A 47,896-nucleotide genomic window follows, 5' to 3' on the forward strand; every position below is an offset into this window, starting at 1 on the left:
TGAGCGTGTGCGCAAGCCTGGTCGCATTGGCGCGTCCTTCTGGGGGCAGCAAATCGCCCACTTTGGCATGGCCGTGTTGGTGGTCGGCGTGACGGGCGTGAAGTCTTATGAAGTTGAGCGCGATGTGCGCATGCATGTGAACGATGTGGTGACCATCGCGCCCTACACCTTCCGCTTGAAGTCGCTCGATGAGGTGATGGGGCCCAATTACAAAGCCACCCGCGCCGATGTGGAAGTGTTGCGAGATGGCCAGTTGCTGGAAGTGTTGCAGCCTGAGAAGCGCCGCTATTTTTCGTCGGCCATGCCGATGACCGAGGCCGCCATTGATTCGGGCTTCATGCGTGATTTGTATGTCTCGCTCGGCGAACCGCTGAACGACACGCGCACCGAGTGGAGTGTGCGTGTGTATTTCAAACCCTTTGTGCCTTGGTTGTGGGCCGGGGTGTTGCTGATGGTGTTGGGCGGCGTGTTGGCGGCGGTGGACCGTCGCTATCGCAAATAAACCGCAGGTCCGATCGTTATGAAAAAATTTCTGATTCCTTTGGTCTTGTTCTTTGGTTTGGTGGTGTTTTTGGCGGTCGGCTTGAAGCTGGACCCTCGCGAAATTCCATCGCCGTTGGTGAACAAGTCTGCGCCTGAGTTCAGCCTGCCGACGCTGGCGGGAGACGCCAAGTTTTCCCCCAAGGACATGCTGGGGCAGGTGTGGATGTTCAATGTGTGGGCCACGTGGTGTGTCGCGTGTCGTGAAGAGCATCCGGTGCTGGTCGCTTTTGCGCAAAAAAACAGCGTGCCCATCGTGGGCTTGAGCTACAAAGAAATTCAGCCCCAAGATGCCGCCGCCAAAGCATCGGACGAGGTGAAGCTGCAAGTGGCGCGTGAGCGCAGCGTGGTGTGGCTCAAGCGCCATGGCAACCCTTACGTCACCTCGGTGATGGATTTGGACGGGCGCGTGGGCATCAACTACGGCGTTTACGGCGTGCCTGAGACCTACATCATCGACAAGCAGGGCGTCATCCGCTACAAGCGCGTGGGCGTGGTCACGCCCCAGTTGCTGGCCGACAAAATCTTGCCCCTGATTGAGGCGCTGAACAAATCATGACCTACGTTTTTTCTGTGAAGCTTTGGCTGGTTTCGGCTGCCGTTGCCATGTGTGCGACGACGGCTTCGGCGCAGATTGTGTCGCCTCAAGCGCCCAAGCCCATCCTCGCGCCAGCCCCAGTTCGTGAGGCTGCGCCTTTGGCCGATGACCCCAAGTTGGAAGCCCGCTTGGTCGATATTTCGCAAGAGTTGCGTTGTTTGGTGTGCCAAAACGAGTCCTTGGCGTCATCGCACGCCGAGTTGGCGGACGACTTACGACGCGAAGTGCGCGACTTGATTCGTCAAGGTAAAACCGACCAAGAAGTGAAAGACTTTTTGGTGGCCCGCTACGGTGACTTTGTGCTGTATCGCCCCGAAGTCAAACCCTTGACTTGGGTGCTGTGGTTTGGCCCCTTTTTGTTGCTGTTGGTCGCTGCGGTGTTGATGGGCGTTTATTTGCGCCAACGTCGCCAGCAGGTGCAGCCCGCGCCTTTGAGCGATGCAGATCGTGCACGTGCGCAGAAAATTTTGAAGGCTTGATGTGAACCCTGCTTTGACCTTTATCGTCTTGGCCGTCGGCCTGATTGCCGTCGTGTTGGTGGTGCTGTGCGTGGCCCTGTGGCGTGGTGCGCAAGCCGGTGCGTTGGCCTTGCAGGCGCGTGACGCAGCCCGCGATAACCCCGCGTTGGCCAACGCTGCCGTCTACCGCGATCAGCTGCTGGAGTTGGAGCGTGAGCACGCCTTGGGCAATTTGAATGACTCAGAGTTGCAGATCGCCCGCGATGAGTTGAGCCAGCGTTTGCTCGACGATGTGGGGCCTGCAGAGGCTGACGCTGATGCCTCAGATCGTGGGACGTCAGGTGGTGCGACGGCTGTATTTGCCCCGCGCCAACCTTGGGTTGGGTTGACGGCCTTGATCGTGTTGGTGCCGGTGTTGTCATTGGTGATGTACGGCCTGTTGGGGCAACCCGAAGCGTTGGACCCCTTGGCTTTGAAGCAGGGCGTGAGCAAAGAAGCCGAGGTCACGCCTGAAAAACTCGCCACCATGGCCGCCGCTTTGAGCCGCCGTTTGGAAGACGAGCCCAACAACGTGGAAGGTTGGGTCATGCTGGCGCGCGTGCAACGTGCCTTGGGTCAATTCGAGCCTTCGGGTCAATCCCTGCGCAAGGCCTTGGCTTTGAGCCAAGACGACAACTTGGCGATAGATTTGGCCGAGGTGCTCGCGCAGCAAAACGCGGGCAATTTTGCGGGCGAGCCTTGGGCCATCATTCAGCGCGTGCTGAAGGCTGATCCGCGCCACCTCAGCGGCTTGTTTTTGGCAGGCAGTGCCTCGTACACCGAATCGAACTACAGCGCTGCTTTGCGCTTTTGGGAGCGGGCCCGTGAGGTGGTTGCTGCCGATTCGCCCGATGCTCCCGAGCTCGACCGTGCCATTGCTGAGGCTCGCGACAAGTTGGGCATGGCGCCTGCTGCACCGAACGCCGCTTTGAAAACCTCGCCCAGCGTTGGTGGGCCTCAGGCGCAAATTCGCGGCCGTGTGAGTTTGGCGCCTGAGTTGGCCGGCAAAGCGGGCCCTCAAGACACCGTGTTTGTGTATGCCACCGCCGTCAATGGCTCACGCATGCCCGTCGCGATTGTGCGCACCACGGTCGCTGCCTTGCCCTTTGATTTTGTGCTAGACGACAGCACCGCCATGAACCCGAGCGCCAAGCTTTCCGGTCTGCCCGAAGTGACGGTGCGGGTGCGGGTGTCCATGAGTGGTCAAGCTGTGCCACAAGCGGGTGACATCATGGGCAGCGTGAGTCCCGTCAAGCTGGGCAGTCACGACCTGAAGTTGATCGCCAAAGACATCCAGCCTTGAACTGAACAAGCGAACCCCCTCAAGGGGGTGAGCCCATAAAAAATCCCCGCTGCGGCTTTTTGGCCGGAGCGGGGATTTTTTTGACCTGAGGTGAATGCGTCACCTCATGGACAACCTAGCGCAACTTACAGCAAGCCGTGCTGGCGTGCAAAGTGCAGGGTTTGTGTGCGGCTCTTCACGTCCAAACGACGGAACAGGCGCCACAAGTGAACCTTCACGGTGTGTTCGCTGATTTCGAGTTCGGCGGCAATGTCGCGGTTGCTCAAGCCACGGTCCAGCATGACGATGAGTTGCTTTTGACGCTTGGACAACTTGGTCTCACCCACCACCACGGTTTCTTCATCGCCGCCTTCGGCAGCAAACAAACCTTGAATAGCCGACGAAATTTCGGGAGCTGGGGTAGATTTTTCGAGGTACAAATCGGCGCCGGCCTCAATGCAGGTCTCTTCTGCTTCGCCAGCGGGCATGGAGGAAATCACCACCAATGGAATATCGCCGTACATCGTTTTGACTTCGCGCACAGCGCTCGTGCCTTTGACGCCTGGCAACAACAGATCGAGCACAAACAACTCGGGCTCACCGTTTTTGATGATGGCAGCTTGCAGTTCGCTGAACTTTTCCAATTCAACAACCTTGGAGGCGGGGCGCATGCGACGCAATAGCATGGCGATCGCTTGGCGAACCAAAGGATGGTCGTCGATGATGTACAAACTCATTTTTTATTACTCCAACAAATATCTTAGTAGTTTAGCCCCATGGCGTCACGGACATCGCGCATGGTCTCGCGCGCCGTGATGCGGGCTTTTTCTGTGCCTGCATCAACGATATCACGGACGATTTTAGGGTTTGCAATGTACGGTTCGGCACGTTCCAGCATGGGCTGCTGCTCGCGCAGGATGGCATCAATGATGGGTTGCTTACATTCTAAGCAACCAATACCTGCTGTTTTACAGCCTTGCGTCACCCATTGGCGTTGGTTTTCGTCTGAATAGACGATGTGGAATTGCCACACGGGGCATTTGTCGGGGTTGCCCACGTCGGTGCGTTTGACGCGAGCGGGATCGGTGGGCATGCGCTTGACTTTGTGTTCCAGCGTGGCACGGTCTTCTCGGATGGCAATCGAGTTGTTGTAGCTTTTGCTCATCTTGGCGCCATCTAGGCCGGGCAACTTGCTGGCTTCGGTCAACAGGGCTTGTGGTTCGGGCAAGATGACTTTGCCTGTGCCTTTGAAATAGCCTTCCAAGCGCTCACGGTCTTGGCTGTCGAGTTCTGGCGCAGAGGCCAAATAGCCTAGTGCACCTTCTGCGGCTTTGGCATCGCCTGTTTCTTGGTAGGTTTTGCGTGCTTTTTCGAAACGTTTGACGCTGTCTTTGGGTAATTTGGCCAAACTGACTTGCACTTTGGCTTCAGCATTGGTTTCGCGGCCGTAGAGGTGGTTGAAGCGGCGAGCGGCTTCGCGGGTCAGTTCGACGTGGCTCGATTGGTCTTCGCCGACAGGCACGTATTTGGCCTTGTACATCAAGATATCGGCGGCTTGCAGCAGCGGATAGCCCAAGAAGCCGTAGGTGGCGAGGTCTTTGTCTTTGAGTTTTTCTTGCTGGTCTTTGTAAGTGGGCACGCGCTCCAGCCAGCCGAGTGGTGTGCCCATGGCCAAGAGTGTGAACAATTCGGCGTGTTCAGGCAGGCGACTTTGCAAAAAGATGGTGCATTGGTTGGGGTCTAGGCCGACCGCCAGCCAGTCGATGACCATTTCGTACACATTCTTCTCGATCACCTCGCGACTTTCGTAATGCGTGGTGAGGGCGTGCCAATCGGCCACGAAATAGAAGCAATCCATCTCGGATTGCAAACGCACCCAGTTTTTCAAAGCGCCGTGGTAATGGCCCAAGTGCAAGGCGCCGGTGGGGCGCATGCCGGAGAGAACGCGTTCTTTCATGGATTAGGACTTCAGTAAAAATTCGAGGGGACTGAGCAACACGCTCAAGAGTTCAAATGTCAGCGTCATCAAGGGCGCCATCCAAAAGGTGTTGATGAAGCCCATCACCACCAAGGCCATGACGATGTAAAAGCCCCAAGGTTCGATCTTGGACAGCCACAGGGCTTGTTTCCAAGGCAGCAGGCCGACCAAGATGCGCCCGCCATCCAGCGGGGGCAAAGGAAATAGGTTGAAGGCAAACATCACCGCATTGACTTTGATGCCTGCTTTGGCGACTTCTAAAAAGAAACGTTCTTGCACGCCTGCACCTGCCAAGGCGTACAACACCACGCCCCAAAGCAGCGCTTGGACCAAGTTGGAGGCTGGGCCTGCCAACGCCACCCAAATCATGTCGCGTTTGGGGTGATTGAGGTTGCTAAAGCGCACGGGCACAGGGCGGGCATAGCCAAACAAAAAGTGACCGCCTGTGGCTAAAAACAAGATCACAGGCATCACCAAGGTGCCCATGGGGTCGATGTGCGGAAACGGGTTGAGGGTCACGCGGCCCATCATCCACGCCGTGTTGTCACCCAATCGATGTGCCACGTAACCATGCGCTGCCTCATGCAACGTGATGGCAAAGACCACGGGCAAGGCGTAAATCAAAATGGTTTGAATCAGATCAGGAAAATTCACGGAACTATTGTCGCATTGAAAGCCTAAAGGCCCTGTTTATGCGGCCTCACAGGCCTAAAACGTCTAAAGTTCCGCGTCCTTGGCGAATGACCTCAGGGTCACCGCCGCCGTCCATGGCTGTCAAGTCGACCACGGTGGTGGGTTCTAGTGCGCAGGCGCCTGCGTCGATGACGGCGGCCAGCTCGTGTTCAAAGCGGTCACGAATGTCTTCGGCGTCGTTCAAGGGCTCGGTGTCGCCGGGTGGGATCAAGGTGGTGGCCAGCAGTGGTGCGCCGTGCAATGCCAACAAGTCGAGCAAGGTGCGGTTCAGTGGCACGCGCAGACCAATGGTTTTGCGCTGTGGGTGGCTGACACGCCGTGGCACTTCTTTGGTGGCTTCCAAAATGAAGGTGTAGGCGCCAGGCGTGGCGGCTTTGAGCAAGCGGTATTGCCGGTTGTCGACTTTGGCGTAGTTGGCCAGTTCGGACAAGTCGCGACACATCAAGGTCAGGTGGTGTTTGTCATCGACTTGGCGAATGCGACGTAGGTGTTCTACGGCCGCTTTGTCGTCCAAGTGGCACACCAAGGCATAGCTAGAGTCGGTGGGAACGGCCAGCACACCGCCGCGCTCCAGCAAAGTCACGGCTTGTTTGAGCAAGCGTGGCTGCGGGTTGTCAGGATGAACTTGAAGAAACTGAGCCATGCCAACTCAAATTCGGTGGGCGCGGGCATGTTCGCGCTGGCTGAGCCAGCCTGCGCCTAAGCCGCACAAGGCAATCAGCAGCATGCCCAACATGGCAATGCGGTCGGGCACGTAGGCAAACACCAACCAGCCACCCAGCGTGGCAAACCCAATGCTGCTGTACAGAAAAGGCGTCACGCTGGCCGCTGGCGCTTTGGAGAAAGCGATGATCAACAAGTAGTGGCCCAAGGTGCCCGCAAAGCCAATCAGGCACATCAGCAGCCATTGGGTCTGCGTGAGATCGGTGGTCCAAGCGCTCAACACCAAAACTGACGCGATGGCAAAGCCTACCCAGCCCGTGTAGATGTGCATGGTGACGGGGCTTTCGGTCTTGGCCATGTGGCTGGTCAAGGTTTGAAAGCTGGCGTAGGCCACCACCATGGTCAACGGTAACCAAGCGGCGCTGGTGTCCATGCTGCCGCCTGGGCGCACGATCAACAGCGCGCCGGCTAAGCCGCCCATCACAAACAGCCAGCGCAAGCGCGAGACATGTTCTTTCATCACAAAACGCGCCAAAAATGTGACGGCAAGCGGGGTCAGCATGGCAATGGCGCTGAATTCAGCCACAGGCATGCGCTGCAAGCTGGCAAAGCCCAGCACGCTGCAAATGAGCAGCAGCAACCCACGCAGCATTTGCAGCTTGAAGCTGCCGGTTTGAAACATGCCCATGCCACGACGTGGCCACATCACCGCGGTGGTCGCCACCGCTTGGAAGGTGTAGCGAAACCACAGCACCATCAGCAAAGGCACGCTGGCTATCAAAAATTTGTTGGTGGTGTCGAGCACCGCAAAACAGGCCATGGCGATCACGGCGTAAGTCATGCCTGCAAAGGCGCCGTGTGCGGGACGTTTCATCACTGAATCCGGTGCGCCAGCGCGTCCCAGACGGGGCTGAGTTGGCCCGGCAACCAAGGCAAGGTGCCCAAGTCGATGCGGCTTTCGTCGGGGCTGTGAAAATCGCTGCCGCGTGAGGCGAACAGGTCGAATTCACGGGCCATGTCGGCGTATTCCACATATTCAGGCACGGTGTGACTGCCCGTCACCACTTCAACCCCTTGGCCGCCATAGGCTTTGAATTCGGTGAACAAGGCGTACTCTTCGTTGGCCGTGAAGTCGTACCGACCCGGGTGTGCGATCACCGCCATGCCTTGGGCTTGGGTGATCCACTGCACCGCGTTTTTGAGCGTGGCCCAGCGGTGAGGCACAAAACCGGGTTTGCCTTCGGTCAGGTAATTGCGAAACACCTCGTGGGTGTCTTGGCAGGCGCCGCTTTCGACCAAAAAGCGTGCAAAGTGGGTGCGTGAAATCAGCTCGGGGTTGCCCACAAACTTGAGCGCCCCTTCATAAGCACCGTGGATGCCCACTTTGGCCAAACCTTCGGCCATTTCTTGGGCGCGTTCGCTGCGGCCACCGCGTGTTTTGTAAAGACCGTCGATCAAGTCCGAGTTGGTGTGATCAAAGCCTAAACCCACGATGTGCACGGTTTTGTTGGCAAAGGTGACCGAGATTTCGGTACCTGTGAGGTATTTCATGTCTTGCGCTTGGGCGGCGGCGATGGCACGCGCTTGACCACTGATTTCGTCGTGGTCGGTCAAGGACCACAACTCGACGCCGTTGGCCTTGGCGCGCGCGGCGAGTTGTTCGGGGGTCAGGGTGCCGTCGGACATCACAGAGTGACAGTGCAGATCGGCGTTCAAGATAGAAGTACTCACGTTTTCCATTGTAGGCGCGGCAAGGCGACACGTGCATTCGCGGTGGTGACAGCCGCCAGTTCGCTCAACGACATGCCGCGTAACGCAGCCAAAACTTGGGCAATGCGTGGCAACTCGGCGGGCTCGTTGCGGCCTTGGGCAGTGCCCCCCGCACGTTGTTCAGCCGTGGCATAGAGCCAGTGTGGGGGAATGTCAGGCGCATCTGTTTCGAGCACCAGCGCCGACAGGGGCAGTTCCGTCGCTAGGCGGCGCAATTGCAAGGCCCGTTCGTAAGTCAAGGCCCCGCCAAACCCCAGCTTGAAACCCATGGTGATGAACGTTTGGGCTTGTTGCAGGCTGCCGTTGAAAGCGTGGGCAATGCCGCCCGTCACGCGTGTTTTGCGCAAACCCTGCAGCAGCCAATCTGCCGAGCGACGCACATGCAAGATCACGGGCAGCTGGTGGCGTTGGGCGAGTTCGAGTTGTGCTTGGTAAAACCACCGTTGCTGCGCCCAAGCTTCTGGCGTGTTGAGGCTGGGCACAAACCCATCCAAGCCAATTTCACCCACCGCGACCAAATGGGGGTCATCTCGGTTGGCGTGCAAGGCGGCGTCGAGTTGGTCCAAGTGCTCTGGCGTGGCTTGCGGTGTGTAGAGCGGGTGAATGCCCAAGGCGTAATGGTCCCCTTGGGCATGGGCTAAGTCGCGCACAGTTTCAAAATTGGCCGCGGCCACGGCAGGTATCACGCAGTGCGCCACCCCTGCTTGGTGCGCACGTTCGCGGACCGCGCTGCGGTCGGCATCAAATTCGGCGGCGTCGAGGTGGCAGTGCGTGTCGATCCATGAAGGCATGTGGCACAGCGTACCAAACTCGCTGAAACGGGCGGATCTGCGCGAAGGCGTGGTGTGTCACGCCTCGCGTCTGTGCGCGATGCTCAGCGTGATGTGGCCAGGGCCGCGCCCAACGCGAACACCGAGTTGGGGGCCTTCACTTTGAAAGCACCATCGTTGCGTTGCGCAAAAATACCGCGCTTGCTGGCTGGGCGTGCTTCGACATTCGCGCCTTTGGCCAACGATTCGGTCATCAATTGACGCAAGGTGATAGAGGACAAGTGGTCCACCATTTTCTGGTTCAGGTTGTTCCACAGGTCGTGGGTGAGCAGGCTGCTGCCATCGGCGTCCTTTTGTTGGTCTGGGGCGTTGTTGGCGTCAGCATCGACCGCGCTGATGATGTCTGCCACGCTGATGCTTTGGGCGGCACGCGCCAAGGTGTAGCCGCCGCCGGGGCCGCGTGTGCTTTCCACCAATTCATATTTGCGCAACTTGCTGAACAACTGTTCCAGATAGGACAGTGAAATGTGCTGACGCGCGCTGATGGCGGCCAAGGCGACGGGCCCTTGGGCCTCGCGCAAAGCCACATCGATCATGGCGGTGACGGCAAATCTGCTTTTGGTACTTAAACGCATCTCAAACTCCTTTGTTCGATCGCGGGCAAGAAATACCCGATGGCTGAACTCTAGGCCTGAAAACACTTCGTGTAAATTCGTTTTTTTGGTTTAATTACTTCGTTAAAAACGAATAATCAAAACACTCGGTATGAATTTCAAGCACCTTTACTATTTTTGGGTCACGGCCCGTGCAGGGGGGGTGATGCGTGCGGGTGAGCAGCTGCACACCACGCCTCAAACCTTGTCCGGTCAGATCAAGCTGCTCGAAGACAGCTTGGGGCGGCAGTTGTTTCGCAAGAGCGGTCGCCAGCTGGAGTTGACCGACGATGGTCGCACCGCGTTGGGCTACGCCGATGGCATTTTTAACCTCGGCGCCGAGCTTCAAAATGCCATGCGTCAAGCGGGCAACGACATGCGAACCTTGGATTTTCGGGTGGGCGTGGCCGATTCGGTGGCCAAGTCTGTGGCGTACCGCTTGTTGGAGCCTGCGATGTCGATCGCACAACCCGTGCGGCTGATCGGCAGCGAAGGCAAGTTTCCCGATTTGTTGGCGCAATTGGCCCTGCACCGTCTCGACTTGGTGATTGCCGATGAACCGCTGTCAAGGCGCATCAGCGTCAAAGCGTTCAACCATGCCTTGGGCACCACCCCAATGAGCTTTTTTTGCACGCCTACGCTCAGAGCCACGCTGCAAGGGGAGTTTCCGCAATGCCTGCACAACGCGCCCATGTTGATTCAGGGGGCCGCATCGTCGGTGCGTCAGCAGTTAGAAGGCTGGCTCGCCAAACACCATCTGCAGCCGCGTGTGGTGGGGGAGTTTGACGATGGCGCTTTGATGACTGCCTTTGGACGAGAGGGGCGGGGCGTGTTCATGTCGCCCAGTGTGCTGGAGGATGAAACCGTGGCGCACTATGGCGTTGAGGTGTTGGGTCGCACCGAGGAGCTGGTGGAGGAGTTTTTTGCGGTGTCGGTGGAGCGACGCATCAGCCATCCGTGTGTGGCCGCTATCACGCAAAACGCGCGTGGGCGTTTGTTCAATGGCTGATGCTGTGCGCCAACCGGCTTAAGCGTAGGCGTGCAAACGACCCCGTCGGTCGTAAGTGGTCAGCACCATCGGCGTCGTGGGATCCCTGTTGAGTGCTTGGTTGAGGTACGCATGGCCGCGCTCTGAGGCTGAGGCCAACTGCGCACGTTGGTGGCCTTGGTCGTAAACACGTCGACTTTCGGGGCACGACAAGACGTCGTACGCTTTGTTCAGCTCAGCCATCACCGAGCCGTCTATCGCGCTGTGTGCATGGCGGTCGGGGTGGTGACGCAGTGCCAATGCACGGTAAGCCGCCCGAATGACCTCGGGGGCTGCCGTCGGGGCCACGCCCAGCACTGCATACAAGTCTTTGAATCCGTCCATGAGACGAATTAGACACTAAAAATATCTTTAAGTAGTACTAAATATTAAATAAATTCAAATGAATCTATTTGAAAGCTTTATCCAGACAGCTGACCAAGGCTGAGTTGCAGCTGTCGGTCGCAGCGAGCGGCCAAGCTCGCATCGTGGGTGACCAGCACAAAGGCGGTGCCTTGGTCGCGGGCCAATTGCAGCATCAGTTCGAACACTTGGTCGGCGGTGTGGCGGTCGAGGTTGCCTGTGGGCTCGTCGGCCAGTACGCAGGCAGGGCGGGTGACCAAGGCGCGTGCGATGGCGACGCGCTGGCGTTCGCCGCCCGACAACTCGGAGGGGCGGTGGTGTAAACGTGCGCCCAAGCCCACGGCCTCCAACATGGCTTGCGCTTGAGCGCTGGCAGCTGCACGGTCCATGCGGCGAATCCACAGTGGCATGGCCACGTTGTCGAGCGCGGTGAACTCGGGCAACAGGTGGTGAAACTGGTAGACAAAGCCCAAATGCTGGTTGCGCAAATCACCCAGTTCGGCGGCACTCAGGCCCTGTAAATCGTGGCCCATCAGCGAGACACGCCCCGTGCTTGGCGTGTCCAGACCGCCCAACACATGCAGCAAGGTGCTTTTGCCCGAGCCCGAGGTGCCGACGATGGCCACGGTTTCGCCCGCATGGATGTCGAGGTGAATGTTTTGCAGCACCGTCACATCCAAGGGGCCTTCCGTGAAACGGCGGCTCAGGTTGCGGGCCGTCAACACGGCTGGGGTGGTCGAAGCGTTCATGGTGCGCGGGGTGTCATTCATAGCGCAGCGCTTGTGCGGGGTTGATGCGGCTGGCACGCCAGCTCGGGTAAATCGTGGCCACAAAAGCCATGGCCAACGAAATCAAGGCGATGGGCCAAATGTCGGCAGCTTGTGGGTCGCTGGGCATGCGGCTGATGAGGTAAATGTCACGCGGCAAAAAGCTGGCGCCTAGCGCGTTTTCAATGGCCGGCACGATCACGTCGATGTTGCAGGCCACGCCCAGCCCCAGCAGCAATCCGCCCAAAGTGCCCATCACGCCCACCGTCGCGCCTTGCACCACAAAAATACCCATGATGCTGCGCGGGCTGGCGCCTAAGGTGCGCAAGATGGCGATGTCGGCGCGTTTGTCGGTCACGGTCATCACCAGCGTGGTGACGAGGTTGAACGCTGCCACGGCCACGATCAGGGTGAGGATGATGAACATCATGCGTTTTTCCACCTGCACCGCTGCAAACCAGGTGCGGTTTTGGCGGGTCCAATCGCGCACGATCACTTCAGGGCCGAAGCTGACGGCCAATTCGCTGGCCACGCCCCGAGCCTGTTGGCCGTCTTGGAGTTTCAGTCGCACGCCGCTGGGCGACTCGAGGCGGAAGATGCGTTGCGCATCCTCGATGTGCATCAGCACCAAGGTGGCGTCGTATTCGTAATGGCCGGAGTCGAACAGGCCGGCCACGTTGAGTTGCTTTAAGCGTGGCATGACGCCCGCAGGTGTCACTTGGCCACCGGGGGCCACCAGCGTCACGCGGTCGCCCACGCGCACGCCCAAGGCATGGGCCAATTCCCCGCCCAGCACCACGTTGAAGCTGCCCTCTGTCAAAGCACCGCGTACGTCGGGGGGCAATTGCAGGGTGAAGTCGGTCACTTGGGTTTCGAGTTCGGGCTCAATGCCGCGCACCAAGGCGCCGCGCATGTCGTCGCCACGCGCCATCAGGGCTTGTTGCGCCACAAACGGCGCTGCGGCCACGACAGAGGCGTTGCGCTTGGCTTGGGCCATGACCGCATTCACATCGGCAAAGCCTTCGCCACTTGTGGAGAGCAATTCAATGTGGGCGACGACGGCCAGCATGCGGTCGCGCACTTCTTTTTGAAAGCCGTTCATCACGCTCAACACGATGATGAGGGCCGCCACGCCCAGCGCGATGCCCAGCATCGACACGCCCGAGATGAAGGAAATAAAGCCGTTGCGCCCCGCCACTCGACCCGCACGCGTGTAGCGCCAGCCAATGAGAAGCTCGTAAGGGAGTTTGGAGGAAGTGCTGTTCATGACGAGCGTGATTGTGTCACTGGCTGGGCTGCCCATCACGGACAATCAGCCCCATGCCCTTTGAGATGTTTGATTCCCCGCGCCCCACCACGCTGCTGCCGTTTTCGCTTTGGTCGGCCCAAGGCCCAGAAGCCGGCGTCTTGGCCCAGCAAGCGTTGCCTCACCTGCGTCAATGGTTGATGCAGTCGCAACGCGTGGGGGTCGCGGTTGACGCGCCCGTTGACCCTTTGCTGGCCACCTTGACGCCCCCGCACGAGCGAGCTTGGGCCCACGCCGTGGGTTGGCCGCTGGTGGATGGAGGTTTGCCGTGGGCGGCGCAAGCGGCGCCGGAGCGCGGCGATTGGGCGTTCATCAGTTTGTGCAATTGGCACGTCAGTAACGGCCAAGTGACCTTGGGCGATCCCGTGCATTTGGCGCTGGACGCCGACACCGATGCTGTCTTGTTCAACGCGATGCAGCCGTTTTTTGCGGAAGACGGCATCGACTTATTGCCCTACAAACCCGGCCAATGGCTGGCGCGTTCGCCCTTGTTTGCTGACCTGCGCACGGCGAGTTTGGACCGCGTGATTGGCCGCAACATCGATCCGTGGCTGGTGGGCTGCGAAACCGGGGCGGAGCGTTTGAGCCCCGCGGCACAGCTGGTGCGTCGTTTGCAAAACGAAATGCAAATGTTGCTCTACACCCACCCCGTCAACGACCACCGCCGTTTGACCATCAACTCATTTTGGGTGCATGGCACGGGCACCTTGCCCATTGACGCCAAGGCGGCCAGCGTTGACGCGTCATCTGCCGCAAAGCCGCTGGCGTACCCCGCACCCACCGTGGTGCAGACCCTGCGCAGCAGCGCCTTGCAGCAAGACTTCATCGGTTGGTTGGAGGCGTGGCACAGCGTGGATGCCGAGGTCATCGCCCCCTTGCTGGCGCGCGTGGCAGCGGGTGAGCCTCAGCGCTTGGTGCTGTGCGGTGAGCATGAATTTCAGGTCTACGACAGCGCTGCGCCCAGCCTTTGGCAACGCCTGCGTCAGCGCTTCGCCCCCATTTCTTTAGACACCGTGTTGGCCGTTGCGCCCTTGAAAGATTGAGCCTCATGCAATTCATTCCCCGTGACATGCCGCCCCGCAGCATTTGGGCGCTTGAGCAAGCGGGTGTTCACCCCTTGCTGGCGCGTTTGTATGCCGCGCGTGGCATCAGCCAAGCCACCACCCTTGACGTGGCGCTGGCGCACTTGCTGCCACCCACCAGTTTGAAGGGCATCGAAGCTGCCGCCGTGTTGCTGGCCGATGCGATGGCCGCCAACAAAAAGCTCTGCATCGTGGCCGACTATGACTGCGATGGCGCCACCGCCTGTGCCGTCGCGGTGCGCGGCCTGCGCTTGCTGGGCGCGCGTCAGGTGAGCTACATCGTGCCCGACCGCGTGGTCGACGGCTACGGCCTCACGCCGCCGATTGCCGAGCGCGTCAAAGCCAGCGGCGCCGATGTGTTGATCACGGTGGACAACGGCATTGCCAGCGTCGACGGCGTCGCTACTGCGCGTGCCTTGGGCTTGCAAGTGCTGGTGACCGACCACCATTTGCCAGCCGCTGTGCTGCCCGAGGCCGATGCCATCGTCAACCCCAACCAACCGGGTTGCACGTTCGAGAGCAAGTCGCTCGCCGGTGTGGGGGTGATGTTTTATGTGCTGTTGGTGCTGCGCGCGGAACTGCGCAAGCGCGGCGTGTTCACTGCCGAGCAGCAGCCCAAGCTCGACACCTTGCTGCCCTTGGTGGCTTTGGGGACGGTGGCCGACGTGGTCAAACTCGATGCCAACAACCGCCGTTTGGTGGCGCAAGGTTTGGCGCGTGTACGCAAAGGGCAAATGCCCGCTGGCATGAGTGCTTTGTTTGTCGCCTCAGGCCGTCAAAGCGCCACCTGCACGTCGCAAGATTTTGGCTTTGCGCTGGGGCCGCGCATCAATGCGGCAGGCCGCTTGTCCGACATGACGCTGGGCATTGAGTGCCTCACCACCGACGATGTAGGCCGTGCCACCGACTTGGCCACCCAGCTCGACCGCATCAACCGCGAACGCCGCGAGATTGAAGGCGACATGCGCGAACAAGCGCTTGAACTCGCACAAGAAATGTTCGACCCCGAAGAGGAACCGCCCTCCGCCTTGTGCGTGTTTGACCCCGACTTCCACGAAGGCGTGGTGGGCATCGTCGCCTCCAAGCTCAAAGATTTGCACCACCGTCCCACGTTTGTGTTCGCGCCCAGCCAAGCGGCAGGCAAGGGGCATGAGCTCAAAGGTTCGGGCCGCTCCATTCCCGGCTTTCATTTGCGCGATGCGCTGGACTTGGTGGCCAAGCGTCACCCCGGCGTGTTGCTGCGCTTTGGCGGGCACGCCATGGCGGCAGGCTGCACCTTGGAAGAGGACAACCTCGCCACCTTTGAAGAAGCCCTGCAGCAAGTCGCCGCCGAGTGGCTGGACGCGGCCACCTTGCAACGCTGCTTAGAAACCGACGGCCCTTTGCTGCCCGAGTACCGCCGCCCCGAGCTGGCCGACACGCTGGCCCGCGAGGTGTGGGGCCAAGGTTTTGCACCGCCCACTTTCAGCGAAAACATCGAGGTGTTGGGGCAACGTTTGGTGGGTGAAAAACATTTGGCCCTGAAGCTGCGCCACCAAGGTCAGCCTGTCGATGGCATTTGGTTTGGTCGCGTTGATCCGCTGCCCTCTGTAGCGCATCTGGCCTTTCGCCTCGAAGCCGATGAATGGCAAGGCAACAAGCGCGTGCGCTTTGTGATTGAAGGCATGGCCGAGTAACGAAAGAACAGCATGGCGACCAAGAAAAAACTCCAACTCCCCGAAGTCAATTTCTCTGATTACGGCGACACCCGTTATCTGCATTTGGGCACCCCGTGGGTGCAAGGCTCGATGAACATTGAAAAGCCTTTTGACATTGACCTTGAATACGTGCAACGCATGATGGCGTGGCTGTTGTTCGTGGACATCGACCAAGTGGGCAGGCGCCACGCCATGCAATTGGGCTTGGGCTCGGCGGCGTTGACCAAGTTCTCGTTCAAGCAATTGCGCATGAAAACCACCGCGATTGAGATCAACCCGCAAGTCGTGGCCGCCTGCCGCCTGTGGTTCAAGCTGCCCGCCGACAGCGCCAAGCTGCAAGTGGTGTTGGGCGACGCCGCCGAGGTGGCCAAGCACGACCACTGGCGCGGTCAGATTGACGCCTTGCAGGTCGATCTGTACGACCACGAAGCGGCGTCGCCTGTGCTCGACAGTGCCGAGTTTTACGCCGATTGCCGCCAACTGTTGACCGACGAGGGTTGCATGACCGTCAACTTGTTTGGACGCAGCTCCAGTTTTGCGCAAAGCGTGGAAAAGATGGCGGCGGCTTTTGGTGCCGACGCGCTCTGGGCGTTCAAACCCACGCGCGAGGGCAACACCATTGTGTTGGCCCAACGCACGCCCACATCGGTCAAACGTCCCGAGCTGATGGCCCGTGCCGAAGCCATTCAAGCCCGCTGGCCATCGCTGCCCGCGACCAAGTGGTTGCGGGTCTTCAAACCCTTGAAACCCGCATGAATATAGGGTTTACCCCTTGTCTCTCAGGTTTCTAACGTAGGTGGAACCCACATCATTCGTCAGGCTTTAGCCCTTCACAATTTGCGCACTTTCGCAGTTTTGTTTGAGGAGACGAAATGATCAAAAGTCAAAAAGACTTTTTCTCCGGCCTGATGTTCGCACTGGTCGGTGGTGGTTTTGCCTGGGGCGCCACTAACTACACGGTCGGTACTGGCGCTCGCATGGGCCCTGGCTACTTCCCGCTGTTGCTGGGCATCGCTTTGGCTGTGCTGGGCGCTTTCATCATGTTTTACTCGTTGGTCGAGCACACAGAAGATGGCGACAAAGTGGGCAAATTTGCTTGGAAACCCATCGGCTACGTGCTGGGTGCCAACGTGGCCTTCGGTATTTTGTTGGGTGGCTTGCCCAGCATTGGCCTGCCTGCGATGGGCTTGATCATGGCGATTTTTGCCTTGGTCATCATCGCCAGCAAAGCCGGTGAGACCTTCGTGCTCAAAGAAGTGCTGATTCTGGCCACGATCTTGTCGGTGGGCAGCTACTTGGCTTTCATCGTGCTGCTGAAATTGCAGATGCCTGTGTGGCCCACCTTCATCACTGGTTGAGCCGGGAGAAATAAAAAATGGATTTGATTGCAAACCTCTCACTAGGTTTTGGTGTGGCGTTCACGCCCATCAACCTCATGTACGCCTTGGTCGGTTGTATCTTGGGCACGCTGATTGGCGTGCTGCCAGGCATTGGCCCTGTGGCGACCATCGCCATGTTGTTGCCCGCCACTTACGCGCTGCCCCCTGTGTCCGCGCTGATTATGTTGGCTGGTATTTATTACGGCGCCCAATACGGTGGTTCAACCACTGCGATTTTGGTGAACTTGCCTGGTGAATCGTCGTCGGTGGTGACCACCATTGACGGTTACCAAATGGCTCGCAAAGGCCGCGCAGGTCCCGCGTTGGCGGCTGCTGGCTTGGGTTCGTTCTTCGCTGGTTCTGTGGGTACCTTGATCTTGGCTGCCTTCGCGCCTCCTTTGACAGAACTCGCGTTCAAGTTTGGCCCTGCTGAATATTTCTCGCTCATGATTTTGGGCTTGGTCGGCGCGGTGGTGTTGGCTTCGGGCTCTTTGCTCAAAGCGATTGCCATGATCGTGTTGGGCCTCTTGATGGGCTTGATCGGTACCGACGTGAACTCGGGTGTGGCACGTTTCAGCTTTGACATCCCCGAACTCACCGACGGTGTGGGCTTTGTGGTGGTGGCGATGGGCGTGTTCGGTTACGGCGAGATCATTTCGAACTTGTCGCAACCCGAAGACGAGCGCGAAGTGTTCACGGCCAAGGTGGAAGGTTTGTTCCCCACCAAGGAAGACTTCAAGAACATGCTGCCTGCGGTCATTCGCGGTACAGCGTTGGGCTCTATCCTCGGCGTGTTGCCGGGTGGGGGTGCCTTGTTGGCTGCGTTTGCGGCTTACACCATCGAGAAGAAAACCAAGCTGCGTCCAGGCGAAGTGCCATTCGGTCAAGGCAACATCCGCGGTGTGGCGGCGCCTGAGTCGGCCAACAACGCCGGTGCCCAAACCTCCTTCATCCCATTGCTCACCTTGGGTATTCCACCCAACGCCGTGATGGCTTTGATGGTGGGTGCGATGACCATTCACAACATCCAACCCGGTCCACAGGTGATGACCAGCAACCCCGAGTTGTTCTGGGGTCTGATTGCCTCGATGTGGATCGGTAACTTGATGCTCGTGATCTTGAACTTGCCTTTGATCGGCATGTGGATCAAGTTGTTGTCTGTGCCTTACCGCTTCTTGTTCCCCGCCATCGTGCTGTTCTGTGCGATTGGTGTGTACTCGACCAACAACAACACCTTTGACATCTGGATGGTCGCGGCCTTTGGCTTCGTGGGTTATACCTTCGTCAAGTTGGGTGTAGAACCAGCGCCTTTGTTGCTCGGCTTCATCTTGGGCCCCATGATGGAAGAGAACCTGCGTCGCGCCCTGTTGCTGTCGCGTGGTGACTGGACCGTGTTTGGTACCCGTCCCTTGTCAGCAGGTTTACTGGCGGCTGCCGCCTTGCTCTTGGTGATCGTGCTCTTGCCGTCGATCAAGTCCAAGCGAGAAGAAGCCTTCGTGGAAGATTAATTCTGTTCATTCAGTTTTGACTTTGAAAACGGCACCTTCGGGTGCCGTTTTGCATGGCGAGCCAGCTTGTATGCGCCACAATCTCTTAACACTGAAAGATCGTTGACGATGGAGCACCTTCAAAGACAGGCCTTGCACAACGAAGTGCATGCCAGACCACCCGAACCCATGCAAGCGCCTTTGGCCATCTCGCATGTGGTGATGTGGGTCGACCGCGCCAGTGCGCAAGCCAGTCGCGCGCATTTGTCGCGTCTGTTGTTGGACCACCATCTGCCAGCCCCCGACGATCACACCAACCACATGCGTGTGGACTTGGGCGCGTTTCGCTTGCGTTGGGAGTTACACACCGAGTTCGTGTCGTGGACCTTCATGCGGCCCGTGAGCGATGCGGCGTTGAACCCTACCCAACCCATGACCGCTGTTCAAGCCGTGCCGCAGGCTTGGCTGGCGGATTTGCCGGGTGCCTGCTTGGCACGCTTGCATGTGTGGTTGCTGGCACCGAGCCAGCTGGATGTGCATGCTGTGCTGCCTCAGCTTTTGCATGAAGACACCTTGGTGGCCTCCACGGTGGCCGAGGGGCATGGCGAGGTGTACACCGATTTTCAGTTGCACCCCGATGGTTACTCGCGTGTGTTGTTGATGACGGGCTCGCTCACACCACGCCGCCAAGGTCGTTTGGTGCAGCAGTTGCTCGAAATCGAGACCTACCGCATGGCTGCCTCGTTGGGCTTGCCAGCCGCGCGCGAAGCGTCGCAGGTGTTGGCCGACGCGGAGCGTGAGTTGGCAGCCTTGGCGCAAGCCATACGCAGCGCAGCGCGTGCCGACGAAGCGGGCCTGTTGGACCGCTTGACCCGTTTGGCGGGTGAGGTGGAGGGGCAATACGCCGCCACCCATTCGCGCTTTTCGGCCACACGGGCTTATTTTGAATTGGTCGATCGCCGTATCCGCGACATCGCCGAGTCGCGCATGCCGGGCATGCAGACCATTGGTGAGTTCATGGAACGTCGTTTGTCACCAGCGCGCAGCACGTGTGACTGGGCAGCGCGACGTCAAAACGCGCTGTCTGAACGCGTCTCGCGCATGAGCAATTTGTTGCGCACACGCGTGGACTTTGAGCAGCAACTCAGCAGCCAACAACTGCTCGCCACGATGAACCAACGCCAAGACGTGCAGCTGAAGTTGCAGTCCACGGTGGAAGGCTTGTCGGTGGCCGCCATCACCTATTACTTCACCGGCTTGGTGAGTTACTTGGCCAAAGGTGCGGAAAAGTTCGGTTGGCCTTTCGCGGCTGACATCACGGCGGCATGTGCCTTGCCCTTTGTCGGCCTTCTTGTTTGGTGGTCCATGCGACGTTTACACAACAAGGTATTTAAGACATGAATTTCAATTTCACCAACCCGTACACCTCCACCCGATTGCCCGTGTTTGCGCGCAACGTGGTGTCCACCTCGCACCCTTTGGCTGCGCAAGCGGGTTTGCGCATGTTGTGGCAGGGCGGCAATGCGGTCGATGCCGCCATCGCCGCTGCGGCAGCGTTGACGCTGACGGAGCCCGTGAGCAACGGCTTGGGGTCCGACGCGTTTTGTATTTTGTGGGACGGCAAAGAACTGCATGGCCTCAATGCCTCGGGCCAAGCCCCACAAACGTGGACGCCCGATTACTTCCACCGCAAATACGGTGACGGTGCCAAGACGCCGCCCAAGCGCGGCATGGATTCGGTCACGGTGCCCGGCGCCGTGGGCAGCTGGGTGGCCTTGAGCGAGCGCTTTGGCAAGTTGCCCTTTGAAGACCTGATGCAACCCGCCATCGAGATCGCCGAGCGCGGTTATTTGCTGCCCGTGGTGGTGCAACAAAAATGGGCCGCTGCCACGCCTGAATTGCAAAGCCAACCGGGTTTTGCAGACAGCTTTTTACCTTGGGGACGTGCGCCTGCCGTGGGCGAGTTGTTCAAGTTCCCGGGGGCAGCGCGGGGTTTGCGAGCGATCGCCAAAACCAAGGGGCAAGCTTTTTACGGCGGCGAGATCGCGCAGGCGATCGAGAAGTTTTCTGCGCAGCACGGTGGCAGCATCACCGCGCGTGACTTTGCCAACTACAAAGCGGAGTGGGTCACGCCCATTGCACAAAACTACCGCGGCTACACCTTGCACGAAATTCCACCCAATGGCCAAGGCATTGCGGCGCTGATCGCGTTGGGGATTTTGGAGAACTTCGACCTTGCCAGCTTGGCGGTAGACGGCGTGGATTCGCAGCATTTGCAAATCGAAGCCATGAAGCTCGCCTTTGCCGATGTGTACCGCTACGTGGCCGAACCCAGTGCCATGGAAGTCACGCCCGCGCAAATGCTGGACCCCGCTTATTTGAAAGGCCGCGCGCAATTGATTGACCTGCGCAAAGCACAAGACTTTGGCGCGGGCAACCCCGTCAAAGGCGGCACCATTTACCTCACCACCGCCGACGAAAATGGCATGATGGTGAGCTTCATCCAGAGCAATTACATGGGCTTTGGCTCGGGCTGTGTCGAGCCCACGTTTGGCGTGAGTTTGCAAAACCGTGGCCACGGTTTCAGCTTGGATGCCAAGGGACTCAATCCCGCCAACTTGGTGGCACCGAGCAAGCGCCCGTTCCACACCATCATTCCCGCCTTCCTCAGCAAAGACGGTCAGCCTGTCATGAGCTATGGCGTAATGGGGGCCAACATGCAACCGCAAGGTCACATGCAGACCTTGGTACGCATGCTCGACTACGGGCAAAACCCGCAAGCCGCTTGCGATGCGCCGCGCTGGCGCTACAACGCGGGCATAGAGATCAACGTCGAAGCCTCGTTGAATGCCGAGACGGCGTCTGGCCTGCAGGCACGTGGTCACCAAGTGGGCGTCATCAACGACAGCTACCAAGACTTCGGCGCGGGTCAATTCATTTGGCGTGCGGGTGATCCGAAGGTCGAAGGCTATGTGGCTGCGAGCGATGCACGTCGCGATGGGTTGGTGGCTGGGTTCTGATGCACGGGCAGCGCATAGCCTCTGCGTTGGCGCTGCTGGTTTTGGTGGGGTGTCAGGCGTGGTCGCCGCCGTCTGATCGAAGGTCGGTTTCTGCCGCTTCGGTGACTTTGTCCAAGGCCTCATCGAGCCTTTCATCTGGCGCTGCATCGGCACCGTTACAGCCTGAAATCGCCACCGGCTTCACACCAAAAACTGAGGTGCTCACGCAGCGTTTTGCCGTGGCTGCTGCGCACCCCTTGGCCAGCCAAGCGGGCGTTGAGATGTTGCAAGCCGGGGGCTCTGCCGTTGATGCGGCTGTGGCGGTGCAGATGGTGCTGGGCTTGGTAGAGCCGCAGTCCAGTGGCTTGGGCGGTGGCGCTTTTTTGGTCCACGCCTCGGGGACCAACGTGCAAGTGTTCGATGGTCGCGAAACGGCCCCAGCGGCGGTGACCGAAGCGGCCTTGCTCGATGACACCGGTCAGCCCTTGGCCTTTCACAAGGCGGTGGTGGGCGGTCGTTCTGTGGGCACGCCAGGCGTGTTGCACATGCTGGCGCAGGCGCATCAGCAGCATGGTGTGCTGCCGTGGTCGCGTTTGTTTGAGCCCGCTATTCGCTTGGCACGCCAAGGCTTCCCCATCAGCCCACGCCTGCATGCACAACTCAAGGCCGATGCCTATTTGCGCTTGGACCCTGTGGCCCGCGCTTATTTCTACCAAGACCTCGGCCGAGCCCAGTTGGAGCCCCACCCCGTGGGTTATGTGCTGCGTAACCCTGAATTGGCGGATGTGCTGCAGCGCATCGCCACCGAAGGCGTGTCTGCTTTTTACAGCGGCGAGGTGGCGCAGGCCATGGTGAGCAAGGTGCAACAGCACCCTAGCAACCCTGGGCGTTTGCAGCTGAGTGATTTGGCTCATTACCAAAGCAAGGTGCGCCCGCCCTTGTGTTTTGATTACCCCGTTACCGAGGCTGCATCTGCTTCACGCCTCTACCGCATTTGTGGCGCACCACCTCCGAGTTCGGGAACGCTCGCCATGGCGCAAATCTTGGGCATGCTGCCTCATACCTCAGCTGCTGGGCGGTCTTGGTCAGTCGAAGGGCCAGACGCATCATGGCTCTATGCCTACAACGAAGCCTCGCGCTTGGCCTTTGCCGATCGCGCGCAGTATGTGGCCGACCCCGATTTCGTCACCGCACCGGGGGGCGACTGGTCGAGCTTGTTGCAGGCTGATTATTTGAAGTCGCGTGCTCAGCAGATCAAGCCCGTGGCTGCCGTGCAAGTGGCCCCTGGCGAGCCTGTTCCCCGCGCCGCGCAACACTTCTCCGCGATGGCCGAGCAACCTGAAATGGGCACCTCACACCTCAGCATCGTCGATGCGCAGGGCCGAGCCGTGGCGATGACCACCACCTTGGAAGACGCCTTTGGTGCGCGGCAAATGGTGAAGGGCTTTTTACTCAACAACGAGTTGACCGACTTCAGCTTTGTGCCCCGCGACGCCCAAGGCCGCGCGGTGGCCAACCGTGTGCAGCCGGGTAAGCGGCCACGCTCTTCGATGTCGCCGACCTTGGTGTTCGACAAAGCCACAGGACAGTTGCTCATGAGTGTGGGCAGCCCCGGCGGCGCGATGATCATTCACTTCACCACCAAGACCTTGTTGGGCGTGTTGCAGCAGGGGTTGTCGCCCCAAGCGGCGGTAGACAGCCCCAATTTTGGATCGATAGGCGGGCCCTTGGTGCTCGAGCAAGGGCGCTTCTCGGGGGGCACTGCAGACGCTTTGCGTGCCCGAGGCGCGGTGGTGCGCACACAAGCCCTGACCAGCGGCGTGCATTTGTTGATGCGTCAACAGCGCGATGGCCGCTCGGTGTGGATCGGTGTGGCCGACCCGCGCCGTGAAGGCGTGGCTTTGGGCGAGTGACTGAGCTGCACGGCGAGGCTGCCTGCGCTGCGTCGCCTAAACTCATGCCTCCATACAGAACACAAAAAAAGGTAAGTGATGAGATTGCGGCATCAATGGCTTCGTACGTTGGCGCTTTGCGCCGTGTTGGGCGTCATGGGCTTGGGGGGCAGTTTCAACCTTGCGCTGGCATTCAGCCCCAGCAGCCCGATTGACATGGCACACATCATTGGCGCGGACTTCAACCGTCGCACCGGCGAACCCACAGGTGGGCACAGTTTGCTCAAAGGCGATGTGCGCGTCGTGCCCGGCAGTGAGTCAGCCCCAGACGCCACCGGCGTGTACCGTGCCCATGTGCAAATGGCCGATCCCCAGCGCCCCGGGCAATGGTTGACCAAAACCGACCGCAACGGCCAGCCCATGTTCAACACCATGTTCCCCAAAGACTGGACCGCCGAGCGCATCACCACCGAGTTAGATGCCGCTTGGAACAGCCCAACCAAAACCAAAAAAGGGGAAAAGTGGAGCGCTTTGACCCCCAGCGGCGTGCGCGTGGAGGGCTACTTGGCCCCGCGCGTCACGGCCTATCCCGTTTACAGCAAACGCCATTGAGGCCCCAGGACGCACCATGCCTTTCCACTTTTTTGACGCCGAACAATTGCCCATACCTGGCAGCTCAGCCGCCAGCGTGTTTTATCCCTTTTGTGAGTGGACGCCCGACGACGCTCCCGATGCCACCGTGGATGAAGCACACCCGATGAACCGATTCGTGTGCAGCTGGCTCACCAGCGATGTGGATGACCCCGAGCGTTGCCAAGAAATCGTGGAAGCGGTGGCGGACCTCGAAGCGGGCACCTGCCCGCAGTGGTTTGCCGATGGTGATGCGTGGTGTGTGAACCTGACGCCAGAGGGTGTTCAGTTCAACGCCAGCAACATTGGTCCCGAAGACACCGCGTGGTGGGACCAACCGGAGGGCCGTTTCAGTTTGGCTGTGGTGAAAGACGCGCTGCTCAAGTGGCGGGCGTTTTTGGGCTCAGAGGCTTGATGGGGCGGCGACCTTCGCGTCGCGCAATCCAAACGGTCGACATCAAAATCACCCATGCGCCCAGCCATGTGGATTGACTGGGCACATCGGCGAACACCAACCAGCCCATGGCCGAGGCCCACACCAAGTCGAGAAAGCGCAGCGACTGGGTGGCCGAAATATCAGACAACTCAAACGCCCGCGTGAGGCAGTAATGCCCCGTGGTGCCCAAGATGCCCGCGGCAAAAAAGCCCACCCATTGCCAAGCGCTGGGGTCTTGCCAATGCGTCAGCGCCAGTGGAAAGCTCAGCACGGTCACGGTCAAGGCTTGCCACAGCACGATCACGCCCGCGTTCTCATACCGCGTGAGGGCCTTGGTGATCAAGAACGAGGCGGCAAACACCGGCGCTGATGCCAGCATGACCAAGTGAAACCAACCGCCGCCCCCCGAGAGCTTGGGCAGCACCACCACCAACACGCCAGCAAAGCCAATGAGCGAGGCGATCCAACGGTCGCGGTGCATGGGCTCGCCCAAAAACAAACCCGCCCCGATCATGATGAAGATGGGCCCAGTGAAGCTGATGGCGGTCATGTCGGCCAACGGAATGCGTGGCAGGGCGATGAACCACAACATCAGGCCCACGGTGTGTACGCCGCCGCGCCAGAACTGGCCTTTGATGTCTTTGGGCCAATACGCGGCAAAGCCTGAGCGCCAGACCAAGGGCAGCATGACCACCAAGCCGCAGAGGTAGCGCAAAAACTGGGTTTGGAAGGCGTCCATCTCTAAGGCGATGGCGCGGGCGATGGTGTTGAGCAGCGAGAACATCAGGCCGCCCATGGCCATCCACAACATGCCTTGCCAAGCCACGGGCAGACGTTGGGCTTTTCGGTGGGTGCGATGTTTGGCCAACGAGAGGCGGCGCACGAGAGATGTCTTCATTGCGACCCACTTTAAGTCAGCCTTCATGCGAGCGCAGTCGCTTGTGTTACGCGTGCATGCTCAGCCTTGCTACGTTGACCGAGCGGTCGCAAGCGTTCAAGCGGCGGGCGTGTCGTCTTTGGGGGGAATGGCGTCGCGCATCATGGCGTAGCGCGTCATACGCTGGCCTTGCACCAAACGAATCACGCGTTTGAGCGGAATGCCAATGTGAGCCAAGGTTTGGCTGGCCAGCATCAGACTGCCTTCCAGCACTTCGGGCACCACTTCGGCAGCCCCTGCGGCGCGCAAGCGTTCTAAATCGTGGTCGTCGTGGGTGCGCACAATCACGGGCACTTGGGGGGCATGCTCGGTGGCCCACGCCAGCACCTTCAAGGCTGAGGGTGTGTCGGGGTAAGTCACCACCACCGCCGAGGCGCGCACCAAACCCGCAGACATGAGGCTGGCCAAGCGCGTGGCGTCGCCAAACTCCACATGGTTGCCCGCGCTGCGGCCACTTTGTACCTTGTCGGGGTCGGAGTCGAGGGCCACGTACGCAATGCCTTCGGACTTGAACAAGTCCACCAAGCTGTGGCCGCAGCGCCCATAGCCGCAGACGATGACATGGTTTTCTGTTTTCAAGGTGCGCTGCGCCATGCCCGTGAGCGCTAGCGATTGCATGAGCCAGTCGTTGCTGATGAGGCGGTTGACGATGCGGTCGGCGTTCATCACCAAGAAAGGGGTGGCGATCATGGACAACACCATCGAGGCCAAGATGGGGCTCATCCACGACACAGGAATCAGCGAGTTTTGCAAACTCAACGACAACAACACAAAGCCGAATTCACCGGCTTGTGCCAAATAAATGGCCGTGCGCAAACTCACACCCGCCGCTGCGCCTTGCATGCGCGCCAACACAAACACCAAACCCGCTTTGAGCAAGACGGGCACCACGCTGAGCAACAGCACCCAGCCCCAGCTGTCGTGAATCACTTCCCAGTCCAACTTCATGCCGATGGTGATGAAGAACAGGCCCAGCAGCACATCGTGGAAAGGGCGAATGTCGGCTTCCACTTGGTGTTTGAAATCGGTTTCGGCAATCAACATACCGGCCAAGAAGGCGCCCATGGCCAACGACAAGCCTGCCAGTTCGGTCAGCCATGCCAAGCCCAGCGTCATGAACAAGAGGTTGAGCATGAACAACTCGTCGCTCTTGCGCCGCGCCACCAAGTTGAGCCACTCGCGCATCACGCGTTGGCCGCCCCACAGCAGCAAGCCCACCAACACGCCCGCTTTGAGCATGGCAATGCCCAGCACGCGCCAGAGGTTGTTGTCGGCCATGTCGGCCAAGGCTGGAATCAACACCAGCAGCGGCACCACGGCCAAATCTTGAAACAGCAGCACGCCCATCACGCGTTGACCGTGGGGCGACTCCAACTCGATGCGGTCGGACATGAGCTTGACCACGATCGCTGTGCTTGACATGGCCATGGCACTGCCCAAGGCCAAGGCGGTTTGCCAACTGACCTGCCAACTCTGCCCGAACTGTCGAATGGCCACGCCTATGGCGATGTTGAACAGCAGTGCCCCGACCAGCGTCAGCACCACTTGGCCCAGCCCCAAGCCAAACACCAGCTTGCGCATGCGCATGAGCTTGGGCAGGTTGAACTCCAAGCCGATGACGAACATCAAGAACACCACGCCAAACTCGGCCAAGTGCTCTACGGCCATGGAGTCTTTGGCCAGCGCCAAGGCGTTGGGGCCAATCACCACACCGGCAAATAAATAGCCCAGCATGGCCGGCAAATGCATGAGTCGGCAGCCCACCACGCTGACGACCGCAGCGCATAAATAAAGGAGGGTGAGTTCTAACGACGACATGTCTCCAATGGTACCGAGCGTTTGTGACAAGGGCCTTGACGAGCCTCACATAAACTCCAGATTTACCCTAGACCTTTGCGTCCTTCATGACCTTTTCTTCGCGTCCCGTTCTTTCGGGCTTGTTACTCGCTGCTGCAGGTGCTATTGCGTTCAGCGGCAAAGCCATCATCGTCAAACTGTCGTACCGCTACGGCGTGGATGCCGTCACGGTGGTGATGCTGCGCATGTTGATCGCGCTGCCGTTTTTCATGGGCCTCGGGTTGTGGGCGGAGCGCCAAGCGCACGCCAAAGCCAACCCGCTGACGCGTCGCGATGTGCTGAGCATCATGGCCTTGGGGTTTGTGGGTTATTACCTGTCGAGCTTTCTCGACTTCTTGGGGTTGCAATACATCACGGCCAGCTTGGAGCGGCTCATCTTGTATCTCAACCCCACGATGGTGGTGGTGCTGGGCTGGTTGTTTTTCAAGAAGCCCATTCAGCCCCTTCGCATGTGGGCCATGGCGCTGAGCTACAGCGGTGTGTTGCTGGTCTTCTCGCATGAGTTGACGGTGGCGGGCACAGATGTGGTTCTAGGGGGATCGCTGGTGTTGGCCAGTGCGCTGACCTACGCCATGTATTTGATTTACAGCGGCCAATTGGTGCAGCGCATTGGCTCCATGCGTTTGGTGGGCTGGGCCACCAGCGTGGCGTGTGTGTGTTGCATTGCGCAGTTCTTGTTGCTCAGGCCCTTGTCTGCCGCCGATGTGCCGCACGAGGTGCTGTGGTTGGCCGCATTGAATGCGATCGCATGCACGGTGGCACCTGTGCTGATGGTCATGATGGCCATTGAGCGCATTGGTGCTGCCTTGACCGCACAAACAGGCATGATTGGGCCAATGGCCACCATCACGCTCGGCGTGTTGGTCTTGGATGAGCCACTCAACGCTTGGATCGGGGTCGGAACCCTGCTGGTGTTGGGGGGGGTGTTTGTTGTTTCAAAGTATGGAGCGAAGTGATGGATTTAGGAATCAAAGGTAAGTGGGCATTGGTCGGCGGTGCAAGCAAGGGCCTCGGTTTCGGATGTGCCCAATCGTTGGCGCGTGAAGGTGCCAACGTGGTCATCGTGGCACGCGGCGCAGAGGCTTTGGAGGCTGCGGCGGTTGAACTGCGCAAGCTGGGCACCACCATCCTCGCGGTGGCGGTGGACATCACCACCGTCGAGGGCCGTGAAGCCATTTGGTCGGTCGCGGGTGGTCCCGGTAAAAACTTCGACATTGTGGTGACCAACGCAGGTGGTCCGCCCCCTGGCGATTTCCGCACATGGGACCGCGATGCGTGGATCAAGGCGGTTGACGCCAACATGCTCACCCCCATCGAACTCATCAAAGCCACCGTAGACGGTATGGCCGAGCGCGGGTTTGGTCGCGTGATCAACATCACGTCGAGCGCGGTGAAGGCACCGATCGACATCTTGGGTTTGTCCAACGGCGCACGTTCGGGCTTGACCGGCTTTGTGGCGGGCGTGGCACGCACGCAAAAACTGGCCTCGAACAACGTCACCATCAACAACCTGTTGCCGGGTGCATTCGACACCGACCGTTTGAAGGGCACCATGAAGGGCGCGTCTGAGAAAACAGGGCAGCCGATTGAAACCATTGCCGAAGCCCGCAAGAAAACCATTCCTGCACTGCGCTTTGGCAATCCGCAAGAGTTTGGCGACACCTGCGCGTTTTTGTGCTCCGCCCAAGCCAGCTACATCACCGGTCAAAACATCTTGACCGATGGTGGTGCTTACGCCGGCACGTACTAAACCCTCTGACTCGGGACTTGACCCGTGATGCGGGTTACTTCCGCGAGGACACCACGATGCCGCCAATGATCATCACAAAGGCGGCAGCGTGGTAGATCTGAGGCATCTCACCCAAGGCCAAGGCCGACATCGTGGCGGCAAACACAGGAGTGAGGTTGGCGAAGAAGCCAGCGATGTTGGGGCCCACGCGCTGCACGCCCAAGCCCCAGCAGCGGTAGGCCAACAAGGACGGCCCGACCGCGACGTAAATCAGTGCGGCCACCAGCGGCCATCCCCACACGATGTGCACCTCGGTGAGGCCCGTGTAGCCCGTCCACTCGGCGGCGGTGAAGAGGCCCGACCAGCTCAGACCAAAGGCCATTTGCGCCATTAAAAAATATGCCCAGTTGCCACGCACTTGCGCGGGCTCGGTGGTTTGCGCCAACAACCAGCTGTACCACGCCCAGCAAGCGGTGGCGATCAACACAAACACATCACCCAGCACCAGCTGCACCTGTGCCAAGGCTTGCCAATCGCCGCGACACAGCACCAGCAGTACCCCAGCGATGGACAGTGCAGCGCCAAAGATTTGCCGTTTGCGGACACCTTGTTTGAAAAACAAAGCGCCAAACGCCAGCATGAAAACGGGTGTGCTCGATGCCACCAAGGTCACGTTGATGGGCGTGGAGGTTTGCAGGGCCAAGTACTGCAAGCTGTTGTAGCAGCCCACGCCCAGCAAGCCGAGCAAGGCATAACGCCGCCAATGTGTCCACAGCGGGCTGCTGGCGCGCAGGGCTTGGTTGGCGATGGGCAGCAGCAAGACAAACGCCAACAGCCAGCGCAAGAAGTTGAGCGTGAGTGGTGGAATCAGCTCGTGCACCAAGCGGCCGACGATGGCATTGCCGGCCCACAAAAGTGGCGGGATCAACAAAAGCGCCGCAGTGCGCGGCGTCAAGGCAAGAGGGGCAAAAGACATAGGGTTTGACTCTACCTGAGCGATGTGTGGCCGGATAACCCAAGTGACATCTCGGGGACCAAATCCATGGCAGGATGCAGCGTCTTAAAAATTTGACCCACTTTTCAAACACTGGAGCACAACACCATGACCAAAGCAGTCATCATCGAAAAAAACGGCGGCCCTGAAGAGCTCAAGCTCGTGGACGTCACGGTCGGTCAACCTGGACCCGGTGAAATTCGCATCCGCCACAAGGCCGTGGGCCTGAACTTCATTGACGTGTACCAACGCAGCGGTTTGTACACCTTGCCCATGCCTTTGCAATTGGGCATGGAAGCCTCGGGCGTCGTGGAGGCTGTGGGCGAAGGCGTGACCCATTTGAAAGTGGGCGACCGCGCTGCATACGCCAGCCAACCTCCCGGCAGCTACTGCGAAGAGCGTGTGATGCCCGCCAAGTGCGTGTGCAAATTGCCCGATGCCATCTCGTTTGAGACTGGCGCAGCCATGATGCTGAAAGGTTTGACCGCACAGTATTTGCTCAAGCGCACGCTGCCTCAAGGCGGCCTGAAAGCCGGTGACTTCATCTTGTTCCACGCTGCCGCGGGTGGTGTGGGCCTGATTGCTTGCCAATGGGCCAAGGCGCTGGGTTACAACTTGATCGGTACCGCTGGCAGCGATGCCAAGTGCCAATTGGCCTTGGCCAACGGCGCATCGCACGCCATCAACTACAACACGGAAGACTTCTTGGTGCGTGTGAAAGAAATCACCGGTGGCAAAGGCGTGAAAGTGGTGTACGACTCGGTGGGCAAGGACACTTGGGACAAATCACTCGACTGCTTGGCACCGTTTGGTTTGATGGCCAGCTTTGGCAACGCCTCTGGCGCACCCGCTCCGATTGCCCCCGGCATCTTGGGCCCCAAGGGCTCGATCTACCTCACACGTCAAACCTTGTTCAGCCACATCACCACGCGCGAGAGCACGCAAGAGATGGCCGATGATTTGTTCGAAGCCGTCACCAGCGGCAAGGTGAAAATTCACATCGACCAAACGTATCCCTTGGCCGACATTGCCCAAGCGCACCGCGATTTGGAAGCCCGCAAGACCACGGGTTGCACCATCATCACGTTGTGAACGTGAGTCTGAGCTTCGGCTTTTAAACCCAGCGCCACGGATGACGTGGCGTCTGGTTCAGACGAAAAAAAGCCCTGCTGAAAATTCAGCAGGGCTTTTTTGTTGCAAAGGCTGTGTGCGTGTCAGTGTTCGCATTAATGCCCGCGTCGCACGCGCAAAATTTCATCCAAGATCAAACATGCCGCGCCTAGCGTGATGGCGCTGTCGGCCACGTTGAACGCGGGGAAGTGGATGCCCGCGTAGTAGAAGTCGAGAAAGTCCACCACGTAGCCATACAGCAAACGGTCGATCACGTTGCCAATGGCCCCGCCCAAGACGCAGCCAATGGCAAACCCAAACAGTTTTTGGTTGGGGTGTTTTTTGAGCATCCACACCATCACGCTGGCGGCGACCACGCCCAGTCCCGTGAAGAACCAGCGTTGCCAACCGCCTGCCGACGCGAGGAACGAGAAAGCCGCGCCCAAGTTGTGCACCCGCACGATGTTGAAGTAGCCCGTGACCGGAAACCCTTCCCCCAAGCTGTAGGTGCTGACGATCAAGACTTTGGTGAACTGATCGGCGAGCAACACCACCAAGGCCAAACCCAGCCACAGCCAGTAAGACGTGGGGCTGCCACTGCTTTTGCGAACGAGGGTGGAGCGTGCCATGTGAGCCTTTGACGTGGGGAGTGCGGGGGGTGAAGCGTCAATGTTTAAGCGAAATGTCGCACTTCACCGTCGCCGTGCAGGTTGCTGTCGCAACGACCGCAGAGCGTGGGGTGCGCGGGGTTGTGGCCCACGTCATCGCTGTAGTGCCAGCAGCGTTCGCATTTGGTGGCTTCGCTGGCTTTGACTTCAACCGTCAAGCCTTCGCCTTTGACGAGCGCAACCTTGGAGGTGATGAACACAAACTTCAAGTCATCACCCAATGAAGCCAGCGCGTCATACGCTGCACCATCGCAATGAATGACGAGCTCGGCTTGCAGCGATGCCCCCACCAAACCTGCGGTGCGTTTGTTCTCGATTTCTTTGTTGGCGATTTCGCGCACTTGCTGCACGGCATGCCACTTGTCCATCAGTGCCGCATTGCTGGAGCCGAGATCGGTGAAAGTCTCCAAGAAGATGGACTCCGACTTGCCAAACGTGGCCCATGCTTCTTCAGCGGTGAAGCTGAGGAACGGGGCCATCCAACGCAGCATGGCGTGGGTGATTTGATGCAACGCGGTTTGTGCGCTGCGACGTGCGAGCGACTTCGGCGCTGTGGTGTACAGGCGGTCTTTGAGCACGTCCAAATAGAACGCGCCCAAATCTTCCGAGCAATACAGCTGCAACTTGGACACCACGGGGTGAAACTCATACGAATCGAAGTGCGCGCGAATGTCGGCTTGTACTTGCGCAGCGCGAGACAGTGCGTACTTGTCGATTTCCAACAAGTCGTCAAACGCCACGGCGTCTTTGGCTGGGTCAAAGTCGCTCACGTTGGCGAGCAAGAAGCGCAGTGTGTTGCGAATGCGGCGGTACGCATCGACCACGCGGGCCAAAATTTTGTCGTCGATGTTGAGGTCGCCCGAGTAGTCGGTGCTGGCCACCCACAAGCGCACGATTTCGGCGCCCATTTTGTCGCTCACTTCTTGCGGGGCGACGGTGTTGCCCAAGCTCTTGCTCATCTTGCGGCCTTGGCCGTCGGTGGCAAAGCCGTGGGTCAGCAGGCCTTTGTAGGGCGCGCGGTCATACAAGGCGCAGCCGAGCAACAACGAGCTGTGGAACCAGCCACGATGTTGGTCGTGGCCTTCCAAATACAAGTCGGCTTCTGGGCCTTGGTCGTGATGTGGCGCACGGTCGTAAGCATCTTTGTGGCTACCGCGCAGCACGTGTTGGAAGGTGGAGCCTGAGTCAAACCACACCTCCAAAATGTCGGTGCTCTTGGTGTAGCTGGCGGCGTCGTCGCCGGGCTGGTTGAGGATGTCTTCCACCGTCACGCGGCTCCAGGCTTCGATGCCGCCTTTTTCGACGATGTCTGCTGCTTGGTCCATGATGGCCATGGTGCGTGGGTGCAACTCGCCGCTGTCTTTGTGCAAGAAGAACGGCACGGGCACACCCCAGCTGCGTTGGCGCGAGATGCACCAGTCGGGGCGGTTGGCAATCATGTCGCGCAAACGTGCGCGGCCGTTTTCTGGGTAGAAGTGCGTTTCGTCAATCGCGTGCAACGCGAGTTCGCGCAGCGACTTGGCTGACTTGTCGGTGATGAACTTGCCCGTGGTTTTTTCGGTCGTGCTGTCAAACGCATCCATGCGGATGAACCACTGCGCTGCAGCGCGGTAGATGACGGGCGTTTTGTGACGCCAGCAATGTGGGTAGCTGTGTGTGATGGTTTGTGTGGCCATCAAACGGCCTGCGTTTTGCAGGGCTTCCAAAATGACGGGCACAGCTTTCCAAATGTGCTGGCCACCGAACAGCGGGAAGTCAGCGGCATACGCGCCGTTGCCTTGCACGGGGTTCAAGATGTCGGTGTACTTCATGCCGTTGGCCATGCATGAGTTGAAGTCATCCACGCCGTAGGCAGGTGCGCTGTGAACGATGCCTGTGCCGTCGCTCTCGCCCACGTAGTCGGCCAAGAACACGGGGGCTGTGCGTTTGTAGCCAGCGTCCACATGTGACAGTGGGTGGTTGAACTCAATGAGGCCGAGCTTGTCGCCCGTAGCGGTGGCAACCACTTTGCCTTCAAGCTTCCAACGCTCCAAACATTTCTCGACCAACGATGCCGCGCACAAGAACAAACCACGCTCGGTGTCGACCAAGGCGTAGTTGATGTCGGGGTGCATGTTGAGCGCTTGGTTGGCAGGGATGGTCCACGCGGTGGTGGTCCAAATCACGGCGAACGCTTCCTTGTCGAGCTTGGGCAAGCCAAAGGCGGCAGCCAACTTTTCGGGCTGAGCGCACAAGAAGGCCACGTCGAGTGTGTCGCTCTTCTTGTCGGCGTATTCAATTTCAAACTCGGCCAAGGACGAGCCGCAGTCAAAGCACCAGTACACGGGCTTCAAGCCACGGTACACAAAGCCGCGCTCCATCACACGTTTGAAGGCGCGCAGTTGGCCGGCTTCGTTGGCGGGGTCCATGGTGCGGTAGGGACGCTCCCAGTCGCCCAAGACGCCCAAGCGTTTGAAGTCTTCGCGTTGTTGCTCGATTTGCTCGGTGGCGAAGGCGCGGCTCTTGGCCTGCATGTCGTCGCGGCTGAGTTTGCGGCCGTGCAGTTTTTCGATGGCGTTTTCGATGGGCAAACCGTGGCAGTCCCAACCGGGGATGTATTGCGCGTCAAAGCCAGCGAGTTGCTTGGATTTGACGATCATGTCTTTCAAAACTTTGTTCAGCGCATGGCCGATGTGCAGCTTGCCGTTGGCGTAGGGCGGGCCATCGTGCAGCACAAACAGCGGTGCGCCTTGGCGGGCGACACGCAGTTTTTTGTACAAGCCTTGCTCGTTCCATTGTTGGGTCCACGCGGGTTCGCGTTTGGGCAAGTCACCCCGCATGGGGAACGGGGTGTCCATCATGTTGAGGGTGGCGCGGTAATCAGTGGCTTTGTCGGTCATGGCGATCTCAGGTCGGAAGCTTAAATCTGGGCGGGTGCTGCAAAGCCGCGTTCAATTGGCGGGCTTCAAGGCAAGCGAAAAGGTAAGAGGCGCGGGGCAATGTGCAGCAGAAGGGGCTGCACGCCCCGTCAAATTCGGGCTGCGAGCCAAGCGCGTGCGTCGTCGCAGTCTTTGTGAATGCCTTGCATCAAGGCGTCCAGACCGTCGTATTTCAGCTCGTCGTGTAATTTGTGCAGCAGTTCCACGCGAATGATTTTACCGTAGCCCCCCTCAGCGCCTAGGCTGGCAGGCCAGTCGAGGCAATGGGTTTCCAGCAGCACGCGGCCGCCGTTCACATCGTTTGGGTCGAGCGAGGGGCGAATGCCCAAATTGGCGACACCGGCCAAGGGCTGGTCGGCCAAGCCGTGTACCTGCACCACAAAGATGCCGCTGGCGGCGGGCTTCCAGTGGCTGAAGCGCAAATTGAGCGTGCGGCAGTTCAGCTCGCGGCCTAGCTTGCGGCCATGCACCACATGGCCCGAGATGGCGTAGGGGCGGCCCAGCAATTGCGCCACGTCTTGCATGGCGCCACGTGCCAAAGCGTCACGCACTGCCGAGCTGGACACGCGCAGCCCACGGACTTCGTAGCTGTTCATGCGGGCCACATCGAAACCTTGCGTGGCACCGGCTGCATCGAGCATGGCGTAATCGCCCGCACGCTTCGCGCCAAAGCGGAAGTCGTCACCCACCAACACGTATTTCACACCCAAGCCTTTGACCAACACCTCTTCGATGAAGGCTTGTGGTTGCTGCGATGCGAAGGCGTGGTTGAACGGCAGCACCACACATTGGTCGACACCGCAGGCGCTGAGTTCGTTGAATTTGTCACGCAGGGTGGCGATGCGGGCAGGAGCCAAATCGGGTTGACTGTGCTGCGCCGCAAAAAAGTCACGGGGGTGGGGCTCGAACGTCATCACGCAACTGGGCACGCCACGGTGGCGGGCCTCGTTGTTGAGCAGGGCCAACATGGCTTGGTGGCCACGGTGTACGCCGTCAAAGTTACCGATGGTCAAAGCGCACGCTTTGGCCAGTTGCGGGTGATGAAAACCTCGAAAAATTTGCATGATTTGAGTGTGGGGCAACGAACATCAAACTGTCACCCAATAAAGGTATATTGTCAGCGATAGATGTGCATTCCCGAACGGTCGTTTTTTGCAAGCGAATGGAGGTGAGGTGTGAAGGTCTTGAAACTGTCTGCCCAAGGGCTGCCGCAGTCATGGATATCGCTAGAACAAGCGGTCATTCACTACGCGGCCGACGAAGTGCGCTGGGAATCTGGCGGCGAAGTGGCGGTGTTCCATGGCGGCACCAACGCCATCACGGGCGAGCAGTCGATCATCACGGTCAACAGCATCATTGGGACCAAGGGCGTGCCCAACATCAACCCGTTTGATTTGAAATCGGGCCTTACCAACGACAAGCTCTTTGCCCGCGACCGCAACATCTGCGCTTACTGCGGCGATCATTTCCACGAATCAGAACTCACCCGTGAGCACATTCGCCCGATGGGGCAACGTGGCCCGAATACATGGATGAATGTGGTCACCGCATGCCGCGCCTGTAACCACCGCAAAGGCAACCGCACGCCCGAGCAGGCGCGCATGCCGCTGATTTATACCCCTTACGAGCCTAGCTTGTGGGAAGACTTCATCCTTCGCAACCGCCGTATCTTGGCGGACCAGATGGAGTTTTTGATGGCGCATGTGCCTAAGAGTTCGCGGCTCTTGGCCTGAGTGTCAGGTCCCCTTGGCGAGGGACCTCACGCGGCCAGAAGTTGGGCCACCACCTTCGGATAGATCAAATGCTCCTGCGTCAACACCCGTGCAGCCAAGGTGTCTGCCGTGTCGTCAGCCAGCACCGGCACCACGGCTTGGGCCAAGATGTCGCCGTGGTCGAGTTCGGTGGTCACGCGGTGCACGGTGGCCCCAGCAAATTTACAACCCATGTCTAAGGCGCGGGCGTGGGTGTTGAGGCCGGGGAAGGCGGGCAGCAGCGAGGGGTGGATGTTGATCAAACGGCCCGCGTAGTGCGCCACAAAGCTGGGCGTCAAGATACGCATAAAGCCCGCGAGCACCACCAAGTCGGGCTGGTGTGTGTCGATCTCGGCCATCAAGGCCGCGTCAAAAGCTTCGCGGGGTTGAGGTTCGCCAGCAAAGGCTTTGTGGTCAATCACGGCGGTGGCAATGCCGTGCTCTTTGGCGAAGGCCAAGCCTGCGGCCTCGGCTTTGTTGCTGATGACGGCGCTGACTTGGGCGTTCAGACGATGGGCCCATTGTTGGGTTTGTGCGGTGCGCACGATGGCTGCCATGTTGGAGCCGCTGCCAGAAATCAAGATCACGATGTTTTTCATGTGCACAAATTATCGATCAGGGTTTGCCCGTGTTTGTCGTGGGTTAGACAAGAAAAAGAGCACGGTCGTGCTAAAACTACGCATTCGCACAACTAAAGGAACCCGTCATGGATTTGGCCTTCACCCCTGAAGAAGAGGCTTTTCGTCAAAAGGTGCGTGCTTGGGTGCACGCCAATTTGCCCAAAGATTTGTCGCACAAGGTGCACAACGCGCTGCGTTTGACGCGTGAGGACATGCAGCGTTGGGCCAAGATTTTGGGCGCTAAAAATTGGTTGGGCTACGGTTGGCCCACGCAGTTTGGTGGCCCAGGCTGGACGGCGGTGCAGAAGCATTTGTTTGAAGAAGAGTGCGCGTTGGCCGGTGCCCCGCGCATCGTGCCGTTTGGTCCCGTGATGGTGGCCCCTGTGATCATGGCCTTTGGCAATGCTGAACAACAAAAGCGTTTCTTGCCCGGCATTGCCAGTGGCGAGGTGTGGTGGAGCCAAGGCTACAGCGAGCCGGGTTCGGGCTCTGATTTGGCCTCGGTCAAAACTCGCGCCGAGCGCGTGGGCAACAAGTACATCGTCAACGGCCAAAAAACATGGACCACGTTGGGCCAATACGGCGAGTGGATTTTTTGCTTGGTGCGCACCAGCAACGAGGGCAAGCCGCAAACGGGCATTTCGTTCTTGCTGATTGACATGAAGTCGCCTGGCGTGAGCGTGCGCCCCATCAAGCTGCTTGATGGTGAATGCGAGGTGAACGAGGTGTGGTTCGACAACGTCGAAGTGCCTGCCGAAAACCTGATTGGCGAAGAGAACAAGGGCTGGACGTATGCCAAACATTTGCTGGCCCACGAACGCACCAACATTGCCGACGTGAACCGCGCCAAGCGCGAGTTGGAGCGCTTGAAGCGCATCGCCAAGGCCGAGGGCGTGTACGACCCTGCCACGGGCGGTGCCGAGGCGCAACGCTTCCGCGACGAAGTGGCCAAGCTGGAGGTGGACGTGGTGGCGCTGGAAATGCTGGTGCTGCGCGTGCTGTCTGCCGAGAAGTCGGGCAAGCAGTCGTTGGATATTGCGGGTTTGCTCAAGATCAAGGGCAGCGAAATTCAACAGCGTTACAGCGAATTGATGATGCTCGCCGCAGGCCCTGCCAGTGTGCCGTTCATTGAAGAAGCCATGCAAGCGGGTTACCAAGGCGACCAAGCGCTCAGCAGCTTGTGGCCCAACGGCGACATGCGCAGCGCGCCCTTGGCGTCGATCTATTTCAACATGCGTAAAACCACCATTTACGGCGGCTCCAACGAGGTGCAACGCAATATCGTGGCGCAAGTGGTGCTGGGCTAAACACAAGGATTCATCATGGATTTCAATTTTTCTGACGACCAAGAACAACTGCGCGACGCGGTGCGCAAATGGGTGGACAAGGGCTACGACTTTGAGCGTCGCCGTGACATCGTGGCTGCGGGCGGTTTCTCACGCGAGGCCTATACCGAGCTGACCGAGCTGGGCTTGGGCGGTTTGTACGTGTCTGAGGAGCTCGGCGGTTTGGGGATGGGGCCTGTCGAGGGCATGGTGGTGATGGAGGAGTTGGGGCGCGGCATCGTGCTTGAACCTCTGGCGCACACCCTCATTGCGGGTGCGGTGTTGACGGGGTATGCGCCTGCGGACGTGCAGGCGGCTTGGTGCGGCAAAGTGGCCTCGGGCGAAGCCTTGGTGGTGCTGGCGCAGCAAGAGCGTGCAGGCCGTTACAACTTGGCGGCTTGTAAAACGCAAGCCACGCCAGCGGGCACGGGCTGGACGTTGACGGGCGCCAAGAGCGTGGTGCCTGCGGGCGATGTGGCCGATGCGTATTTGGTGCCTGCGGTGGCCAACGGCAAATTGGCGCTGTTCATCGTGGCGCGCGAGTCCGCTGGCGTGTCTGCCAAAGGCTATGTGTCGCAAGACGGCAGCCGCGCGGCTGAACTGCACTTGAACAACGCTGCGGCACAGCTGGTGACGGCCGATGGCCAAACCGCGTTGGAGCATGCGGTGGACATCGGTGTGGCCGCTTTGTGCGCCGAAGCCGTGGGTGTGATGGACAAAACCGTGGCCATCACGATCGAGTACATGAACATGCGCAAGCAGTTTGGTGTGGTGATCAGCAGCTTCCAAGCCTTGCGCCATCGCTTGGCCGACATGAAGATGCAGCTCGAATTGGCACGCTCCATGAGCTACTACGCCACCTTGAAGCTCAACGACCCCGCACCCGAGCGTCGCCGCGCCATGAGTCGCGCCAAATACCAATTGGGCGTGTCCATGCGTTTTGTGGGACAGCAAGCGGTGCAGTTGCACGGCGGCATTGGGGTGACGGACGAGTACATCGTCAGCCACTATTTCAAGAAGCTCACGCAGCTGGAAATGACCTTTGGCGACACCTTGCACCACTTGGGCGAAGTGTCGGCGCACATGCAAGACACCGCTGGGGTGTTTGCTTAAACGGCGTTAGGCGGTGGCGGTTTTTTGAAAGCGTGGTTGCAACACGCCTTCAATCGTCACCTGCTCGGTGAACATGGCGGCGGGGCGTACCCACAGGCCGTGTTCGCCGTAGAGGGCGCGGTAAACCGTCATCGGCTCTAAGGTTTCGCTGTGTCTGGCGGTGCCAATCACCTCGTAAAGGCCGCCTTTGTAGTGGCTGTAGAGGCCGATTGGGGTTTCTTGGAGTGGGGTCAAGTCAAGGTCGTTCATGGGATGGGACAATACACCCTATGCATCCAAAAGCCCTTCTTGAAGCTTGTACCGAGCTCGTTCGCCTCACTTTGAAGTTTGACCACCCAGCCGACGCTGTGGTCTCCAAGTTTTTCCGTGATTACCGCAAAACCTACGCCTTCGGCCCGCGTGAGCGCGCCGCTCTGGCTGAAACCACCTACAACGTGTTGCGCAACAAATTGCGCTTCGACCATTTCGCCCCTTCAGGCTCGGGTCCCAAAGAGCGCCGCTTGGCGATTTTGGGGTTTGCCCAGCATTTGAAAGAGCACGCAGCGCCCCAGCCTGCCTCCACCCAGCCTAAGCGTCACCAACAACCCGGCAGCCAAGCGCTCGACTTTTTAATCAGCGCCCTCAACAAGCAAGAGGCCGCGTGGCTAGAAGCGTGCGAATCGGTGAATCCTGCTGAATTGATGGAGCGTCACCGCCACAACATGCCCGAGTGGTTGGTTGAGCCGCTGAAAGCCCAAGTGGGCGAAGGCTTTTGGCCTTTGGTCGAGCGTTTGAATGGCGGTGCGCCGCTGGACTTGCGCGTCAACACCTTCACCGACAAACGTGCCGACGTGCAGCATGAGTTGAAGTTGGCGGGCATCAAGGCGGAAAACACACCGTTTTCACCTTGGGGCCTGCGTATTCAGGGCAAGCCTGCTTTGTCGAACTTGGACGCTTTTGCGCGTGGTGCGATTGAGGTGCAAGACGAAGGCTCACAGTTGTTGGCCCTGTTGCTCGACGCCAAGCGCGGCGAGATGGTGGTCGACTTTTGTGCAGGCGCAGGCGGCAAAACTTTGGCTTTGGGCGCAGCGATGCGCAGCACGGGGCGTTTGTATGCGTTTGACACCTCGGCCCACCGTTTGGAGTCTTTGAAGCCCCGTTTGGCGCGCAGCAAGCTCTCGAACGTGCACCCTTCAGCCATTGCACACGAGCGCGATGAGCGTATCAAGCGCCTGAGCGGCAAGATTGACCGTGTGTTGGTCGATGCCCCGTGCTCGGGTTTGGGTACTTTGCGCCGCAACCCTGACCTCAAGTGGCGTCAATCACCCAAGGCGGTGCAAGAGCTGACCGAAAAGCAAACGTCGATCTTGGCCAGCGCTGCGCGTTTGGTGAAGTCGGGTGGTCGCTTGGTGTATGCCACTTGCAGCGTGTTGCCCGAAGAAAACGAGGCCATCGCCCAAGCTTTCAGCGCAGCGCATCCCAATTTTGTGCCTTTGTCGGCGGCAGACACGTTGACAGAGCTCAAAGTTGAGAACGCAGGCAGCCTTTGCACACCTGATGGCTTGTATTTGCGCCTTTGGCCCCATGTACATGCCACAGACGGCTTCTTCGCCGCAGTCTGGGTAGCCAAATAAGGCCATTTCTCCTAAAATTGACGGTTATTCAATTCATTTGAAAGTTTTTGACATGTTGTTACCCAATTGGGCTTGGCTTGATGCGACCTTGAACTGGTTGAGCCATGGCCTTTTGCATTTCTCTGGCTGGCAGGTCTTTTTGGTGACGATGGTGTTGACCCACATCACCATTGCCAGTGTGACGATTTATTTGCACCGTCATTCCGCCCACCGTGCTCTGGATTTGCACCCCATTGCGGCTCATTTTTTCCGTTTCTGGTTGTGGCTCACCACGGCGCAAGTGACCAAAGAGTGGACGTCGATTCACCGCAAGCACCACGCCAAGTGCGAGCAAGCGGAAGACCCACATAGCCCGCATGTGCACGGCATCAAAACCGTGTTGTTCACGGGCGCTGAGCTGTACCGCAAAGAAGCTGAAAACCTCGAAACGCTTCAGCGTTTCGGTCACGGCACGCCTGACGACTGGATTGAACGCAACCTGTACACCCCGCACTCCGTGCTGGGTGTGTCGTTGATGCTCATCATCGACTTGGCCTTGTTTGGGGCTTTGGGCCTGACCGTGTGGGCGGTGCAGATGATGTGGATTCCCGTCACTGCGGCCGGCATCATCAACGGGGCAGCGCACTACTGGGGTTACCGCAATTTTGAGGCGACCGATGCCAGCACCAACATTTCGCCTTGGGGCATCCTCATTGGCGGTGAAGAGTTGCACAACAACCACCACACGTACCCCACATCGGCCAAGTTGTCCGTCAAGCCTTATGAGTTCGACTTGGGCTGGCTCTACATCCGTATCTTGGAAACGTGTGGTTTGGCGACGGTCAAGAAAACCGTGCCGAAATTGGCCTTTGGTGATATCAAGCCTGTGGCCGACGAAAAGACCTTGGAGGCGGTCATTGCCAACCGCTACGAGGTGATGGCCAATTACGCACGTCAATTGCGGTTGACGATGAACCAAGAGCTGTCCAACATGTCCACCTTGCCTACAGACGCGGTGTTGGCGGTTGCCAAGCGTTGGATGCACCGCGATGCCGAAAAGGTGCCTGCGACTGTGGCCGAGCAGTTGGCCCTGGCCCGTGCGGCTTTGCCTAACGTTGACACCATGGTGAAGATGCGTGAAGAGTTGCGCCAACTTTGGCTCAATACCAACCTCAACCGTGCACAACTGGCGCAAGACCTGCAAGCATGGTGCAAACGCGCCGAAGCCAGTGGCATTGCGGCTTTGCAAGAGTTCTCGATGCAAATGCGCGCCGCACGCGTGTAATTACTTCGGCGCTCAAGACAAAGGCACCTTCGGGTGCCTTTTCTTTTGGGTGACGTCAATGCCGCATAGCTAAGCCTGCAGCGAACACCAGCTTAGCTTCGTACAGACAACAAAAAACCCGCCATCAATAGATGAGCGGGTTTTTCATGAGGGCCAGCCTGAATTACTTCAGTTTGGTTTCCTTGTATTCAACGTGCTTGCGAGCTTTGGGATCAAATTTCATGATCAACATTTTCTCGGGCATTGTTTTCTTGTTTTTGCTGGTCGTGTAGAAGTGACCTGTGCCGGCTGTCGATTCCAGCTTGATTTTTTCGCGTCCGCCTTTAGATGCCATGATCGTGTCCTTTCAGTAACTGGAATTAAGCTTGACCGCGCGAACGCAAGTCAGCCAACACGGCATCGATGCCGTTTTTGTCGATCAAACGCAGAGCTGCGCTAGAAACGCGCAAGCGAACCCAACGGTTTTCAGTCTCTACCCAGAAACGGCGGTATTGCAGGTTAGGCAAAAAACGGCGTTTTGTTTTGTTGTTAGCGTGGGAAACGTTGTTCCCAGACATGGGGCCTTTGCCCGTTACTTCACATACGCGTGCCATGTGGACACTCCATATTTAACGGCGGTCGTTCACACGAGCGCCTCACCTCGCCAGAAAGGGTGGCGGTAACCCAAATTTGCTGTGTTCAGCAAAGCCTGAAATTGTAGCGTCTTTTCAGTGCGCGCCTTGTTCCAAGAAACGTTGAGCGTCCAAGGCCGCCATGCAGCCTGTGCCCGCGCTGGTGATGGCTTGACGGTAGACGTTGTCTTGTACATCGCCTGCCGCAAAGACGCCAGGTACGCTGGTCATGGTGGCAAAGCCTTCTGAGCCGCTCTTGGTCAGCAAATAGCCGTTTTTCATGGCCAGTTGGCCTTCGAAGATGCCCGTGTTGGGGGAGTGGCCAATCGCGATGAAGCAGCCTTGGGTGGCCAAATCGCGGGTGCTGCCGTCCTTTGTGCTTTTCAAACGAATACCTGTCACGCCGGAAGCGTCCCCCAACACTTCGTCCAAAGTGCTGTCGGTTTCCAGCACGATCTTGCCTGCGGCAACCTTCTCCATGAGCTTGTCGATCATGATGGCTTCGGCCTTGAACGTGTTACGGCGGTGGACCAAGTGAACTTTCGAGGCGATGTTGGACAAATACAAGGCTTCTTCCACAGCCGTGTTGCCGCCACCGACCACGCTGACCACTTGGTCGCGGTAGAAGAAACCGTCACACGTGGCGCAACCCGACACGCCACGGCCCATGAAGGCTTCTTCAGAGGGCAGACCCAAGTATTTGGCCGACGCGCCGGTGCAAATGATGAGGGTGTCGCAGGTATAGGTGCCGCTGTCACCGGTCAAAGTGAAGGGGCGCTTAGAGAAATCGACCTTGTTGATATGGTCAAACACGATTTGGGTGTTAAAGCGCTCAGCGTGTTGTTGGAAGCGTTGCATCAGCTCGGGGCCTTGTACGCCGTGTACGTCGGCGGGCCAGTTGTCAACTTCGGTGGTGGTCATCAATTGGCCGCCTTGCGCCATGCCGGTGATCAGCAAGGGCTTGAGGTTCGCGCGGGCTGCGTAAACGGCGGCGGTGTAGCCGGCAGGGCCAGAGCCGAGAATCAAAACTTGAGCGTGTTGGGAGTTAGACATGAAGCGCGCCATCCAAAGAGACAATAAAGCATAGATTGTAAGAAAGCCTCCATTGCCCTACGCCGCGTCAGGCTGCCTCTCGGGTAAGCTCTCTCTTGAAACATGACTTACTCGCTCAACACCCTCAAAAACGAACCCCGCGCTTCTGGCGCTGACACGGACCACGAACCGACGGGCTGGCGTCGCTTTGCGCAGGAAATTGCGCTGACGGCGGGCTTTGTGTTCATGACCTTTTGGTTTTTGGCGCTGATCACCCATTCGCCACTGGACCCTGCGTGGACAACGTCCGGTGCAGGCGGTACGGTGCGTAACTTTGGCGGACGACTTGGCGCTTGGCTCGGCGACATGAGCTTTTTCTTGCTGGGTTACTCGGTGTGGTGGTGCTTTGCGGCCGCTGCGATTGCTTGGTTGGCCGCCTTGGCGGACCGTTTGCGAGATGACGACGAGGCGCAAGAAGATCCTGTGGGTTGGCGCTACACCCGTTTTGCATTTTGGGCGGGCTTGGCTTTGTTGCTCGTTTCCAGTGCAGGTTTGGAGTGGACACGTTTGTACCGTTTTGAAGAACGCTTGCCCGGTCATGTCAGCGGTGGTGTGCTGGGTTATGTGGTGGGGCCGTCCAGCTTGAAGTGGTTGGGCTTCAACGGATCAGGGCTGATTTTTATTGCGTTTGGAGTGGTTGGTGCTTCGTGGGTGTTTCGCTTTTCATGGGCGCAAACTGCTGAAAATTTAGGTGCATGGCTGGATGGCGCCATTGAGACTTGGCGTGAGCGTCGTGAGCGTGAGCAAGACGTGGCCTACGGCTTGGTGGCCGCACGCGAACGCGAAGAAGTGGTGTTTGAAGAACGCGTGGAAATCAAAGAGCACCCGCCGATTGCGGTGCACATTGAACCCGAGGTGATGGAAGTGCCCAAGAGCGCACGCGTGGCCAAAGAGCGCCAAAAAACCTTGTTCACCGATGCGGCGACGGACTCCCGTTTGCCGCAAGTCGATTTGCTGGATGACCCCTTGGTCCGCCAAGACACCGTCGCCCCCGAAACGCTGGAAATGACCAGCCGCATGATTGAGAAAAAGCTCAAAGACTTCGGCGTCGAAGTGCGTGTGGTGGCCGCCTCGCCGGGCCCCGTGATCACCCGTTACGAGATTGAGCCCGCCACAGGCGTGAAGGGCTCACAAGTGCTGAACCTTGCCAAAGATTTGGCTCGTTCGTTGTCTTTGGTTTCTATTCGCGTGGTCGAAACCATCCCTGGTAAAAACTACATGGCGCTGGAGCTGCCCAACGCCAAACGTCAGTCCATTCGACTGAGTGAAATTTTGGGTTCGGATGTGTACAACGAATCCAAGTCGATGTTGACCATGGGCTTGGGCAAAGACATTGTGGGCAACCCCATCGTCGCTGACTTGGCCAAGATGCCTCACGTCTTGGTGGCGGGTACCACGGGTTCGGGTAAATCGGTGGGTATCAACGCCATGATTTTGTCCTTGCTCTACAAGGCCGAAGCCCGCGATGTGCGCTTGTTGATGATCGACCCCAAGATGTTGGAAATGTCGGTCTACGAAGGTATTCCGCATCTGCTGGCGCCCGTGGTGACCGACATGCGCCAAGCCGCACACGGCCTGAACTGGTGCGTGGGCGAAATGGAAAAACGCTACAAGCTGATGAGCAAGCTGGGCGTGCGTAACCTCGCCGGTTACAACGCCAAGATTGACGAAGCGGCGGCGCGTGAAGAGTTCATCTACAACCCGTTCAGCTTGACGCCTGAGCAACCCGAGCCACTGCAACGCTTGCCGCACATCGTGGTGGTGATCGACGAGTTGGCCGACTTGATGATGGTGGTGGGCAAGAAGATTGAGGAGCTGATTGCCCGCTTGGCGCAAAAGGCCCGTGCTGCTGGTATTCACCTGATCTTGGCCACGCAGCGTCCGAGCGTGGATGTGATCACGGGCTTGATCAAGGCCAACATTCCCACGCGTATCGCGTTCTCGGTCGGCTCAAAAATCGACAGCCGCACCATCCTTGACCAAATGGGCGCCGAAGCCTTGTTGGGTATGGGTGACATGTTGTACATGGCCAGTGGCACAGGCTTTCCCGTGCGTGTGCACGGTGCGTTTGTGAGCGACGAGGAAGTACACCGCGTGGTGAACTACTTGAAGAGCCAAGGCGAGCCCGACTACATCGAGGGCGTGCTGGAAGGTGGCACGGTCGACGGCGATGGCAACGCCGCGGGGCCCGATTTGTTTGGCGATGCATCGGCTGAAAAAGACCCAATGTATGACCAAGCCGTTGAGGTGGTGCTCAAAAACCGCAAGGCCAGTATTTCACTGGTTCAGCGCCATTTGAAAATTGGTTACAACCGTGCGGCCCGATTGGTGGAAGACATGGAAAAAGCGGGTATGGTCAGTGCCATGAGCAACAACGGGCAGCGTGAAATTTTGGTGCCCAAGCGGGATGAGTCATGAGCAGACACCCAGGCACGATGAACGTGTTGCGTCGTCTCACCCCAACATGGGCTTCTTGCGCAATGCTGGTGGCCGCTTTGTGTGCCCACTCGGCAATGGCTGGCAGTTTGGACACGCTGGAGAGCTTTTTGAAGGCGACCAAAAGTGGCCGTGCCGATTTCACCCAAGTTGTCACACCGCCGGTCAAAGCAGGGCAGGCCGTTCGTGGCAAAACATCGACCGGTACCTTCGCTTTTGTGCGCCCTTTGCGCTTTCGCTTCGATTACCAAAAGCCGTTCCCCATGGTCATCGTCGCCGACGGTCAAACCTTGTGGCTGTATGACGCCGATTTGGCGCAAGTGACCGCCCGCAAACAGGCCCAAACACTCAGCAGCACGCCAGCTGCGTTGGTGGCAACCGCAGCCGATTTGGGCACCTTGCAAAAAGAGTTCACCCTTCACGCCGAGGCCGATGCCGAGGGTTTGCAGTGGGTGCAAGCCACACCCAAAGCGCGTGACAGCGCTTTGCAGTCGGTACGTTTGGGTTTGCGTTTGGAGGGCACTTTTGCCATTTTGGCCAAGCTTGAAATTTTGGATGCCTTGGGTCAACGTTCGGTGTTGAGTTTTGATCGCTTTGAGGTCAATCCCGTCAATTTGGGCGCTGCGCAATTTAACTTCGTGCCCCCCCATGGCGTGGACGTCGTTCGACCCTGAGCCGCGAGTTCCTTGTGCGTCGCGCCGATAGCGCCCCCGTGATGTTGCAAGGCTTGCCGCCTTTGTTAGACACACGCACGCGTTTGGTGGTGTTGGGCAGCTTTCCGGGTGTTGCTTCGTTGCGCTCGCAGCAGTATTACGGTCACCCGCAAAACCAATTCTGGAAAATGATGGTGGCTTTATTTGCCCCCGATCGTCCCGATGTGCTGGCGCTTCCTTATGCGGCGCGTACCGAGTGGTTGCTGGACCAAGGTGTGGGTTTATGGGACGTTTACGCGGCTTGTGAGCGTGAAGGTAGCCTGGACAGCCGTATCCAAAACAGCCAACCCAACGACTTGCTGAGTTTGCGTGAGCGTTGTCCCGCGTTGGTAGCGATTGCCCACAATGGCGGCGAGAGCTTCAAACACGCGCCGCTGACCCGCGCTTTAGGCTTGCCTGTGTACCGTTTGCCATCCACCAGCCCCGCCCATGCCTCGTGGTCGTTTGAACGAAAATTGGCAGCCTGGCGCGAATTTTTCGTCAAATTTAATTTCTTGAATGGCGGATTCAAGGACGAAGTGCAACACGCTTTAACGAGGCATGGAATACCTCGTGAGGTGTCTTGAATCCTAGTCGCTTTCTGGGGCGATGATTCAATCGGTTTTCAATCATAGTCAATTCCTCATCCGTCACGGT

49 protein-coding genes (1 of these 49 only partly in view) are annotated in these 47,896 nt (G+C 58.8%); 26 read left to right on the forward strand and 23 right to left on the reverse strand.

Features of this window, described 5'->3' with window-relative positions; all coding sequences use genetic code 11:
* The 4 genes in view from RMS95_RS01900 to ccmI are tightly spaced (at most 18 nt apart) and all read left to right on the forward strand, a layout consistent with a single transcriptional unit that may run on beyond the window.
* Positions 1-502, forward strand: the 3' portion of a protein-coding gene (locus RMS95_RS01900) for a heme lyase CcmF/NrfE family subunit (protein ID WP_310643091.1). The gene continues 1,418 nt to the left of window position 1, outside the view; only the last 502 of its 1,920 coding nucleotides appear in the window; the start codon falls outside the window, past its left edge; its stop codon occupies positions 500-502.
* A gap of 18 nt (positions 503-520) precedes the next feature.
* Positions 521-1,099, forward strand: a complete 579-nt coding sequence (locus RMS95_RS01905) for a DsbE family thiol:disulfide interchange protein (RefSeq protein ID WP_310643093.1) — start codon at positions 521-523, stop codon at positions 1,097-1,099.
* Entirely contained in the window at positions 1,096-1,617 is a 522-nt protein-coding gene (locus RMS95_RS01910; RefSeq protein WP_310643095.1) for a cytochrome c-type biogenesis protein, read from the forward strand. The genes RMS95_RS01905 and RMS95_RS01910 overlap by 4 nt, the downstream gene beginning before the upstream one ends.
* Position 1,618: 1 nt before the next feature.
* Positions 1,619-2,938, forward strand: a complete 1,320-nt coding sequence (gene ccmI / locus RMS95_RS01915; protein WP_310643097.1) for a c-type cytochrome biogenesis protein CcmI — start codon at positions 1,619-1,621, stop codon at positions 2,936-2,938.
* A 125-nt stretch (positions 2,939-3,063) separates the two neighbouring features.
* Here the strand turns inward: ccmI and RMS95_RS01920 are convergent, their stop codons facing one another.
* From RMS95_RS01920 to RMS95_RS01955, 8 genes are all read right to left on the reverse strand, one after another.
* Positions 3,064-3,654 (reverse strand): response regulator transcription factor, encoded by a 591-nt coding sequence (locus RMS95_RS01920; protein ID WP_310643099.1) that lies wholly within the window; start codon positions 3,652-3,654, stop codon positions 3,064-3,066.
* Positions 3,655-3,677: 23 nt separating this feature from the next.
* Entirely contained in the window at positions 3,678-4,874 is a 1,197-nt protein-coding gene (locus RMS95_RS01925) for a tryptophan--tRNA ligase (RefSeq protein ID WP_310643101.1), read from the reverse strand.
* A gap of 3 nt (positions 4,875-4,877) precedes the next feature.
* Entirely contained in the window at positions 4,878-5,549 is a 672-nt protein-coding gene (locus RMS95_RS01930; RefSeq protein ID WP_310643103.1) for a site-2 protease family protein, read from the reverse strand.
* A 46-nt stretch (positions 5,550-5,595) separates the two neighbouring features.
* The gene (locus RMS95_RS01935; protein WP_310643105.1) at positions 5,596-6,231 is read right to left on the reverse strand and encodes an L-threonylcarbamoyladenylate synthase; all 636 of its coding nucleotides are present in this window, start codon (positions 6,229-6,231) and stop codon (positions 5,596-5,598) included.
* 6 nt (positions 6,232-6,237) lie between these two features.
* A complete protein-coding gene (locus tag RMS95_RS01940; protein ID WP_310643108.1) occupies positions 6,238-7,125 on the reverse strand; it encodes a DMT family transporter in 888 nt (295 codons plus the stop codon).
* Positions 7,125-7,982, reverse strand: coding sequence for a 3',5'-nucleoside bisphosphate phosphatase (locus RMS95_RS01945; protein ID WP_405023347.1), 858 nt, complete (start codon positions 7,980-7,982; stop codon positions 7,125-7,127). Before RMS95_RS01945 ends, RMS95_RS01940 begins: the two co-directional genes overlap by 1 nt.
* A complete protein-coding gene (locus tag RMS95_RS01950) occupies positions 7,979-8,812 on the reverse strand; it encodes a TatD family hydrolase (RefSeq protein ID WP_310643111.1) in 834 nt (277 codons plus the stop codon). The genes RMS95_RS01945 and RMS95_RS01950 overlap by 4 nt, the downstream gene beginning before the upstream one ends.
* A gap of 83 nt (positions 8,813-8,895) precedes the next feature.
* Positions 8,896-9,426: an Rrf2 family transcriptional regulator gene (locus tag RMS95_RS01955; RefSeq protein WP_310643113.1), complete on the reverse strand. Its 531-nt coding sequence runs from the start codon at positions 9,424-9,426 to the stop codon at positions 8,896-8,898.
* Between the two features lie 130 nt (positions 9,427-9,556).
* On the opposite strand from RMS95_RS01955, the gene nhaR reads away from it, so the two are divergent.
* Positions 9,557-10,453 carry a transcriptional activator NhaR gene (nhaR, locus tag RMS95_RS01960; RefSeq protein WP_310643114.1) on the forward strand — a complete coding sequence of 299 codons (897 nt, stop codon included), beginning with the start codon at positions 9,557-9,559 and terminating at the stop codon, positions 10,451-10,453.
* Between the two features lie 18 nt (positions 10,454-10,471).
* Here the strand turns inward: nhaR and RMS95_RS01965 are convergent, their stop codons facing one another.
* The 3 genes from RMS95_RS01965 to RMS95_RS01975 form a co-directional block, all read right to left on the reverse strand.
* Positions 10,472-10,816: a J domain-containing protein gene (locus RMS95_RS01965; protein WP_310643115.1), complete on the reverse strand. Its 345-nt coding sequence runs from the start codon at positions 10,814-10,816 to the stop codon at positions 10,472-10,474.
* A 77-nt stretch (positions 10,817-10,893) separates the two neighbouring features.
* A complete protein-coding gene (gene lolD, locus RMS95_RS01970) occupies positions 10,894-11,604 on the reverse strand; it encodes a lipoprotein-releasing ABC transporter ATP-binding protein LolD (RefSeq protein WP_310643117.1) in 711 nt (236 codons plus the stop codon).
* Positions 11,597-12,868, reverse strand: a complete 1,272-nt coding sequence (locus RMS95_RS01975) for a lipoprotein-releasing ABC transporter permease subunit (RefSeq protein ID WP_310643119.1) — start codon at positions 12,866-12,868, stop codon at positions 11,597-11,599. The genes lolD and RMS95_RS01975 overlap by 8 nt, the downstream gene beginning before the upstream one ends.
* Positions 12,869-12,921: 53 nt before the next feature.
* On the opposite strand from RMS95_RS01975, the gene RMS95_RS01980 reads away from it, so the two are divergent.
* The 7 genes from RMS95_RS01980 (at position 12,922) to RMS95_RS02010 (ending at position 21,572) form a co-directional block, all read left to right on the forward strand.
* Positions 12,922-13,950: a phosphoglycerate mutase gene (locus tag RMS95_RS01980; protein WP_310643121.1), complete on the forward strand. Its 1,029-nt coding sequence runs from the start codon at positions 12,922-12,924 to the stop codon at positions 13,948-13,950.
* A 5-nt stretch (positions 13,951-13,955) separates the two neighbouring features.
* Positions 13,956-15,665, forward strand: a complete 1,710-nt coding sequence (recJ, locus tag RMS95_RS01985) for a single-stranded-DNA-specific exonuclease RecJ (protein WP_310643122.1) — start codon at positions 13,956-13,958, stop codon at positions 15,663-15,665.
* Positions 15,666-15,677: 12 nt separating this feature from the next.
* Positions 15,678-16,442, forward strand: a complete 765-nt coding sequence (locus tag RMS95_RS01990; protein WP_310643124.1) for a spermidine synthase — start codon at positions 15,678-15,680, stop codon at positions 16,440-16,442.
* A 116-nt stretch (positions 16,443-16,558) separates the two neighbouring features.
* Entirely contained in the window at positions 16,559-17,044 is a 486-nt protein-coding gene (locus RMS95_RS01995; RefSeq protein ID WP_310643125.1) for a tripartite tricarboxylate transporter TctB family protein, read from the forward strand.
* 17 nt (positions 17,045-17,061) lie between these two features.
* Positions 17,062-18,573, forward strand: coding sequence for a tripartite tricarboxylate transporter permease (locus RMS95_RS02000; protein WP_310643127.1), 1,512 nt, complete (start codon positions 17,062-17,064; stop codon positions 18,571-18,573).
* 108 nt (positions 18,574-18,681) lie between these two features.
* Complete coding sequence (locus RMS95_RS02005) at positions 18,682-19,953, forward strand: DUF3422 domain-containing protein (RefSeq protein WP_310643129.1); 1,272 nt, start codon at positions 18,682-18,684, stop codon at positions 19,951-19,953.
* On the forward strand, positions 19,950-21,572 hold the full coding sequence (locus RMS95_RS02010; RefSeq protein ID WP_310643131.1) for a gamma-glutamyltransferase family protein: 1,623 nt from the start codon (positions 19,950-19,952) through the stop codon (positions 21,570-21,572). The genes RMS95_RS02005 and RMS95_RS02010 overlap by 4 nt, the downstream gene beginning before the upstream one ends.
* A gap of 52 nt (positions 21,573-21,624) precedes the next feature.
* Here the strand turns inward: RMS95_RS02010 and RMS95_RS02015 are convergent, their stop codons facing one another.
* Complete coding sequence (locus RMS95_RS02015) at positions 21,625-21,777, reverse strand: hypothetical protein (RefSeq protein ID WP_310643133.1); 153 nt, start codon at positions 21,775-21,777, stop codon at positions 21,625-21,627.
* Here RMS95_RS02015 and RMS95_RS02020 point away from each other — a divergent pair.
* From RMS95_RS02020 to RMS95_RS02030, 3 genes are all read left to right on the forward strand, one after another.
* Complete coding sequence (locus RMS95_RS02020; RefSeq protein ID WP_310643134.1) at positions 21,770-23,464, forward strand: gamma-glutamyltransferase family protein; 1,695 nt, start codon at positions 21,770-21,772, stop codon at positions 23,462-23,464. The two genes, RMS95_RS02015 and RMS95_RS02020, sit on opposite strands and share 8 nt — an antisense overlap.
* A gap of 78 nt (positions 23,465-23,542) precedes the next feature.
* Complete coding sequence (locus RMS95_RS02025) at positions 23,543-24,055, forward strand: EndoU domain-containing protein (protein ID WP_310643135.1); 513 nt, start codon at positions 23,543-23,545, stop codon at positions 24,053-24,055.
* A gap of 16 nt (positions 24,056-24,071) precedes the next feature.
* Complete coding sequence (locus tag RMS95_RS02030; protein ID WP_310643137.1) at positions 24,072-24,488, forward strand: hypothetical protein; 417 nt, start codon at positions 24,072-24,074, stop codon at positions 24,486-24,488.
* On the opposite strand, the gene RMS95_RS02035 is transcribed toward RMS95_RS02030, so the two are convergent.
* Positions 24,454-25,407: a DMT family transporter gene (locus RMS95_RS02035; RefSeq protein ID WP_310643138.1), complete on the reverse strand. Its 954-nt coding sequence runs from the start codon at positions 25,405-25,407 to the stop codon at positions 24,454-24,456. The genes RMS95_RS02030 and RMS95_RS02035 overlap by 35 nt on opposite strands.
* 96 nt (positions 25,408-25,503) lie before the next feature.
* Positions 25,504-27,264, reverse strand: a complete 1,761-nt coding sequence (locus tag RMS95_RS02040; protein ID WP_310643140.1) for a cation:proton antiporter — start codon at positions 27,262-27,264, stop codon at positions 25,504-25,506.
* Positions 27,265-27,350: 86 nt separating this feature from the next.
* Here RMS95_RS02040 and RMS95_RS02045 point away from each other — a divergent pair, with 86 nt between their 5' ends.
* Positions 27,351-28,259 (forward strand): DMT family transporter, encoded by a 909-nt coding sequence (locus RMS95_RS02045; protein WP_310643142.1) that lies wholly within the window; start codon positions 27,351-27,353, stop codon positions 28,257-28,259.
* The gene (locus tag RMS95_RS02050) at positions 28,259-29,053 is read left to right on the forward strand and encodes an SDR family oxidoreductase (RefSeq protein ID WP_310643144.1); all 795 of its coding nucleotides are present in this window, start codon (positions 28,259-28,261) and stop codon (positions 29,051-29,053) included. The genes RMS95_RS02045 and RMS95_RS02050 overlap by 1 nt, the downstream gene beginning before the upstream one ends.
* Before the next feature lie 34 nt (positions 29,054-29,087).
* Here RMS95_RS02050 and RMS95_RS02055 read toward each other — a convergent pair whose 3' ends face one another.
* Positions 29,088-30,008: a DMT family transporter gene (locus RMS95_RS02055; RefSeq protein WP_310643146.1), complete on the reverse strand. Its 921-nt coding sequence runs from the start codon at positions 30,006-30,008 to the stop codon at positions 29,088-29,090.
* Positions 30,009-30,134: 126 nt separating this feature from the next.
* Here RMS95_RS02055 and RMS95_RS02060 point away from each other — a divergent pair, with 126 nt between their 5' ends.
* Complete coding sequence (locus RMS95_RS02060) at positions 30,135-31,118, forward strand: quinone oxidoreductase (protein WP_310643147.1); 984 nt, start codon at positions 30,135-30,137, stop codon at positions 31,116-31,118.
* 134 nt (positions 31,119-31,252) lie between these two features.
* On the opposite strand, the gene lspA is transcribed toward RMS95_RS02060, so the two are convergent.
* The 3 genes from lspA to RMS95_RS02075 all read right to left on the reverse strand — a co-directional run bounded on the left by lspA (position 31,253) and on the right by RMS95_RS02075 (position 35,786).
* On the reverse strand, positions 31,253-31,765 hold the full coding sequence (gene lspA, locus RMS95_RS02065; RefSeq protein ID WP_310643148.1) for a signal peptidase II: 513 nt from the start codon (positions 31,763-31,765) through the stop codon (positions 31,253-31,255).
* 44 nt (positions 31,766-31,809) lie between these two features.
* Positions 31,810-34,683 (reverse strand): isoleucine--tRNA ligase, encoded by a 2,874-nt coding sequence (gene ileS / locus RMS95_RS02070; RefSeq protein WP_310643150.1) that lies wholly within the window; start codon positions 34,681-34,683, stop codon positions 31,810-31,812.
* Between the two features lie 128 nt (positions 34,684-34,811).
* On the reverse strand, positions 34,812-35,786 hold the full coding sequence (locus tag RMS95_RS02075; RefSeq protein ID WP_310643152.1) for a bifunctional riboflavin kinase/FAD synthetase: 975 nt from the start codon (positions 35,784-35,786) through the stop codon (positions 34,812-34,814).
* A gap of 111 nt (positions 35,787-35,897) precedes the next feature.
* Between RMS95_RS02075 and RMS95_RS02080 the strand changes: the two genes are divergently transcribed.
* Positions 35,898-36,455 carry an HNH endonuclease gene (locus tag RMS95_RS02080; protein ID WP_310643153.1) on the forward strand — a complete coding sequence of 186 codons (558 nt, stop codon included), beginning with the start codon at positions 35,898-35,900 and terminating at the stop codon, positions 36,453-36,455.
* 26 nt (positions 36,456-36,481) lie between these two features.
* Here RMS95_RS02080 and purN read toward each other — a convergent pair whose 3' ends face one another.
* On the reverse strand, positions 36,482-37,072 hold the full coding sequence (gene purN / locus RMS95_RS02085) for a phosphoribosylglycinamide formyltransferase (protein WP_310643154.1): 591 nt from the start codon (positions 37,070-37,072) through the stop codon (positions 36,482-36,484).
* Positions 37,073-37,179: 107 nt separating this feature from the next.
* On the opposite strand from purN, the gene RMS95_RS02090 reads away from it, so the two are divergent.
* Together RMS95_RS02090 and RMS95_RS02095 are read left to right on the forward strand one after the other, a co-directional pair.
* Positions 37,180-38,400: an acyl-CoA dehydrogenase family protein gene (locus RMS95_RS02090; RefSeq protein ID WP_310643156.1), complete on the forward strand. Its 1,221-nt coding sequence runs from the start codon at positions 37,180-37,182 to the stop codon at positions 38,398-38,400.
* Between the two features lie 15 nt (positions 38,401-38,415).
* Positions 38,416-39,531: an acyl-CoA dehydrogenase family protein gene (locus tag RMS95_RS02095; protein ID WP_310643158.1), complete on the forward strand. Its 1,116-nt coding sequence runs from the start codon at positions 38,416-38,418 to the stop codon at positions 39,529-39,531.
* Positions 39,532-39,537: 6 nt separating this feature from the next.
* Here the strand turns inward: RMS95_RS02095 and RMS95_RS02100 are convergent, their stop codons facing one another.
* Positions 39,538-39,780 carry a DUF1653 domain-containing protein gene (locus RMS95_RS02100; protein ID WP_310643159.1) on the reverse strand — a complete coding sequence of 81 codons (243 nt, stop codon included), beginning with the start codon at positions 39,778-39,780 and terminating at the stop codon, positions 39,538-39,540.
* A 20-nt stretch (positions 39,781-39,800) separates the two neighbouring features.
* On the opposite strand from RMS95_RS02100, the gene RMS95_RS02105 reads away from it, so the two are divergent.
* Positions 39,801-41,144, forward strand: coding sequence for an RsmB/NOP family class I SAM-dependent RNA methyltransferase (locus RMS95_RS02105; protein WP_310643161.1), 1,344 nt, complete (start codon positions 39,801-39,803; stop codon positions 41,142-41,144).
* A 52-nt stretch (positions 41,145-41,196) separates the two neighbouring features.
* Positions 41,197-42,408: a fatty acid desaturase gene (locus tag RMS95_RS02110; protein ID WP_310643163.1), complete on the forward strand. Its 1,212-nt coding sequence runs from the start codon at positions 41,197-41,199 to the stop codon at positions 42,406-42,408.
* 163 nt (positions 42,409-42,571) lie between these two features.
* Here the strand turns inward: RMS95_RS02110 and rpmG are convergent, their stop codons facing one another.
* The 3 genes from rpmG to trxB all read right to left on the reverse strand — a co-directional run bounded on the left by rpmG (position 42,572) and on the right by trxB (position 44,072).
* Positions 42,572-42,742, reverse strand: coding sequence for a 50S ribosomal protein L33 (rpmG, locus tag RMS95_RS02115; RefSeq protein WP_100131508.1), 171 nt, complete (start codon positions 42,740-42,742; stop codon positions 42,572-42,574).
* A 25-nt stretch (positions 42,743-42,767) separates the two neighbouring features.
* Positions 42,768-43,001, reverse strand: a complete 234-nt coding sequence (rpmB, locus tag RMS95_RS02120; RefSeq protein WP_100131507.1) for a 50S ribosomal protein L28 — start codon at positions 42,999-43,001, stop codon at positions 42,768-42,770.
* Positions 43,002-43,115: 114 nt separating this feature from the next.
* The gene (trxB, locus tag RMS95_RS02125; RefSeq protein ID WP_310643165.1) at positions 43,116-44,072 is read right to left on the reverse strand and encodes a thioredoxin-disulfide reductase; all 957 of its coding nucleotides are present in this window, start codon (positions 44,070-44,072) and stop codon (positions 43,116-43,118) included.
* Between the two features lie 102 nt (positions 44,073-44,174).
* On the opposite strand from trxB, the gene RMS95_RS02130 reads away from it, so the two are divergent.
* From RMS95_RS02130 to RMS95_RS02140, 3 genes are all read left to right on the forward strand, one after another.
* Positions 44,175-46,529 (forward strand): DNA translocase FtsK 4TM domain-containing protein, encoded by a 2,355-nt coding sequence (locus tag RMS95_RS02130; protein ID WP_310643167.1) that lies wholly within the window; start codon positions 44,175-44,177, stop codon positions 46,527-46,529.
* A 62-nt stretch (positions 46,530-46,591) separates the two neighbouring features.
* On the forward strand, positions 46,592-47,221 hold the full coding sequence (gene lolA / locus RMS95_RS02135) for an outer membrane lipoprotein chaperone LolA (RefSeq protein ID WP_310643175.1): 630 nt from the start codon (positions 46,592-46,594) through the stop codon (positions 47,219-47,221).
* A 41-nt stretch (positions 47,222-47,262) separates the two neighbouring features.
* On the forward strand, positions 47,263-47,826 hold the full coding sequence (locus RMS95_RS02140; RefSeq protein WP_310643177.1) for a DNA-deoxyinosine glycosylase: 564 nt from the start codon (positions 47,263-47,265) through the stop codon (positions 47,824-47,826).
* Positions 47,827-47,896 lie beyond the last annotated feature (70 nt).

The organism is Limnohabitans sp. (assembly GCF_031539175.1).
GTDB lineage: Bacteria > Pseudomonadota > Gammaproteobacteria > Burkholderiales > Burkholderiaceae_C > Limnohabitans.

Bases quoted from the DNA above. Each gene is read 5' to 3' on its own strand.
- RMS95_RS01905 (WP_310643093.1), top strand. From the start codon at position 521: ATGAAAAAATTTCTGATTCCTTTGGTCTTGTTCTTTGGTTTGGTGGTG.
- RMS95_RS01910 (WP_310643095.1), top strand. From the start codon at position 1,096: ATGACCTACGTTTTTTCTGTGAAGCTTTGGCTGGTTTCGGCTGCCGTT.
- RMS95_RS01920 (WP_310643099.1), bottom strand. From the start codon at position 3,654: ATGAGTTTGTACATCATCGACGACCATCCTTTGGTTCGCCAAGCGATC.
- RMS95_RS01925 (WP_310643101.1), bottom strand. From the start codon at position 4,874: ATGAAAGAACGCGTTCTCTCCGGCATGCGCCCCACCGGCGCCTTGCAC.
- RMS95_RS01935 (WP_310643105.1), bottom strand. From the start codon at position 6,231: ATGGCTCAGTTTCTTCAAGTTCATCCTGACAACCCGCAGCCACGCTTG.
- RMS95_RS01940 (WP_310643108.1), bottom strand. From the start codon at position 7,125: ATGAAACGTCCCGCACACGGCGCCTTTGCAGGCATGACTTACGCCGTG.
- RMS95_RS01950 (WP_310643111.1), bottom strand. From the start codon at position 8,812: ATGCCTTCATGGATCGACACGCACTGCCACCTCGACGCCGCCGAATTT.
- RMS95_RS01955 (WP_310643113.1), bottom strand. From the start codon at position 9,426: ATGCGTTTAAGTACCAAAAGCAGATTTGCCGTCACCGCCATGATCGAT.
- nhaR (WP_310643114.1), top strand. From the start codon at position 9,557: ATGAATTTCAAGCACCTTTACTATTTTTGGGTCACGGCCCGTGCAGGG.
- RMS95_RS01965 (WP_310643115.1), bottom strand. From the start codon at position 10,816: ATGGACGGATTCAAAGACTTGTATGCAGTGCTGGGCGTGGCCCCGACG.
- lolD (WP_310643117.1), bottom strand. From the start codon at position 11,604: ATGAATGACACCCCGCGCACCATGAACGCTTCGACCACCCCAGCCGTG.
- RMS95_RS01975 (WP_310643119.1), bottom strand. From the start codon at position 12,868: ATGAACAGCACTTCCTCCAAACTCCCTTACGAGCTTCTCATTGGCTGG.
- RMS95_RS01980 (WP_310643121.1), top strand. From the start codon at position 12,922: ATGCCCTTTGAGATGTTTGATTCCCCGCGCCCCACCACGCTGCTGCCG.
- recJ (WP_310643122.1), top strand. From the start codon at position 13,956: ATGCAATTCATTCCCCGTGACATGCCGCCCCGCAGCATTTGGGCGCTT.
- RMS95_RS01990 (WP_310643124.1), top strand. From the start codon at position 15,678: ATGGCGACCAAGAAAAAACTCCAACTCCCCGAAGTCAATTTCTCTGAT.
- RMS95_RS01995 (WP_310643125.1), top strand. From the start codon at position 16,559: ATGATCAAAAGTCAAAAAGACTTTTTCTCCGGCCTGATGTTCGCACTG.
- RMS95_RS02000 (WP_310643127.1), top strand. From the start codon at position 17,062: ATGGATTTGATTGCAAACCTCTCACTAGGTTTTGGTGTGGCGTTCACG.
- RMS95_RS02005 (WP_310643129.1), top strand. From the start codon at position 18,682: ATGGAGCACCTTCAAAGACAGGCCTTGCACAACGAAGTGCATGCCAGA.
- RMS95_RS02010 (WP_310643131.1), top strand. From the start codon at position 19,950: ATGAATTTCAATTTCACCAACCCGTACACCTCCACCCGATTGCCCGTG.
- RMS95_RS02025 (WP_310643135.1), top strand. From the start codon at position 23,543: ATGAGATTGCGGCATCAATGGCTTCGTACGTTGGCGCTTTGCGCCGTG.
- RMS95_RS02030 (WP_310643137.1), top strand. From the start codon at position 24,072: ATGCCTTTCCACTTTTTTGACGCCGAACAATTGCCCATACCTGGCAGC.
- RMS95_RS02035 (WP_310643138.1), bottom strand. From the start codon at position 25,407: ATGAAGACATCTCTCGTGCGCCGCCTCTCGTTGGCCAAACATCGCACC.
- RMS95_RS02040 (WP_310643140.1), bottom strand. From the start codon at position 27,264: ATGTCGTCGTTAGAACTCACCCTCCTTTATTTATGCGCTGCGGTCGTC.
- RMS95_RS02045 (WP_310643142.1), top strand. From the start codon at position 27,351: ATGACCTTTTCTTCGCGTCCCGTTCTTTCGGGCTTGTTACTCGCTGCT.
- RMS95_RS02050 (WP_310643144.1), top strand. From the start codon at position 28,259: ATGGATTTAGGAATCAAAGGTAAGTGGGCATTGGTCGGCGGTGCAAGC.
- RMS95_RS02055 (WP_310643146.1), bottom strand. From the start codon at position 30,008: ATGTCTTTTGCCCCTCTTGCCTTGACGCCGCGCACTGCGGCGCTTTTG.
- RMS95_RS02060 (WP_310643147.1), top strand. From the start codon at position 30,135: ATGACCAAAGCAGTCATCATCGAAAAAAACGGCGGCCCTGAAGAGCTC.
- lspA (WP_310643148.1), bottom strand. From the start codon at position 31,765: ATGGCACGCTCCACCCTCGTTCGCAAAAGCAGTGGCAGCCCCACGTCT.
- ileS (WP_310643150.1), bottom strand. From the start codon at position 34,683: ATGACCGACAAAGCCACTGATTACCGCGCCACCCTCAACATGATGGAC.
- RMS95_RS02075 (WP_310643152.1), bottom strand. From the start codon at position 35,786: ATGCAAATTTTTCGAGGTTTTCATCACCCGCAACTGGCCAAAGCGTGC.
- purN (WP_310643154.1), bottom strand. From the start codon at position 37,072: ATGAAAAACATCGTGATCTTGATTTCTGGCAGCGGCTCCAACATGGCA.
- RMS95_RS02090 (WP_310643156.1), top strand. From the start codon at position 37,180: ATGGATTTGGCCTTCACCCCTGAAGAAGAGGCTTTTCGTCAAAAGGTG.
- RMS95_RS02095 (WP_310643158.1), top strand. From the start codon at position 38,416: ATGGATTTCAATTTTTCTGACGACCAAGAACAACTGCGCGACGCGGTG.
- RMS95_RS02100 (WP_310643159.1), bottom strand. From the start codon at position 39,780: ATGAACGACCTTGACTTGACCCCACTCCAAGAAACCCCAATCGGCCTC.
- RMS95_RS02105 (WP_310643161.1), top strand. From the start codon at position 39,801: ATGCATCCAAAAGCCCTTCTTGAAGCTTGTACCGAGCTCGTTCGCCTC.
- RMS95_RS02110 (WP_310643163.1), top strand. From the start codon at position 41,197: ATGTTGTTACCCAATTGGGCTTGGCTTGATGCGACCTTGAACTGGTTG.
- rpmG (WP_100131508.1), bottom strand. From the start codon at position 42,742: ATGGCATCTAAAGGCGGACGCGAAAAAATCAAGCTGGAATCGACAGCC.
- rpmB (WP_100131507.1), bottom strand. From the start codon at position 43,001: ATGGCACGCGTATGTGAAGTAACGGGCAAAGGCCCCATGTCTGGGAAC.
- trxB (WP_310643165.1), bottom strand. From the start codon at position 44,072: ATGTCTAACTCCCAACACGCTCAAGTTTTGATTCTCGGCTCTGGCCCT.
- RMS95_RS02130 (WP_310643167.1), top strand. From the start codon at position 44,175: ATGACTTACTCGCTCAACACCCTCAAAAACGAACCCCGCGCTTCTGGC.
- lolA (WP_310643175.1), top strand. From the start codon at position 46,592: ATGCTGGTGGCCGCTTTGTGTGCCCACTCGGCAATGGCTGGCAGTTTG.
- RMS95_RS02140 (WP_310643177.1), top strand. From the start codon at position 47,263: ATGTTGCAAGGCTTGCCGCCTTTGTTAGACACACGCACGCGTTTGGTG.